68 protein-coding genes and 2 tRNA genes (2 of these 70 only partly in view) are annotated in these 56,065 nt (G+C 55.0%); 62 read left to right on the forward strand and 8 right to left on the reverse strand.

Annotation, left to right across the window (positions count from 1 at the left end; genetic code table 11):
• From spoVAD to H522_RS0108315, 14 genes are all read left to right on the forward strand, one after another.
• On the forward strand, positions 1 to 464 hold the final stretch of the coding sequence (gene spoVAD, locus H522_RS0108245; RefSeq protein WP_026961950.1) for a stage V sporulation protein AD. 550 nt of this gene lie to the left of the window's left edge; the window shows 464 of its 1,014 coding nt (coding positions 551–1,014); its start codon lies off the left edge, out of view; it ends in the stop codon at positions 462 to 464.
• A 17-nt stretch (positions 465 to 481) separates the two neighbouring features.
• A complete protein-coding gene (spoVAE, locus tag H522_RS0108250) occupies positions 482 to 832 on the forward strand; it encodes a stage V sporulation protein AE (RefSeq protein ID WP_026961951.1) in 351 nt (116 codons plus the stop codon).
• A gap of 314 nt (positions 833 to 1,146) precedes the next feature.
• Positions 1,147 to 1,908 carry a spermidine synthase gene (locus tag H522_RS18400; protein ID WP_051344070.1) on the forward strand — a complete coding sequence of 254 codons (762 nt, stop codon included), beginning with the start codon at positions 1,147 to 1,149 and terminating at the stop codon, positions 1,906 to 1,908.
• A 100-nt stretch (positions 1,909 to 2,008) separates the two neighbouring features.
• Positions 2,009 to 2,659 (forward strand): site-2 protease family protein, encoded by a 651-nt coding sequence (locus tag H522_RS0108265; RefSeq protein WP_051344071.1) that lies wholly within the window; start codon positions 2,009 to 2,011, stop codon positions 2,657 to 2,659.
• Between the two features lies 1 nt (position 2,660).
• Entirely contained in the window at positions 2,661 to 3,398 is a 738-nt protein-coding gene (locus H522_RS0108270) for a segregation and condensation protein A (RefSeq protein WP_026961953.1), read from the forward strand.
• 15 nt (positions 3,399 to 3,413) lie between these two features.
• A complete protein-coding gene (gene scpB, locus H522_RS0108275; protein ID WP_051344072.1) occupies positions 3,414 to 3,983 on the forward strand; it encodes an SMC-Scp complex subunit ScpB in 570 nt (189 codons plus the stop codon).
• Between the two features lie 92 nt (positions 3,984 to 4,075).
• Positions 4,076 to 4,768 carry a DUF2953 domain-containing protein gene (locus tag H522_RS0108280; RefSeq protein ID WP_026961955.1) on the forward strand — a complete coding sequence of 231 codons (693 nt, stop codon included), beginning with the start codon at positions 4,076 to 4,078 and terminating at the stop codon, positions 4,766 to 4,768.
• Positions 4,716 to 5,153 (forward strand): GerW family sporulation protein, encoded by a 438-nt coding sequence (gene ytfJ, locus H522_RS18405; RefSeq protein ID WP_035453143.1) that lies wholly within the window; start codon positions 4,716 to 4,718, stop codon positions 5,151 to 5,153. Before H522_RS0108280 ends, ytfJ begins: the two co-directional genes overlap by 53 nt.
• Positions 5,154 to 5,315: 162 nt before the next feature.
• Positions 5,316 to 5,909, forward strand: coding sequence for a nucleoside recognition domain-containing protein (locus tag H522_RS0108290; RefSeq protein ID WP_026961956.1), 594 nt, complete (start codon positions 5,316 to 5,318; stop codon positions 5,907 to 5,909).
• Positions 5,909 to 6,457, forward strand: coding sequence for a spore maturation protein (locus tag H522_RS0108295; RefSeq protein WP_026961957.1), 549 nt, complete (start codon positions 5,909 to 5,911; stop codon positions 6,455 to 6,457). Before H522_RS0108290 ends, H522_RS0108295 begins: the two co-directional genes overlap by 1 nt.
• An 86-nt stretch (positions 6,458 to 6,543) precedes the next feature.
• Entirely contained in the window at positions 6,544 to 7,374 is an 831-nt protein-coding gene (locus tag H522_RS18410) for a pseudouridine synthase (RefSeq protein ID WP_081411989.1), read from the forward strand.
• A gap of 74 nt (positions 7,375 to 7,448) precedes the next feature.
• On the forward strand, positions 7,449 to 7,955 hold the full coding sequence (locus H522_RS18415) for a YhcN/YlaJ family sporulation lipoprotein (RefSeq protein WP_051344073.1): 507 nt from the start codon (positions 7,449 to 7,451) through the stop codon (positions 7,953 to 7,955).
• A 169-nt stretch (positions 7,956 to 8,124) separates the two neighbouring features.
• The gene (locus H522_RS0108310; RefSeq protein ID WP_026961958.1) at positions 8,125 to 8,838 is read left to right on the forward strand and encodes a response regulator transcription factor; all 714 of its coding nucleotides are present in this window, start codon (positions 8,125 to 8,127) and stop codon (positions 8,836 to 8,838) included.
• Entirely contained in the window at positions 8,835 to 10,574 is a 1,740-nt protein-coding gene (locus H522_RS0108315; protein WP_026961959.1) for a HAMP domain-containing sensor histidine kinase, read from the forward strand. The genes H522_RS0108310 and H522_RS0108315 overlap by 4 nt, the downstream gene beginning before the upstream one ends.
• Before the next feature lie 286 nt (positions 10,575 to 10,860).
• Here H522_RS0108315 and H522_RS20475 read toward each other — a convergent pair whose 3' ends face one another.
• Positions 10,861 to 11,262 carry a helix-turn-helix transcriptional regulator gene (locus tag H522_RS20475; RefSeq protein WP_051344074.1) on the reverse strand — a complete coding sequence of 134 codons (402 nt, stop codon included), beginning with the start codon at positions 11,260 to 11,262 and terminating at the stop codon, positions 10,861 to 10,863.
• Between the two features lie 223 nt (positions 11,263 to 11,485).
• On the opposite strand from H522_RS20475, the gene H522_RS18425 reads away from it, so the two are divergent.
• Positions 11,486 to 12,169 carry an SIR2 family NAD-dependent protein deacylase gene (locus H522_RS18425; protein ID WP_155836286.1) on the forward strand — a complete coding sequence of 228 codons (684 nt, stop codon included), beginning with the start codon at positions 11,486 to 11,488 and terminating at the stop codon, positions 12,167 to 12,169.
• Between the two features lie 89 nt (positions 12,170 to 12,258).
• Here the strand turns inward: H522_RS18425 and H522_RS21855 are convergent, their stop codons facing one another.
• A complete protein-coding gene (locus H522_RS21855; RefSeq protein ID WP_169726627.1) occupies positions 12,259 to 12,423 on the reverse strand; it encodes a hypothetical protein in 165 nt (54 codons plus the stop codon).
• A 201-nt stretch (positions 12,424 to 12,624) separates the two neighbouring features.
• Between H522_RS21855 and H522_RS0108340 the strand changes: the two genes are divergently transcribed.
• Positions 12,625 to 12,990: a hypothetical protein gene (locus tag H522_RS0108340; RefSeq protein WP_051344075.1), complete on the forward strand. Its 366-nt coding sequence runs from the start codon at positions 12,625 to 12,627 to the stop codon at positions 12,988 to 12,990.
• On the opposite strand, the gene H522_RS0108345 is transcribed toward H522_RS0108340, so the two are convergent.
• Entirely contained in the window at positions 12,975 to 13,637 is a 663-nt protein-coding gene (locus H522_RS0108345; RefSeq protein ID WP_245578056.1) for a PrsW family intramembrane metalloprotease, read from the reverse strand. The genes H522_RS0108340 and H522_RS0108345 overlap by 16 nt on opposite strands.
• A 143-nt stretch (positions 13,638 to 13,780) precedes the next feature.
• Here H522_RS0108345 and H522_RS0108350 point away from each other — a divergent pair, with 143 nt between their 5' ends.
• A complete protein-coding gene (locus H522_RS0108350) occupies positions 13,781 to 14,581 on the forward strand; it encodes a DUF2797 domain-containing protein (protein WP_245578057.1) in 801 nt (266 codons plus the stop codon).
• Here H522_RS0108350 and H522_RS0108355 read toward each other — a convergent pair.
• Positions 14,563 to 14,913, reverse strand: a complete 351-nt coding sequence (locus H522_RS0108355) for a YuzB family protein (RefSeq protein WP_081411991.1) — start codon at positions 14,911 to 14,913, stop codon at positions 14,563 to 14,565. The genes H522_RS0108350 and H522_RS0108355 overlap by 19 nt on opposite strands.
• Positions 14,914 to 14,963: 50 nt before the next feature.
• Here H522_RS0108355 and H522_RS21860 point away from each other — a divergent pair, with 50 nt between their 5' ends.
• From H522_RS21860 to H522_RS0108380, 5 genes are all read left to right on the forward strand, one after another.
• Positions 14,964 to 15,137, forward strand: a complete 174-nt coding sequence (locus tag H522_RS21860; RefSeq protein ID WP_169726628.1) for a hypothetical protein — start codon at positions 14,964 to 14,966, stop codon at positions 15,135 to 15,137.
• Positions 15,138 to 15,312: 175 nt separating this feature from the next.
• Entirely contained in the window at positions 15,313 to 15,609 is a 297-nt protein-coding gene (locus H522_RS18430; protein WP_035453148.1) for a DUF1450 domain-containing protein, read from the forward strand.
• Between the two features lie 99 nt (positions 15,610 to 15,708).
• Positions 15,709 to 16,410, forward strand: a complete 702-nt coding sequence (locus H522_RS18435; RefSeq protein ID WP_051344076.1) for a S1C family serine protease — start codon at positions 15,709 to 15,711, stop codon at positions 16,408 to 16,410.
• A gap of 111 nt (positions 16,411 to 16,521) precedes the next feature.
• Positions 16,522 to 17,364, forward strand: coding sequence for a C40 family peptidase (locus H522_RS20480; RefSeq protein ID WP_051344077.1), 843 nt, complete (start codon positions 16,522 to 16,524; stop codon positions 17,362 to 17,364).
• Positions 17,365 to 17,460: 96 nt separating this feature from the next.
• Positions 17,461 to 17,793: a rhodanese-like domain-containing protein gene (locus tag H522_RS0108380; protein ID WP_026961964.1), complete on the forward strand. Its 333-nt coding sequence runs from the start codon at positions 17,461 to 17,463 to the stop codon at positions 17,791 to 17,793.
• On the opposite strand, the gene H522_RS0108385 is transcribed toward H522_RS0108380, so the two are convergent.
• Positions 17,771 to 18,136 (reverse strand): hypothetical protein, encoded by a 366-nt coding sequence (locus H522_RS0108385; protein ID WP_026961965.1) that lies wholly within the window; start codon positions 18,134 to 18,136, stop codon positions 17,771 to 17,773. The two genes, H522_RS0108380 and H522_RS0108385, sit on opposite strands and share 23 nt — an antisense overlap.
• Before the next feature lie 148 nt (positions 18,137 to 18,284).
• Here H522_RS0108385 and H522_RS20485 point away from each other — a divergent pair, with 148 nt between their 5' ends.
• Positions 18,285 to 19,052 (forward strand): class I SAM-dependent methyltransferase, encoded by a 768-nt coding sequence (locus H522_RS20485; protein WP_051344078.1) that lies wholly within the window; start codon positions 18,285 to 18,287, stop codon positions 19,050 to 19,052.
• A gap of 28 nt (positions 19,053 to 19,080) precedes the next feature.
• The gene (locus tag H522_RS0108395; RefSeq protein WP_026961966.1) at positions 19,081 to 19,350 is read left to right on the forward strand and encodes a hypothetical protein; all 270 of its coding nucleotides are present in this window, start codon (positions 19,081 to 19,083) and stop codon (positions 19,348 to 19,350) included.
• Between the two features lie 75 nt (positions 19,351 to 19,425).
• On the opposite strand, the gene H522_RS0108400 is transcribed toward H522_RS0108395, so the two are convergent.
• Positions 19,426 to 20,145, reverse strand: coding sequence for a metallophosphoesterase (locus H522_RS0108400; RefSeq protein ID WP_245578058.1), 720 nt, complete (start codon positions 20,143 to 20,145; stop codon positions 19,426 to 19,428).
• Positions 20,146 to 20,314: 169 nt separating this feature from the next.
• Between H522_RS0108400 and H522_RS0108405 the strand changes: the two genes are divergently transcribed.
• The 28 genes from H522_RS0108405 to ndk all read left to right on the forward strand — a co-directional run bounded on the left by H522_RS0108405 (position 20,315) and on the right by ndk (position 45,043).
• Positions 20,315 to 21,661 (forward strand): ATP-dependent helicase, encoded by a 1,347-nt coding sequence (locus tag H522_RS0108405; RefSeq protein ID WP_026961968.1) that lies wholly within the window; start codon positions 20,315 to 20,317, stop codon positions 21,659 to 21,661.
• A 47-nt stretch (positions 21,662 to 21,708) separates the two neighbouring features.
• A tRNA-Leu gene (locus H522_RS0108410) sits at positions 21,709 to 21,791 on the forward strand.
• 126 nt (positions 21,792 to 21,917) lie between these two features.
• A complete protein-coding gene (locus H522_RS0108415; protein WP_026961969.1) occupies positions 21,918 to 22,898 on the forward strand; it encodes a substrate-binding domain-containing protein in 981 nt (326 codons plus the stop codon).
• Between the two features lie 60 nt (positions 22,899 to 22,958).
• Complete coding sequence (gene pepV / locus H522_RS0108420) at positions 22,959 to 24,338, forward strand: dipeptidase PepV (RefSeq protein WP_026961970.1); 1,380 nt, start codon at positions 22,959 to 22,961, stop codon at positions 24,336 to 24,338.
• An 82-nt stretch (positions 24,339 to 24,420) separates the two neighbouring features.
• Positions 24,421 to 25,011, forward strand: a complete 591-nt coding sequence (locus H522_RS0108425; RefSeq protein ID WP_026961971.1) for an adaptor protein MecA — start codon at positions 24,421 to 24,423, stop codon at positions 25,009 to 25,011.
• Positions 25,012 to 25,248: 237 nt separating this feature from the next.
• Entirely contained in the window at positions 25,249 to 26,490 is a 1,242-nt protein-coding gene (locus H522_RS0108430) for a Glu/Leu/Phe/Val family dehydrogenase (protein WP_026961972.1), read from the forward strand.
• A gap of 172 nt (positions 26,491 to 26,662) precedes the next feature.
• Positions 26,663 to 26,869, forward strand: a complete 207-nt coding sequence (locus tag H522_RS0108435) for a hypothetical protein (RefSeq protein WP_026961973.1) — start codon at positions 26,663 to 26,665, stop codon at positions 26,867 to 26,869.
• Between the two features lie 140 nt (positions 26,870 to 27,009).
• Positions 27,010 to 27,768 carry a spore cortex-lytic enzyme gene (gene sleB / locus H522_RS0108440; protein ID WP_245578059.1) on the forward strand — a complete coding sequence of 253 codons (759 nt, stop codon included), beginning with the start codon at positions 27,010 to 27,012 and terminating at the stop codon, positions 27,766 to 27,768.
• 37 nt (positions 27,769 to 27,805) lie between these two features.
• Complete coding sequence (locus tag H522_RS0108445) at positions 27,806 to 29,128, forward strand: PepSY1/2 domain-containing protein (RefSeq protein ID WP_026961975.1); 1,323 nt, start codon at positions 27,806 to 27,808, stop codon at positions 29,126 to 29,128.
• A gap of 135 nt (positions 29,129 to 29,263) precedes the next feature.
• Positions 29,264 to 29,902, forward strand: coding sequence for a flagellar brake protein (locus H522_RS0108450; protein ID WP_026961976.1), 639 nt, complete (start codon positions 29,264 to 29,266; stop codon positions 29,900 to 29,902).
• A 72-nt stretch (positions 29,903 to 29,974) separates the two neighbouring features.
• Entirely contained in the window at positions 29,975 to 30,469 is a 495-nt protein-coding gene (locus tag H522_RS0108455) for a hypothetical protein (RefSeq protein WP_026961977.1), read from the forward strand.
• 237 nt (positions 30,470 to 30,706) lie between these two features.
• Positions 30,707 to 31,384 (forward strand): (d)CMP kinase, encoded by a 678-nt coding sequence (gene cmk, locus H522_RS0108460; RefSeq protein WP_026961978.1) that lies wholly within the window; start codon positions 30,707 to 30,709, stop codon positions 31,382 to 31,384.
• Positions 31,377 to 31,976: a lysophospholipid acyltransferase family protein gene (locus H522_RS0108465; RefSeq protein WP_026961979.1), complete on the forward strand. Its 600-nt coding sequence runs from the start codon at positions 31,377 to 31,379 to the stop codon at positions 31,974 to 31,976. The genes cmk and H522_RS0108465 overlap by 8 nt, the downstream gene beginning before the upstream one ends.
• Positions 31,977 to 32,131: 155 nt before the next feature.
• Entirely contained in the window at positions 32,132 to 33,292 is a 1,161-nt protein-coding gene (gene rpsA, locus H522_RS0108470; RefSeq protein ID WP_026961980.1) for a 30S ribosomal protein S1, read from the forward strand.
• A gap of 165 nt (positions 33,293 to 33,457) precedes the next feature.
• Positions 33,458 to 34,081: a hypothetical protein gene (locus tag H522_RS0108475; protein ID WP_155836290.1), complete on the forward strand. Its 624-nt coding sequence runs from the start codon at positions 33,458 to 33,460 to the stop codon at positions 34,079 to 34,081.
• Between the two features lie 36 nt (positions 34,082 to 34,117).
• Entirely contained in the window at positions 34,118 to 35,515 is a 1,398-nt protein-coding gene (locus tag H522_RS18450) for a radical SAM protein (RefSeq protein WP_035453155.1), read from the forward strand.
• A gap of 41 nt (positions 35,516 to 35,556) precedes the next feature.
• A complete protein-coding gene (gene der, locus H522_RS0108485; RefSeq protein ID WP_026961982.1) occupies positions 35,557 to 36,870 on the forward strand; it encodes a ribosome biogenesis GTPase Der in 1,314 nt (437 codons plus the stop codon).
• 138 nt (positions 36,871 to 37,008) lie between these two features.
• Positions 37,009 to 37,602 (forward strand): glycerol-3-phosphate 1-O-acyltransferase PlsY, encoded by a 594-nt coding sequence (plsY, locus tag H522_RS0108490; RefSeq protein ID WP_026961983.1) that lies wholly within the window; start codon positions 37,009 to 37,011, stop codon positions 37,600 to 37,602.
• A 62-nt stretch (positions 37,603 to 37,664) separates the two neighbouring features.
• Complete coding sequence (locus H522_RS0108495; RefSeq protein WP_026961984.1) at positions 37,665 to 38,702, forward strand: NAD(P)H-dependent glycerol-3-phosphate dehydrogenase; 1,038 nt, start codon at positions 37,665 to 37,667, stop codon at positions 38,700 to 38,702.
• Between the two features lie 116 nt (positions 38,703 to 38,818).
• The gene (gene gcvH / locus H522_RS0108500) at positions 38,819 to 39,202 is read left to right on the forward strand and encodes a glycine cleavage system protein GcvH (protein ID WP_026961985.1); all 384 of its coding nucleotides are present in this window, start codon (positions 38,819 to 38,821) and stop codon (positions 39,200 to 39,202) included.
• Between the two features lie 262 nt (positions 39,203 to 39,464).
• Complete coding sequence (gene spoIVA / locus H522_RS0108505; RefSeq protein WP_026961986.1) at positions 39,465 to 40,943, forward strand: stage IV sporulation protein A; 1,479 nt, start codon at positions 39,465 to 39,467, stop codon at positions 40,941 to 40,943.
• A 107-nt stretch (positions 40,944 to 41,050) separates the two neighbouring features.
• Complete coding sequence (locus H522_RS0108510; RefSeq protein WP_026961987.1) at positions 41,051 to 41,323, forward strand: HU family DNA-binding protein; 273 nt, start codon at positions 41,051 to 41,053, stop codon at positions 41,321 to 41,323.
• Positions 41,324 to 41,438: 115 nt separating this feature from the next.
• A tRNA-Pro gene (locus H522_RS0108515) sits at positions 41,439 to 41,515 on the forward strand.
• 112 nt (positions 41,516 to 41,627) lie between these two features.
• Positions 41,628 to 41,867 carry a trp RNA-binding attenuation protein MtrB gene (gene mtrB, locus H522_RS0108520; protein ID WP_026961988.1) on the forward strand — a complete coding sequence of 80 codons (240 nt, stop codon included), beginning with the start codon at positions 41,628 to 41,630 and terminating at the stop codon, positions 41,865 to 41,867.
• A 164-nt stretch (positions 41,868 to 42,031) separates the two neighbouring features.
• On the forward strand, positions 42,032 to 42,793 hold the full coding sequence (locus H522_RS20490; RefSeq protein WP_051344079.1) for a heptaprenyl diphosphate synthase component 1: 762 nt from the start codon (positions 42,032 to 42,034) through the stop codon (positions 42,791 to 42,793).
• Complete coding sequence (locus H522_RS0108530; RefSeq protein ID WP_026961989.1) at positions 42,793 to 43,515, forward strand: demethylmenaquinone methyltransferase; 723 nt, start codon at positions 42,793 to 42,795, stop codon at positions 43,513 to 43,515. Before H522_RS20490 ends, H522_RS0108530 begins: the two co-directional genes overlap by 1 nt.
• Positions 43,516 to 43,517: 2 nt before the next feature.
• A complete protein-coding gene (locus H522_RS0108535; protein WP_026961990.1) occupies positions 43,518 to 44,486 on the forward strand; it encodes a polyprenyl synthetase family protein in 969 nt (322 codons plus the stop codon).
• A gap of 107 nt (positions 44,487 to 44,593) precedes the next feature.
• Positions 44,594 to 45,043, forward strand: coding sequence for a nucleoside-diphosphate kinase (gene ndk / locus H522_RS0108540; protein ID WP_026961991.1), 450 nt, complete (start codon positions 44,594 to 44,596; stop codon positions 45,041 to 45,043).
• Positions 45,044 to 45,218: 175 nt separating this feature from the next.
• Here ndk and H522_RS18460 read toward each other — a convergent pair whose 3' ends face one another.
• On the reverse strand, positions 45,219 to 46,181 hold the full coding sequence (locus H522_RS18460; RefSeq protein ID WP_051344080.1) for a patatin-like phospholipase family protein: 963 nt from the start codon (positions 46,179 to 46,181) through the stop codon (positions 45,219 to 45,221).
• Positions 46,182 to 46,211: 30 nt separating this feature from the next.
• On the opposite strand from H522_RS18460, the gene H522_RS0108550 reads away from it, so the two are divergent.
• From H522_RS0108550 to H522_RS0108570, 4 genes are all read left to right on the forward strand, one after another.
• On the forward strand, positions 46,212 to 46,991 hold the full coding sequence (locus H522_RS0108550) for a CheR family methyltransferase (protein WP_026961992.1): 780 nt from the start codon (positions 46,212 to 46,214) through the stop codon (positions 46,989 to 46,991).
• 73 nt (positions 46,992 to 47,064) lie between these two features.
• Positions 47,065 to 47,190, forward strand: a complete 126-nt coding sequence (locus H522_RS22335) for a hypothetical protein (protein WP_273365229.1) — start codon at positions 47,065 to 47,067, stop codon at positions 47,188 to 47,190.
• Positions 47,191 to 47,288: 98 nt separating this feature from the next.
• On the forward strand, positions 47,289 to 47,639 hold the full coding sequence (locus tag H522_RS18465) for a hypothetical protein (RefSeq protein WP_035453158.1): 351 nt from the start codon (positions 47,289 to 47,291) through the stop codon (positions 47,637 to 47,639).
• A gap of 621 nt (positions 47,640 to 48,260) precedes the next feature.
• Entirely contained in the window at positions 48,261 to 49,055 is a 795-nt protein-coding gene (locus H522_RS0108570) for an EamA family transporter (protein WP_026961993.1), read from the forward strand.
• Position 49,056: 1 nt separating this feature from the next.
• On the opposite strand, the gene H522_RS0108575 is transcribed toward H522_RS0108570, so the two are convergent.
• Complete coding sequence (locus tag H522_RS0108575; protein ID WP_026961994.1) at positions 49,057 to 49,827, reverse strand: M48 family metallopeptidase; 771 nt, start codon at positions 49,825 to 49,827, stop codon at positions 49,057 to 49,059.
• A 171-nt stretch (positions 49,828 to 49,998) separates the two neighbouring features.
• Here H522_RS0108575 and H522_RS18470 point away from each other — a divergent pair, with 171 nt between their 5' ends.
• The 6 genes from H522_RS18470 to H522_RS0108605 all read left to right on the forward strand — a co-directional run.
• Positions 49,999 to 51,468, forward strand: coding sequence for an extracellular solute-binding protein (locus H522_RS18470; protein ID WP_245578063.1), 1,470 nt, complete (start codon positions 49,999 to 50,001; stop codon positions 51,466 to 51,468).
• A gap of 49 nt (positions 51,469 to 51,517) precedes the next feature.
• Positions 51,518 to 52,405, forward strand: coding sequence for a carbohydrate ABC transporter permease (locus tag H522_RS18475; RefSeq protein WP_051344082.1), 888 nt, complete (start codon positions 51,518 to 51,520; stop codon positions 52,403 to 52,405).
• Positions 52,406 to 52,448: 43 nt separating this feature from the next.
• On the forward strand, positions 52,449 to 53,357 hold the full coding sequence (locus tag H522_RS0108590) for a carbohydrate ABC transporter permease (RefSeq protein ID WP_026961995.1): 909 nt from the start codon (positions 52,449 to 52,451) through the stop codon (positions 53,355 to 53,357).
• An 80-nt stretch (positions 53,358 to 53,437) separates the two neighbouring features.
• Complete coding sequence (locus tag H522_RS0108595; RefSeq protein WP_035453164.1) at positions 53,438 to 54,607, forward strand: Gfo/Idh/MocA family protein; 1,170 nt, start codon at positions 53,438 to 53,440, stop codon at positions 54,605 to 54,607.
• A gap of 23 nt (positions 54,608 to 54,630) precedes the next feature.
• Entirely contained in the window at positions 54,631 to 55,731 is a 1,101-nt protein-coding gene (locus H522_RS0108600) for a Gfo/Idh/MocA family protein (protein WP_211230661.1), read from the forward strand.
• 67 nt (positions 55,732 to 55,798) lie between these two features.
• On the forward strand, positions 55,799 to 56,065 hold the start of the coding sequence (locus H522_RS0108605; protein WP_026961998.1) for a sugar phosphate isomerase/epimerase family protein. The gene runs 582 nt beyond the window's last position; 267 of the gene's 849 nt are visible here — the first part of the coding sequence; the start codon lies at positions 55,799 to 55,801; its stop codon lies off the right edge, out of view.

Below are 56,065 nucleotides of genomic sequence, written 5' to 3' on the forward strand. Positions count from 1 at the left end.
CGGCGACAATTGGTCAAGTGGTGGATATGCAAATCAAGAGCCCGTGGGAAATGGGCGCCGCCATGGCACCCGCTGCCTATAGCACGATAACCGCTCATCTGCAGGATACGGGTCGTACTCTGGACGATTTCGATTGCATTGCCACCGGGGACCTGGGCCAAGTCGGCCATAATATCCTGCGTGACTTGTTTGCGCGGGATGGTTTACATCCGAACGAACGCCTGGTCGATTGCGGTTTACTCATCTACAGCAAGGATACACACGAGGTTTTATCTGGCGGCAGTGGAGGGGCGTGTTGTACCTTGGTGACCTTCGCGCATTTGTTGCGGCAAGTTGAGTCTGGGGTTTTTCGGCGAATTTTGGTTTCAGCTACAGGCGCGTTATTGTCTTCTGTGACTGCGCAACAGGGTGAAACCATACCTTCCGTTTCGCATGCGGTGGTGTTTGAAAGGGTGGATGATTGACCATGCAGACGGGGTGGATGGGTTTCCTCTATGCGTTTCTCGTCGGTGGAGCCATCTGTGCCATCGGTCAGGTCCTCATGGACTCCTTGAAGCTAAACCAAGGCCAGGTCATGGTGGTTCTGGTCGTCGCGGGCGCGATACTCGACGGCTTGGGCCTGTATGACCCACTGATGCGCTTTGCCGGGGCGGGGGCTACGGTTCCCATCACGAGTTTCGGCAACGCGCTGGTCCATGGAGCCCTGGCGGAGATGAAGTCACACGGATTGATAGGCGTTATCACGGGCATCTTCGAGGTAACGAGCGCGGGGATCTCTGCAGCCATCATTTTTGCCTTTTTGGCGGCGGTCGTCGCCAAACCAAAAGGCTGAGCCCTGATTTTACAGTTTGGGCTCGTCACTCTTCCCACACCGGAGACTTGTGCATACCCTGATGACGTAGACGCTCGCGGGTGGCGTTTCACATGATGGGAGATGATGCGGATGATTCACATGCTTTTATTCCTCCCGCGACTGTTCCGTTATTTCGGTATGTTCCAGACATTTATCACGGTGATCCGGCCGTTTTGGCCCCGCCTTGCCCGCCTGTGGCAACGTCCTCAGCCTACGGTGGCCCCAGCCCTGTGGTAAACCACAAACCGTAGCTTATACTGGAACTGACCTACACGTGGGAAAGGGGAGGGCCAGTGAGCGGATTTGTGGAGCTGGAACGCCGTGGGCAAGTACATCCTCAAATTCAGGTCGTTCGCCGCGGGCATACTCGCTATCTCCGGTTTGGTCGCCATGGCGGTTGGCAAGGAGCGCTGGACCTTTCCCGACCATGGCGGCCCGTATTCCCCTACCAGCGCGCATTTTCCACCGTCGTGGCGGCTACCGCTGGACCAGATAGCTTCTTCTGCCTCGGGATTGGCACGGGTACAGCGCTTCGTTCCGTCCGGCGCTGGTGGCCCAACTGCCGCCAGGTCGGCGTAGAGCTGGACGAAATCGTGCTGGAACTCGCATTCGACTTTTTCGATATCCCACCGACCGATGAGGTTCGATACTATGTAGGGGATGGAATCTCTTTTCTGCAGTCACATCCAGAGTGCTACGACCTGATGTTTATTGATGCGTACATGCGTGACCGCATCTACAGTCCCTGTCTAGATCCGTCCTTCGTTTCAGTCATTCACCAGCACCTAGGCGAGCGTGGAACCGTCGCCTTAAACATCATCATGGATTTTCCGCTAACTGGGGTCGTCGCCGAATTTCTGCAGGCACTCGTTGTACAGTTTGGGGAAGCGGCCGTACTGCCGGTCGGCTTCCCGGGTTCGGAGCAAAATTGTCTCGTCGTTGCTTCCCGAGCCCCCGCATTCGTGCAAGCCTGGCGGCGGCAGCTTGCCCAGCACCCGTGCCTCAGCTGGTATGAACGTTGGCTCTGGCCTTGGCGACTGAAGACATTCGGGTGACAAACGATGCTTGTGCTATAATAGACCCGCTATAGGTTATCATACGTGCGCATGAAAGCCGCAATGGGAATCAAACCTGGCTGCAAAAGGGGTTCGCCGCTTGTTTCAGAACCTGATTAGTCCGAACTTTATCTTCTACGTGATCACGATACCTATCAGCTTGGTCGTGCATGAGTTTGCCCACGCCTGGACCGCAAACCGCTTGGGGGACCCGACCGCTCGACTTGCCGGCCGGATGACCTTGAATCCCCTAGTTCATCTCGATCCGCTCGGGCTCATCCTGATTCTGTTTGGGCCCATCGGTTGGGCCAAACCGGTTCCTGTCGACGCGTCGCGTTTTTCTCACCCGCGTCGGGACCTCACCTTGGTCGCTCTGGCTGGGCCTGCGTCGAATTTCATCCTAGCCTGCATTTGCTTCGTGGTTTTGCGTTTGTTACCGGTGTCGGGATTTACACTCAATTCGTGGGCCTCATTTGGTTTACAGCTGCTCACCTGGGGAGCGGTTGTCAATGTGACCTTGTGCGTCTTCAATCTTATCCCCGTCCCGCCACTGGACGGTTCGCGCGTGGTGTCAGCTTTTGTGCCTTGGCGGTATATGAATTGGTACGGCCGGTATGAACTGTACGGTCCTTTCATCCTGCTCCTCATCGTCATCATCCCACCGCTTAGAAACGGGATTCTGTCGCCGATTCTGACTGCTGCCTGGAAGCTGGTGGCTTCTTGGTTCGGGTTTTACACGGGGGGGGTTTGAGATGGCGTACGAGATCGTGCTGGATGCGTTTAGCGGTCCGCTCGATCTGTTACTGCATCTCATCCAGAAGCACGAAATTGACATTCACGACATTCCCATCGCCCTAGTGACGGAACAGTACATGGAGTACCTACGGGCCATGGAAGAGCTGTCGCTCGAAATTGCGAGCGAGTTTTTGGTCATGGCAGCGACCCTGTTGGCCATCAAGAGCCGCATGCTGCTGCCGCGCCATAAGCCCGAGAGCGAGAGTGAGGAGGAAGTCGACGAAGACCCACGCGAACAACTCGTTCAGCAATTGTTGGAATATCAGCGCTGCAAATGGGCGGCCGAGCGGCTGCAGGAACTGGAGCGCAGACAGAGTTTGGTCTTTTCGCGCGAACCGATGGATTTGCGGCCATATGCTCCGGACGTCCCCCCGCCGGAGCCGATGAGCATGTGGGTGTTGATTGACGCTTATCGAGCGTTGATGCGGCGCGTACCCGCACAGGCACAAAGTGCTGAAATTAAAGGATCGGTCATCAGTGTGGATGAAATGATGGAAACCATCCTGGAGCGCCTTAGACGCTGGCGGAGTTGCCGCTTTCACGACCTTGTACCCCTGAACGGTACGCGGGAGGATTGGGTATCGGCTTTTCTCGCGTTGTTGGAGCTCATGAAAGAACGCTGTATCCGTTGCACCCAGGAACAGCCGTTCGACGAAATTCAGGTGGAACTGGTGGATGTGCCTGCCAGCGCGTGAAAAGGAGGGAGTCTTGTGTTAATCCAGCTGACCGGGCCGCTGGAAGCTGTGTTGTTTGCAGTGGGTAGTGACGGTCTAAGCACCGAAGAACTGGCGGATGTGCTCCAGCTCGGTGTTGAGGAGACACGCCAGCTGTGCCTCAGTCTACAGGCTGAGTACGACCAACGCGGTGGTGGGTTGGCTTTGGTGGAGTTCGCTGGTAGCTGGCAGTTGGTGACTCGGCCGGAGCATGCCGTCTATCTACGCCGGTTGGCCCATACACCGGTTGCCACACAGCTCAGTCATGCGGCCTTGGAGGTGTTGTCGATTGTCGCCTACCGACAACCCATTTCGCGCAGTGAGATCGAAGACATCCGAGGGGTAAAATCGGACCGTGCCATTGCAACGTTAGTCCATCGTCGGCTGATTGCAGAGGTGGGAAGACAGAATGCTCCTGGCCGGCCCATCCTCTATGGAACCACGGATACGTTTTTGCAGGCGTTTGGCCTGCGCAGTCTCGAAGACCTGCCGCCGCTGCCAGAACTCAACGAAATCCCCAGCGACCTGTCGCTGTTCGAGCGTCGCTCCAGCCTGCCCCGGGATTAGGCGCATGAGCTTCTGGATTCTGGCCATCCTAACCGGTGTCGATTTAGCTGTGCCCGATTTAGTTCAGCTCGCTTGGTATCGGGGTGGAAGGTTTGTGGATCCTGTGGCTGCTCTTGGTGCTCATACTTCTTCTTGTGTTTTGCCTGGCGCTCCCCGTTAGCCTACACATATCCATTGAGCCCACGAACACCTCGCGGGTCAATTTGGACATCATGCTGCAAACCCTGTTTGGACTCGTCCGCATCCGAAAGAAGATTCATAGCGTGCGAGCCGTCTTTGGCCCGCATGGACCTGCGGTCGCTGCCCACCATCAAACCTCAGGGCTCTCCGGTACCGAACCGACGCAAACGACTGATCTGACCGTGCATGAAGCCTTGGAGTTCATTCGTCATTGGCCCCAGTGGGTGGGGTATGTGCGTGACATGTTTTCCGTTTTGAAGCGTGTTTTTTGGCGGATTCGGATTACCGAACTGCGGCTGTGCATCGATTACGGAACGAAAGACGCGGGATTCACCGGTATCCTTTACGGCTTCGTGTGGTCCGGACTTGGACTGGTGTTGGCGTGGTTTGAGCGCACGTTCTCGATGCGAACGCGGCCGGCCGTCCGAGTCAATCCCAACTTTCACGAGCCGATGCTGGCCGTGGAAGGTTCCTGCATAATGCGGTTGCGCCTGGGTTACGCTATCCTCGCGATCATGGGGTTAGTCCGCGTCTGGCGAAGGAGGGCGAACGATGGAACACCCGATTCAAGGGCTCATGCAGACAGCCATGAGCAGCATCCGTGAAATGGTCGACGTGAACACCATCATTGGCGATCCGATTGAAGCCCCGGATGGTACGGTGATTCTACCGGTTTCCCGCGTGGGTTTCGGGTTTGCCGCAGGTGGTAGTGAATTCAGTGGAAAGGATAAGGACGGAGGCGGAAACGGCGGGGAGCACCCGTTTGGCGGCGGTTCTGGCGGCGGGGTTTCGATTACCCCCATCGGGTTTTTAATTGTTCATGGGGATCAGGTGCGGCTGTTGTCGGCGGATCATGAAAACCAGTTATACGACCGGCTGATGGACACGGCTCCCCAAGTCATCGATAAGATCCAAAGCCTGTTCCAAGGCGGGAAAGCCAAAGCCCCTGCACAAGGCGGGGAACAGCAAAAAAGGAATGAAGTTCAATAGGCGACCCTTAGCAACCCGTTTTGAAAAACGTTCCCCAGATACGGCTGGGATAGCGAGATACGAACGTAGGCGAACGTAAAGATCCCCGGGTCTCGAGGTTGTCCTAAACCATGGACAGCTGGCATACCCATAAACCAGTGACGGCCTGGGGGTGTGCCAGCTTTGATTGATCTCATTTGGCTCAGCCTGTTTCTCATTGGCATTGGCACAGCAATGTTTACGGGACACATGCAGCGAGTGACAGGCGCGATATTAGGAGGCGCCGAGCACGGGGTCGAGTTGAGTCTCGCTTTGATTGGGGTCATAACCCTTTGGTATGGCCTGATGAACATTGCGGAAAAGGCCGGGCTCATTGACATCCTCGCGCGCGCGCTGCGCCCTCTGGCGCGCTGGCTGTATCCTTCTGTACCGGCCAATCATCCCGCGATGGGAGCCATCTTGGCGAACATGAGTGCCAACATCCTGGGAATTGGCAACGCAGCCACGCCGCTCGGACTGCGGGCGATGCGGGAGCTGCAGACATTGAACGAGGACAAAGAGACGGCCAGTGATGCCATGTGCACTCTGTTGGCGGTGAATACGGCCAGCATTACGCTCATTCCCACCACCGTCATCGCAGTCCGGATGCAGTACGGATCGACCAATCCGACTTCCATTGTCGGGACCACCGTGATTGCCACCGCAATTGGAACGGTGGCCGCGATTCTCTTGGACAAATTTTTCCGAGCGATGGATAAGCGGCGGAGGGCCCGCTGATGCAGGCGGCGATTGCCACACTATCGAACTGGCTGCTGCCGCTCTTAGTTGCGGTGATTCTCGTGACCGGGTACATCCGCCGGGTTTCCTTATATCATTCGTTTGTGGATGGGGCCAAAGGCGGTTTTGGCACGGCCATTCGCTTGCTGCCGCACTTGGTGGCGATGATGGTGGCCGTAGAGGTTTTCCGGGCTTCCGGGGCGATGGATTTACTTGTGCAAGCCTTGACGCCCGTAGTCCGATTTCTCCACATTCCGCCTGAGGTTGTCCCAATTGGGTTGCTTCGTCCTATCAGCAGTTCCGCTTCGCTCGCGTTTATGACCAGCATCTTTCAGGACCCGAAGGCGGGACCGGATTCTTGGCTCGGGCAGTTGGCGTCGACCATGCAGGCGAGTTCCGATACGACACTCTATATTATTACGGTTTACTTTGGCAGCGTAGGCATTCGCAATTTTCGCTATGCCCTCAAAGTTGGACTCTTGGCCGATCTCGTCAGCGTGTTCGCCAGTGTCCTGGCCGTGACCATGCTGTTGGGGCCCATGCATTAACCCTCCGCTTTTTCCGGTTATCGATTCATGTCATAATAAATCAATCGTTGGCATCTGCATTTTATGCACGAAGAGGGGAACGGCTGATGGAGGAACGATTGCAAAAGATCTTGGCGGAGGCGGGTTTTGGTTCTCGCCGGAAATGCGAGGCGCTGATTGAAGAAGGCCGGGTCTATGTCGATGGGCGTCAAGCAAAACTGGGTGAGCGAGCGGACTTGAATAGGCAGACGATTGAAGTCGATGGGAAGCCCATCGCAAAGCAGCCGAAGGTATGCTGGATGCTCCATAAGCCCACCTCGTGTGTAACCACTTTGGCCGATCCGGAAGGTCGACGTACCGTGATGGAATTCCTCCCGGAGCTGCCCGTTCGCATTTATCCGGTGGGTCGGCTGGATTATGATACCAGTGGACTGCTTGTCTTGACGAATGACGGGGAACTGGCCAACCGTCTGATGCACCCGAAATACGAAATCGACAAAGTATACCGGGTTACAGTGATTGGGATGCCCGACGCGGCGGCCCTGCGCAAGCTGCGCGACGGAGTCGAACTGGAGGACGGTCGAACGGCCCCGGCACAAGTACTCGTGCTTCGCCACCATCCCAAAGAATCGGTGCTCGAACTGACGATTCATGAAGGCCGTAACCGCCAGGTGCGCCGTATGTTTGACGCATTGGGATTTCCGGTTAAGCGATTGAAACGTGTGCAGTACGGGCCCCTGCGCTTAACCGCGCTCGGACCGGGGAAGGCGCGCCCCTTGACCGCCGACGAGGCGAAGGCGTTGTATGCGAGTGTCGGACTGGAATACGTAGGCCCTGCGCTAGAGAAGAGGATGGGAACAGCGGTCAATGAGCGAATGACGGCGAATCGCCGTAATTTTCCCCGTCGAACGAAGTCCCTGCGGGTTGAGAGAGGATAATCGGACGAGGTAGAAAGCATTTTGCATAATCCTTGCTCTGTATGCAGAAAGTAGGAGCAAGGAGTGTGATCCCGATGAAAAAATTCCGTTTTGCGATGGCCACTGCGGCGTTTTGCCTATTATCCGCCACCGCATGTGGAACCCCGCCCGCAAATCGTGCCGCCAACAACGCGGGCAACCCCGCTGTTACTCCACGCAATGACGTCGTGGCTCCCGCCCGGCGTCCGACTGCCCCAGCGGCGAACGCGAATCTCGCCGTGGAGCAGGACATCGCCAACCGAGTTGTCGCCGTCACGCATGTTCGAAATGCCAACGTCTTGGTGGCTGGTCATACGGCTTACGTGGCGGTGGAACTCCGTCCAGGCGTACATACAGGACTGGCGGAACGAACAAAGGATCAGATCATCTCCGTGGTCAAAGATCGCCACCCACAGATTCGCACCGTCTATGTCTCAGCCAATCCGGACGTGTATCAGCAATTCCAGAAATTCGCCCGGGACATTCAGCAGGGTCAACCCGTCAGTGCCGTGTGGAATCAGTTCTCTGCTATGGTGCAACGAGTCTGGCCGAACGCCCGGTGAACACGCCCGAGGTGACGTTTACCGCTGGACATGGAACTCTGGGCGACGAGGCTTTACAGCCTTGTCGCTTTTTGCATCCAAGGGTCCGTACAACCTTTTGTGAGGATGTTGCCGAGGGGCGAACCAATTGTCATAATGAAAGGCAGCGGTGAACGAGGAGGGGTTTCGGATGGATCAGGAGCCTGCTCGGATTTTGGTGGTGGATGATGAAGAACGCATCCGCCGCTTGGTCCGGATGTACCTGGAGCGCAGCGGTTTCGCGGTGGATGAAGCCGCGGACGGCAAAACCGCGCTGCAGGCGGCCTTGAGCCAGCCCTATGCGCTCATCATCCTCGATTTGATGCTGCCTGAAATGGACGGTCGCGATGTATGTGCACAGATTCGTCAGCACGCACAGACTCCAATCATTATGTTGACGGCGGCAGGCGATGAGGTGAGCCGCATCCATGGGTTTGAGCTGGGGGCGGACGACTATGTCGTAAAGCCCTTCAGTCCGCGGGAATTGGTGATGCGCGTCAAAGCGCTGCTCAAACGGGTTGGTGAGAGCGATACAGCTCGGACCGAACTACAACCGGTTTTAACGTTTCCCAATTTAAATATTCACATTGAGGCTCGGCGGGTGGAGGTGGCGGGCAAAGAAGTTGCCTTGACGCCCAAAGAGTTTGATTTGCTGGTATACATGGCACAGCGGCCTGAAAAGGTGTTTAGCCGTGAGGAACTCCTGCGCGATGTGTGGAATTACCAGTTTTACGGCGACCAGCGTACAGTCGACACGCATGTCAAGCGGCTGCGTGAAAAGTTAGGACATGCATCCCAAGAAGTGAGCGGGTATATTGTGACCGTGTGGGGTGTCGGATACAAGTTTGAGGTTGGGAGCCATTGATACGCAACAGCATTGTCGCCAAACTGTGGCTGACCATCGTCGGGATGGTCGTGGTGGTTTTGGCGCTGTTGTCGATTTTGTTGCAGCAGTTTTTTGACAACTATGTCTATCGTCAACAGGCAAGACAGTTGTCGCGACTCGCACAAAGTGTGCAAGTCTCCATTAACAACACGAGAAATCCGACGGCGGCCCTGCAGGTCGCACAACAGATGGCGTATGTTCAGCAGGCGGATATCCACGTTACCTTGAGTTTCGATTTGACGTCGAATCCGAGTCTTGCGTCCGCCTATCAGCGTTTCACGCCGGAGCAGCGGAACACCTTCCTCAGCGGCAAGCCAGTGGTCATTTCCGGGGAATCAAACGGGATCGACATGGTGTCGGTGTACCTGCGTCTGAATTCCAAGGACCATCCCGGCATGCTGGAGGTTTGGCAAAACATCCGTGCCTTGGATGAGCCCATTTCCTTGATGCGCAATCTCATCATTTTCGCGATGGTCTTAGGGATCTTGCTGACAACCGGCTTGGCGTTTGTCGTCTCCAAAAACCTGTCGCGTCCATTGCTGCAGATGAATGAAGCCGCAGAACAGATGGTTCAGGGTAACTTCCACGGAAAAATCGACGTGGTTACGAACGACGAGGTAGGGCGCCTAGGCCGGACATTCAATGTCATGGCGGACGAACTCAAACAAACGATTGCGGCCTTATCTTTTGAGAAGGAACAGCTCAGCAACATTCTCGCATCCTTGCATGACGGCGTGGTCGCGGCAGACTTGGACGGCCACATCACCTTAGCCAATCCACCGGCGCGGCGGCGCCTTCAGTCCACCTCGTTGGCGACAACCGGTGTTCCCGACTCCACCCGTCTTCCGGTGGACCTGCAGCGACAGATGGAGGCGGTCATCGACGCTCGCAAACCTGTGACTCGAGAATGGTCCTGGCAAGCCCGCGACATTTTAGTCACCATGACCCCGTTGTATCAGTCGGATGGGCAAACCCTCAGGGGCGTAGTCGCGGTTCTTCGTGATATCAGTGAAGAGCGACGTCTTGACCGCCTGCGCAAGGACTTTCTCGCCAACGTCTCGCACGAACTTCGCACGCCGTTAAGTATGATGCAGGGGTACGCAGAGGCGCTTTTAGATGAATTCGGGGATGATCCGGAACAACGCCGGGAGCTAACGGGGATTATTCACGATGAGGCGTTACGGATGAAGCGCCTCGTCAATGACCTGTTGGATCTCGCTCAACTGGAGTCCGGGCAGTTCCAAATGACGTTCAAGAAGGTCAACATCACCGAAGTGGTTCGCCGAGTCGTACGCAAATTCCAAACCCTAGCTGGGGAGCGGGGCATCCACCTGGACGGACAATTTGCGCCTGAGGCCGTCTGCGTGCGCGGGGATGAGGACAGACTGGAGCAGGTATTTACGAATTTGGTGGATAACGCTTTGCGCCACACCGATAAGGGCGGGGAGGTCCGTCTGACTGTTCGTGAGAGCGCCGGGTATGCACAAATTGAAGTCCGGGACACGGGCAGCGGTATCCCAGAGGAAGACATCCCTTACATCTGGGAACGATTTTACAAGGCCGACAAAGCCCGCACCCGAGGTCGCTCGGGAACAGGGCTTGGCCTCGCCATCACCCGCCATATCGTGGAGGCACATGACGGCGACATCGTCGTGAACAGTCAGCTCGGTAAAGGAACCACTTTCACGGTCTCGATTCCGTTGGTGGAAAATTGACATGGAGGGAGCGCTTTGGCCTGGGTATATTACATGAAGATGTTCGATACCCGATTCCAGGCAGATTGTCTGGTGGCTCGCATACGCAACGCCGAAGGAGTTCTGCAAAAGGTGCCTCAATATGTTGGTGTATTTCGGACTTCAGGCGGGAAATATGGAATCAAAATTTTGTGGTGACACAGGCGCCGGTACCGGCGCCTGTGAAATTCGGCAGAGTTTTTATGTGGCTGATGCCGCTTGTCCGGAAATCTTCTCCCTATGCGAGGCATCACCCATAGGTTTCCCATCACACTTCTGAATGCATCTGCCGACGTTCGACAAGGAGTTCGACAACAAGCGACAAAAACTCTGTGTCCTCCTTCGGAAGCGTACTCAATCGATGCGCCATCTCTAAATACGGAGTCGAGGCTTCATTCAAGACAAAGTTCTGCAGGTACGAAGGCAGTTCATCCGGAGAGTTCTTCATCTTTGGAGGTCGTAGTTCCCGACGTGGATCGCACAGCGCGGGCAAGGATACACCTAAAGCATTGGCCAAACGCAGCGCGTAGTCCAGAGAAGGGAATCGTTTCCCGCGTTCGATGGAAGAAATATGTGGCGTTGAGATTCCGGAACGAAGTGACAACTCCTGCTGAGACCATCCACGCTCTTGACGAAGCCTACGAATCCGGGCGCCAAACGATGAATCCAAAGCTCATTTCCTCCTTGTGCAGAATTTTACTTACGTCTATTACACTAGCGCTGAACTTTTGAATTGTAAATAGTTAACGTCGAATATTGTTATCTTTTTGTAGACATCGAAGGTCGATTTTTCGAACTTAGTCCGGTATCGATGCGTGAGGCGGGCTTTATGAGGATGTGCTTCATTCATAGGCCACCCAAATTCGGGCATCCTGCAACATGGGGGATATCCGATGGACCCACGGACCTTAAGTATGCGTTTCAAGACGGATGATGCTTTGGTTATCCGGCACCTGTTGCAGCGGACTTCGTTTCCCGTGGCCATTACTGGGGCTGGAATCAGTCTCGCTAGCGGGGTTCCCTTGCTGGACGAGGTTGTGGCAGGGGTTCGGTTGAAAGACTTTTTTCGTCCAGATCTATTGGCTGAGCAGCCCGCGCGGTTTTATGAAGCCTATCGGCGGATTCTCAAGTGGTGGCGGACAGCTCGGCCCAACGCCGCCCACATTGCATTGGCAGCGGCCGGGCTTGACGTGATTACGCAAAACATTGATGGGTTACACCGTGATGCGGGGACCCTGAATTTGATTGAACTACACGGAAATCTGCGTGAGCTGTATTGTCCGGGTTGTCTTCACATTTTTCAGAGTCAGCTGGTCTGGAAAGCGTCGATTCCGCACTGTCCGTTCTGTGGCGTGGTGCTGCGCCCTGGAATCAGTTTGGAAGGAGAACCTATCCGTCATTTCAGTCGCGCTGTCGATTGGCTGGGCAGGGCCGACTTTGTGATGATTGTGGGAACGAAACTGGAAATGGACCCTGTGCGGCAATTACCGCAGATTGCCGAGAAAAGGGGAGTCGAAGTGATTTCCATCAATCGAGACGCAGAGTGGGTGCTTCCCTTGTTAACAAGGCGAACCTGACGGCCAGATACGAAATCACCACCCGGCACCCGGGCCTGTTGCCGAGTGGTGACCCATACAAGAACTCACAAACGGTTGTGTCCAGTCGACTACCACCTATGCTCTGGCCCCGAAGTGACAAACGCTAGGGCCACAAAGGCACCCGACATTGCCAGGAAGATGGTCGCTAAGGTGGCTGCGTGCTGAGAGAAAAAGAGTGCCGTAAGCGCGAAAAAGACGCACATAATGGCGATTCCAAGGTAATACTTAAACACGTCCGGCCATCCTTTCTCCATTGTTTGAATTTATCATAGCATTCAGTTCTCAGCAGTGTAAACCAGAGCCGTCTCTTGGGAAGGCCCGGCCGGATGACCACATAACGAACGGCTCAGGCAGATGGCAATGATACGGGGTTTGTCGGAGCCGTTTTCAGTGCGCTATGATAACATACGAGTCGCGAGGAAGGGGGACTGGCTGTGTTAAAACATGGCTTTGTCAGCGACGCGAGCCGCAAGGCGAAAGCCAGCCGTCACGTCTATGAGTACTTGAAACGTAAGGTGGCGCGCCAAGACTGGATTGAAAGTGTGCAATGGGAGAACATCGAAGGGGTTGAGGGGATTCCTGTCCCGGAAAAAGAACGCTTCCGGGTCATCAATCTTCGATTGCATGACGAGCACCTGAGTCCATACTTCAAGACGGACATGAACCTGTTTCAGATGTTAATGTTGGATGATTCAGTGTCAATTCAACTTTTTCGTGCCCGTAAAGGGTGGTTGTACGTCTTCGAAGGGATTCCAGCGGGACCGAAGCCGTTTGGCAAGGATGGTTATGACACTCGTTGAAGGGACCAACGGTTCATTTGCCGGATGCGGCGCAGGGACCATTCCAAAAGGACGATTAAGTAGATAGCCAGGAGCAAGTCGGGAAGGACACCACCAGCCAAGGCAAAGGTATCGTAGATGCCGTGGGCGATAGCCGGAATGATGTAGGCCCAACCGCGACTGCGCTGGCCCCAGATGGATTCTGCGAAGGATGCCCCCATCAGGATGCCGAACATCATATGAGCTGGCACCGCCGTGACGGATCGGAGAATGACCGTTGCAAAGCCGGAACTTGTCACGTAGAGGATGGTTTCTACAGCGGCAAACCCGAGTGCCACGGCACCGCTGTAGACAATGGAATCGATGGGGCTTTTCACGAGTCCCTTCTCAATCGCCCCGCGTTCGACAATGCTGGCCTTCAAAAACTCTTCTACCATTCCCGCGATGAAAAAGGCGGTCATGAGGACGGCGGGTAAGCCGCCGATTTGGCTCTGCGTCCAGTTCGACATCAATAGCCGTTCGATTAACCCTGCTGGCAAGACAATGGCAGCCCCACGCAGGAATAGTCGGTATACAGCCCGTTTAGGCTCCGGATGCAGTTTGTCCCGCGTGTACAGCCAAACCATAAACAAGGTCACTGGAATCATGGCCAAAACGGCATACAACATGAATATCCCCCCAAATCCCCCATTCGCCACCTAGGGTGCCCGGTTCGTCCGAGATCATGTCCAGAAAGGACGGCCGAGGTCGGATTGGTTTCTCGGCGGGAAGCATGGTACAGTGGAATAAGACTGATTCTGAGGTGAAACGGATGTCGATGGTAGAAGGATTTCTGCGGGAGCTGACGCACCGGGTGGCCAATCCGGTCGCATACCGTTTGCATACCGATACGGCGTCGTTGCCTTTGAACGCGGCTATCGGCAGCCGGATTCAAATCCATTTCTTGGAGCAGAAACGGTGTATCCACTGCGGACGGATCGTCAAAAAGCTCTATCAAAACGGGTACTGCTTTCCGTGTGTGCGTACACTGGCCGAATGCGACCTATGCATCGTGAAGCCGCATGAATGTCACTATCATCAGGGAACGTGCCGTAATCCAAACTGGGGCGAAGCCCATTGCATGATTCCCCACTATGTCTATCTGGCGGTCAGTAGCGGGGTGAAGGTTGGACTGACACGGAAAGGGCGCGAGTTCACCCGGTGGGTAGATCAAGGAGCGGTCAAGGCGATGCTGTTTGCCGAAGTGCCCACGCGAAAACAAGCGGGCGAGCTCGAAATGGAGCTTGCAAAACGGATACCCGATAAGACGAATTGGCGGAAAATGCTCGCCGATGACATTGAGGATGCGGATTTGGAAGCGCTGCGAAACGAGTTAATGCCCGCTGTGGAGGCGGATTGGCGTCCGTTTTTGGTGTCCGACGCGACGGTACACTATTTTTCCTATCCACGTATGGAAAAAGCGCAGGTAGACCTGACAACGCTCGCGTTAGATCGTCAACCGCACATTGAGGCCGAGTTAATCGGCGTAAAAGGCCAGTACTTGTTGCTCTCCAATGGCGTCTTTCCCGTCAAGCGACACGCCGGATACAAGGTTCAGATTTCCGTATTGTAAAGCTCAAGGTGCTCCTGAATGCGTGTTTTCACCTCTTCCAGCAGGGTCGGCACGTCCTTTGCCGAGACAATTTCAGCGTTAAAGAACACGTACGGACGCTCTGCGCACAGGTCGCATTCGCTTAAACAACTGGTTTCCAAGACGGAAACACCCGGGAATGCTTCTTCCAGTTGAAACAGTTCGGGTACGCAGGCCGGATTTGCATCGCAGACTTCAATCAGAATGAAGCCACCGATGGACACTTCTAGTCCCCCCTCCATATACCCGAAGCCGCCTCCTGGGTGGATTGTATCCGCCGGGCGGACGCATGCACCCCGACTCGGGTGTGGCATTGGTTTTCCCCCTTGCGGGCAATCTAGGTTCGGAAAAGGAGGCAGCCTAGATGTCCTGGATTTACGAAGCCCGTCTTTATGATTCCAAAGCCGTCGCTTCGTACGTTGCGATGTGCGTCCGCGACGACCGTCTGTTGCAGGGTTTGAAACCAGCCAAAGTCCAAGTGTTTCGAACGCGCAAAGGAAATTACGGGATTCGCTATCGGCACAGCACATGCCCATAGGATTCTACAACATCGTCGCGACCGAGTCCATCGAGCCCGTCAACCTATCACGTTGCTTACGGTTCCGCACCCTTTGCGTTACAATTGGGAAGGAAGACAGCGTTCCGAACCCCGGAGTCAATTGCGTCACGTCTTGAACCGTCCTGGAAAACGCGGTGTGGGAAGGGGAGCAACGATGAAGGCCTCGGTCAGCATCAAATGGTGTAAAAAGAATCTCGAGCGCTTCAGTCAACCGGTGTACGACCTCCTGCAAGAGCAGCATCCGGATGTCGAAATGGCTTGCAGTGATTGTTTAGATATGTGCGGTCTGTGTACCGACGTCCCGTTTGCCATACGCAACACCGGCGTGGTGGCGGCGCGGGATGCCCGTGGACTGTACGAGAAATTAGAACGGGGTACGAGTGTCTTGACTACCCCTCCGTTGCCAGGAACGTATCGGGCCGTGATGGCTGCCCAGGATGCCACCGAATAGGCGGGCGTGGATTCAAGGGGTATCACCTCACTGATTGATATCGGGCGGAATAAGATCCATCAACAGCGGATCTGAACCCTCGAATCAGAGGTGAATCCCTTGAAAGGTCGACATAAGCGCGCAGCCGCGAAGAAGAAACAGCAAAGCGGCATCGGATTACCCAACTTTGTCCCGATTGTTGAGCGCTACAAGCAGGCGGTGGTGGGCATTGAAGTCATTCACGACCCGTCTCAGAACCGCTTATTTTCGATTGTCGCACCTTGGGATCACGGCGGCCCCAGCTACCGCAGTGTGAATATTGGCACAGGGTTTATTTTTGATCCCAGGGGTTACATCTTGACCAACGAACACGTCATACACGGAGCAAGTCAGGTACTGCTACGGTTTTACGGCCGCAAACGCCCGGTGCGCGCCTCAATTGTGGGCACGGATTATGTTCATGACATCGCCATTCTCAAAACGAACTTGGATCCCCCCAAGCTGATTTTGCGGATCGCCAGGCCGGAGGACATCTGTGTCGGGGAGTGGGTGGTTGCCATCGGTTCTCCGCTCGGTCTCGATCATTCGGTGACTGCGGGCATCATCAGTTCCAAAGACAGGCCCCTGCAGATTGGCGACAGGGAATACCCAAAACTGATTCAAACGGATGCCGCCATCAATCGCGGCAACAGCGGCGGTCCGTTGATTAACATGCGCGGTCAGGTCATCGGCATGAACACCGCAGTCAGCCAAAGCTCGCAAGGCATCGGTTTTGCCATTTCGGCGGAGGTGCTGCGGGAATGTATTAAAAAAATTCTCTGACGTATCCGCCCACAACCATGAGGGCGGATTTGTACATAATCTGCCGAAACGGAGCGTAAGCATCATCAAGAACAAGTCTGCGCTATGGATATGGTCAGGGGGGAACTGTTCGTGTCGATCCGCTCGGCTTTCATGGCCGGATCGTCCTTGGCGGCGGTCTCGCTCTTCGTGGCCGCGGAACAGAACGCGCACGCGCCGGTCAAAGTTCAATCCGCCCGACACTCGGCTACCGATTTTCGGAGTGCTTCTCAGGTGGGGAAGATTCCCGTGGAGTACCTGCGCCAAAGGTTGCGGCTGCGCGAGGTCTCGTTCTCTGTGACAAAGAATCGGTTCGCACCCTCGTGGAGAAGGCCGCGTACTCTAAACGTACAGGTTTTGGGTCGGGAAGACGCGGCATCGATGCTCGCCATTGCCCGACGTTCGCTGCATGAAAGGGAACAACGGAGAAAACCACGACAACCTGTGATAGGGTCACCGCATCTAGCCAGCCGCGGCGGGCGACCACCGACGGCAACGACCAAGACTCCGGTCCGATCCGGGTCGCAAGAACCAGCATCGACCGTGGTCGGTGGAGCACCGCAAACGGGAACGAGCATCGCTCGAATGGCTCTGAGTTTTGTCGGCTACCCATATGTGTATGGCGCACAAGGCCCGAACGCGTTTGATTGTTCCGGTTTTGCGGAATACGTATATGCGAAATGCGGGATTGCCATACCTCGTACCTCCTTCCAGCAATTCGATTGCGGCCGCAGCGTCTCGCGCGCAGAGCTCGAACCTGGGGACCTGGTGTTTTTTTCGACCACGGGAGCGGGACCCACGCATGTGGCCGTCTATGTCGGAAATGGACTGATGGTGCAAGCACTGAATGCCCAGGTGGGTGTGGTGGTCAGTCACCTCGATGCGCCCTACTATGCAGAACGGTACCTGGGAGCAAGACGACCGTGGCACGCCTAAGGTCATTTGACTTCATGTCTACGACATGTCAACATATCCGGTAGGCGTAATATGGGCTGCAAGTAGCGGGTTACGCCAGGGCTGGAGGTGTAAGAAGTGGCAACTGAGCGGAACGGCGTAGCGCAATATTCTTCCGACGAACTCAAGCAGATCTTGAAAGAAGGTACCGTTCAAGTCATTGATGTACGGACACCGGAAGAGTATGCGTCTGGGCACATTCCAGGCATTCCACTGCGTCCCATGGAAGCCGTCGCGAAATGGATAGAGGACCTTAACCCGAACGAATCGTACGTTTTTGTCTGCCGCAGCGGCAATCGGTCGCAGCGGGTGGCCGAATTTTTAAAGGCCAACGGATTCAAGCGGATCGGAAATTTCGATGGCGGCATGCTCGCCTGGGACGGCGATATCAAGACGGGCTCGAATCCGTAATCGACTGCAGGACGCGTTTGAGGAAGAACATTTGTCGCGGGTTGGTCTCGTATAAGCAATGCAGGATGTCTGGCGTGCTGCTGGCGTCCACCCAGCCGTGGCGCGCCATATCCGCAGTAACGTCCTCTAGGCGATAATCGGCCCCCCGATGATGGATTCCATCTTCCAACTCCTTCCACGAATAACGTTGAAGTGTTGCTCGGTATCGATTGTGTTCAGAACTGGAAGAATATACCTTAAAGTGTTTGTTTTCCAGTAGGATGACCACGCCGGCGGGTGAAAATACGAAGTCTCCAGGCTCTTCCACGGACAAAATGTAGATTTTGTCAATCCGAGTTTCCATCTTGTACAGCCCCTCCTCTCCACACCTTAACAGGCGTTGGCCTTCGAGGCAACTCGAACACGCCGTGGACGGGAAAAGCCACAAATCGCCCATTCGTGGTCAAGCCCGGCTCCATACGCAATAGAAGGCGGTAGATGGAGGTGGGTATATGGACTACCAAGACGTGTTGGCGGTTCTCGGGACAGGAAGTGCACATCCGGGCGGGTTCCGGACGACTCTTGAATGGTTAAGAAGCATCCCTTTAGATTCGTCGTCGCGTGTCCTCGAAGTCGGATGCGGTACGGGCCGGACACTGGTTTACGCGCAACAGCAGTACGGATGTTACGCGGTCGGAGTCGATGTTCGTCGCGAGATGGTGAACAAGGCCAAGAGGCGTGCGGCCTTGACCGGGGCCAAGGTGGAGTTTATCCAAGCGTCCGCAGAGGACTTGCCGTTCCCGGACGCAAGCTTTGACGTCCTATGGATGGAATCGGTCAACGTGTTTGTCGAGGATGTCGCCAGAGCCTTCTCGGAGTATGCACGTGTGCTGCGAGACGGGGGGCAAATTCTCGACGTCGAAATGATGCTATTCGGTCCAGTGACCGAGGCTTGGCGCCGTTCCGCCGAACGAGTTTACGGTGCCCGCCGGGTTCCCGATCTGACTGCGTGGAAAAAACTGTTCGCCGATCACGGTTTTACAGAGGTCAAGACCCTGATGTCCCGACCGGTACGCCCCGAGGATGCGTTTGAGCCAGACCCTATCGAGGAAACCCTTAATCTAACGAGTGCAAACGCGTTCAAAAATCCTGACGTCATACGCGTTTTAACGGAAAATGCGGAGTGGATGCAGGCCAATCACCGCTCACTGGCCTATGTGGTCCTGACGGGGTGGAAACAGCAGACCGGGGATAGCGGGCAGACGAGCAGGGTAGGGTAAGAAAAAACCTCCGTGGAGGATGGTCCAAATGGGTTCTGAGCAACAAGAGCGGTTTGCGCAGATGCACCAGTTGTGGTCAGCCGCCCATGCGGCATTGACCGATATGCACGAGATTTTGGATGAAGACTTGCGTACGATTGATCACGATTCCTCTCGTCAAGCGGCGGCCCTGCAACGGGTGCAAGAACGCGCCGGCACCGCCGTCCAGGCCCTGCAGCAAGTGTTCGAGCTGGCTCGTCACGCACGGTCCTATCAGGCGCAGCGGCATCAAGAACATACTGGAAATGTTCCACATTAAAGGCGGCTTAACGAAGCGTGGCCGGGTCCTGAGATAGCGGCGGATTCGGCCGCTTCCTCGATACGTTGAAAGTGTTTAGAGCGGGAGTAAGCGCGGTTGGAATTGCAGGTAATCGGCGCTCACCAGGAGGTAGGAAACGCCATCCTTTTCACCTTCAAACCGGTACCGGTGGGCAGAATGATGAAGATGCCCGTAGATGCAAAGCTGAACCCCGAATTCGCTGAGCAGCGACGTGAACCGTGTATCTTCCCCAAGATGACTCAGCGGCGGATAATGGAGCATGCATACAATTGGCAGCTCGAAGTCGGCGGCGGCGCGTAGAGAGAGACGCAGACGCTCTTGCTCACGCCGATAGAGCGCCTCGTCCCTATCTGGTTGAAACTGCGGGTGGGACGGCAGCAGCCAGCCGCGAGTTCCGCAAAACGCGTATCCGCCCAAAGCCACCGCATCGTTCTGAATGGCTTGAACATGATCTGGCAAACTGCGGCGGACTCGGCTGATACTGCTCCACCAGTAGTCGTGATTCCCGCGAACCAACAGTTTCGTCCCGGGTAGAGTGCCAATCCATTGTAGATCCGGAAGGGCCTCCTCCAGCGTCAATGCCCACGAGATGTCTCCCGGCACAAGGACCACATCGTCGTCAGACACAGACTGGGTCCAAGCGGTCTGAATGCGTTCCTGGTGGTTGTGCCACAGCTTGCCGAATTTGTCCATCGGCTTGTCAACCGCGTTGGCCAGATGCAGATCAGCCAGCGCAAAAAACTTCATCAGCGTCCAGTCCTTTCTGTGTTCCATCATAGCAAGCCGCCTTTTCCCCAGCAAACCAATGGCGGGTCGAAATTGCGGACAAGCAAAACAGCTTTGCGAAGGACATACAATTCCTCCTTGACATCATGGCAGACAGCCCGGATTTCTGAGAGACTCGGTCCTAAAAGCGAAGGCACAGAGAAGGTGAAAGTGGAGGATGACACGCTGGACGGATGAACAGGCGCGCGTGGTTTACGGGGCATGCGCCAACCGGGTCATCTTCGCGGCGCCCGGTAGTGGCAAGACGGCAGTTTTGACAGGACACATTCAGCACCTGTTACGGACAGGTTCCCTGCGTGGACGAAACGTGACTGTCATGACATTCACGCGGCAAGCAGCGGCTGAGCTGTACCGACGGGTAGCTGCCGAGCGCCGAATCGTCAAAGAGGAGTTGGAAGCGGTTCGGATGGGGACCTTTCATTCACAGGTGTTTCACGCCCTTTTGGAGTGTCGATATGAGGTTCGGGTCCCCTTGCATGCCTCAGAACAAACTCGTTTGATGCGTACCGCCCTGGAGATGTGTGGGATGACGCCAACGCCGTGGCAGGTGCGGCAGGCACTCGCGTATGTGACTCGGTACAAGTCAGAGTGGCCGCCCGCGGAACCGCCGCGGAGGTGGAAACGAGTCTTAGCGGCCTACGAATCGTTGAAACGACGGCATAATCGCTGCGATTTGGACGACCTTTTACTTGCCATGTGCGACTTGTTGGACAAGCACACAGACGGGCCGCAGATGCCCTGGCTTCGTCACCAGAAGTACATCCTGGTCGATGAATTTCAGGATACCAACGCGGTCCAATGGTTTATTCTTTTCCGGATGTCGAAGCTAAGCGGCGCGAAGGTCTGCGTGGTCGGAGACGATGATCAAGCGATTTACGGATTTCGCGGCGCGAGTCCTCAGTGGCTGTTGAGGTTTTCCTCCCACATGCCAGGCACTGAGCAGGCGCTCCTTTCACGAAATTTCCGCTCAACAACGTGTATCGTCACCCATGCTCGAAAGTTAATTGAACATAATCGCCAGCGCATGGACAAGCCGATGGTAGCGGTTCACAACGAGCCAGGGATATGTCAAGGCCTCCTTTGGCCGGACGAGGAGACGCAGGCGGAGGCCGTCTGCCGTCTGCTCAGGGCTGGCGGCGGATCGAGCACTGCGGTTTTGGCCCGTACACGGCAGCAACTGGTACGGGTGGTCCGTAGATTGTCCCCCTTGCCGCAGAGGGTCGAGTTTCATACCCTCCACGAGGCCAAGGGGCGAGAGTGGGACGTGGTCCATATTATCGGCGCGGTAACCAACAACCCGTACTTCCCCGTCAACCTATCCGAGTCGGACCGAGAAATGCCCGATGCGCAAGGCTCCGAGGAAGAACGCCGGTTGTTTTACGTAGGGATGACGCGGGCCAGGCATGTGTTGTACATTCATGTGCCAGAACGCTGCCAGCATGAAACCGTGCGTCCCCTCCCGTACATTCAAGAGTCCGGCCTGTTGCTTTGCCGAGGGATGTGATATAATAAAACATGCTGACGGTATACATGAGCAAAGAAGCTATCCATGCGGGTGTGGCGGAATTGGCAGACGCACCAGATTTAGGTTCTGGCGGGCAACCGTGGGGGTTCGAGTCCCTTCACCCGCACCAATTTGGGACAGGACGGTTTCAGTTGCCGTCCTTTTGTCATATCTCGCCTAAATCCGGTGCGCGATTTGGTATATATTGAGTGCATCCGCATGGTATCATAGAAAAAAGTCGTTGGGGGTGACCAGCATGCCCGTTACCATATATGATGTTGCACGCGAAGCGAAAGTGTCCATGGCCACCGTTTCTCGAGTCCTCAACGGAACGGCGGTCGTCAAGGAAGAAACGAAAAAACGTGTGCTGGACGCCATCGCCGCGTTAGGATATCGGCCGAATGCTGTAGCTCGAGGACTGGCTAGTAAGAAGACACAAACCATTGGCGTTATCGTTCCTGATGTGTCGGCAGCTTTCGTCGCGGAAGTTGTCCGAGGGATTGAGGATATTGCAGCCATGTACGCATACCAAATCATCTTGACCAACTCGGATTCGCAACTGGAACGCGAAATCGACTTGGTTGGGACGATGTGGGAGAAACAGGTTGACGGGATCATCTATATGACAGACAAGCTGCGCAAAGAACACATCAGTGCCTTTGAACAGGCGCAAATCCCTGTCGTCTTGTGCGCGACAGAGGACCCAGAGCGCCGGATTCCTTCGGTCAATATTGACAATCGCCAGGCGGGTGCGGACGCCGGCCAGTATCTGATGCAGCGCGGGTGCAAGCATATCGCGTTTGTGACCGTGGAAGAAGGTCGATCGGTCCTGGCGGATCGGCGCGGGAGAGGGCTGCAGGCCAGCTTGAACGGCCAACCGTTGATTCGCATTGAAACCCGTGACGGCCGTTATGAAAGTGCCTTGCCACGGATTCAAGAGTGCCTCAAGGAACACGAAATTGATGGGATTGTGGCGGCGTCCGATGAACTTGGGCTGGCGTCGATTCATGCTGCGCAAGACCTGGGCCGTTCCATTCCGCAGGACCTCAAAGTCATTGCGTTTGATAACACGCGGTTGGCGGAGATGGTGCGTCCGAAGATGTCAGTCATTGCTCAACCTATGTATGACTTTGGAGCGGTCTCGATGCGCTTGTTGACCAAATTTCTGCGTGACGAGCCTGTAGAAAATTATACGGTGATTTTACAGCATAACATCGTTGAACGTCTTTCTACCTAATTGTGGAATGGGTTTTCTTGTCCGACACCGCGGCGACTGCGGAGGAGGCACACAGTTCAAATGATCCGCGAGTTTGTTGAACAGCACAGACAAGAAATGATTGATTCCTTGCAGGGCTTGCTGCGGATTCCAAGCGTCGAGGGACCGTCAAAGCCAGGTCAGCCTTTCGGAGAGGAACCCGCGCAGGCTTTGGGTTACGTGCTTGATTACGCGGCAAAGCGCGGCTTTTCGGTCGCCAATCTAGATGGGTATGCCGGACATGTGGAGTACGGATTGGGCGAGGATTATGTGGCTGTGCTCTCCCATTTGGATGTAGTACCGGTGGGCCCGGGTTGGAGCCATCCACCTTTTGGGGCGGAGATTCATGATGGGCGCATCTATGCCCGTGGCGCTATCGACGATAAGGGTCCGGCTTGGAGCACCGTGTGGGCGCTCATCGCCTTAAAAGAACTCGGTTTGACAACAAGGCGCAAGGTCCGTCTGATTTTCGGACTTGATGAGGAGAGCGGCTGGAAATGCATGCGCCATTATTTTTCGGTCGAGCCTCTACCCCTAGGTGGGTTTACGCCGGATGCCGATTTTCCGTTAATCCATGCGGAAAAAGGTGTGGCTACACTCTGCCTGGAAATGACGGCTGACAAAGACTCCATGGCCCCGTGCGTGATTCATTTCCGAGCCGGAGACAGACCGAATATGGTGCCGGATAAGGCGGACATCGAGATTGACTGTCACTCGGAGACGGCCGCACAAGAGTGGGAACAGCACTTGCATAAAGAGGCGCGTCAACATCACATTGATGTCGCGGTCAAACGTGACGCATCTAAGCTGCGAGTGACGGTTCGCGGCGTGTCCGCACACGGCAGTACGCCGGATGAAGGCGTAAACGCGATTGTTCAACTGGCGACGCTCTTGAGCAATCGCAATATCGCGAACGCATCTATGTGGCACGTGATTGCGGCTCAGGACACGCGCGGAAAGAGTCTTGGCATCGATACAGCAGACGAAGTCACTGGGCCTTTGACCAGCAACTTGGGCTGCGCGGAGTTGACCGACGGTCGCTATCGCTTCTGGTTCAATATCCGTTATCCAGCTGGTCAAGATGGTGAAGGATTGCTGGAGAAGTGTCGAGAATATGTATCGGATAGGTGGTCGGTACATCTGGAGGGCGATATGGCGCCCCATTATGTGCCATTGGACAGCCCGGTGGTGCAGGTGTTACAACGGGTATATGAGGAACATACGGGAATGAAAGCGACCCCGTTGGCCATTGGCGGAGCGACGTATGCACGGGTCATCCCAAACGCGGTTGCTTTTGGTCCCTTATTTCCAGGGCAGCCTGACCTGGCGCACCGTCGGGATGAATACTGGAGCATCAACGATTTTCTTCGGTGTGTCGAGATATACGCGCATGCCATTTATGAATTGGCGAATACGCTGTAACAACTCCAGTCGCCAGATCAAGGCGCTTTGTTGCACGGATCGTGGCGCGGGCCGTCTGGGTAGACAAAGGAGGGAGAACTCAATGCGAGTGGAGCGGATTGCCAAAGATAAGGTACGCATCTTTGTCAGCTACGACGACCTTGAAGAACGCGGCATCGATCGCGATGAAATTTGGAAGAACGGCCGCAAGGTTCAAGAACTTTTTTGGGATATTATGGAGACCGCCTACACAGAAGTCGGATTTGAGATTGCTGGCCCCATCGCGGTTGAAGCGTTCACGATGCCGACAGAGGGTGTGGTCGTGATTGTCACCCGCGTGCCCAGCCTGCCAGCGCCGGATGAGGACGAAGATGAGGAAATGGATGTGGAATTGACTCCTGACGTGTTTTCGTCCTTTGCATTTCGGTTTGAAGACTTTGAGGAAGTGGTTCGGGCCGCACATGCCATCTGGCCGAACTACGATGTAGGCGGCACCCTTTACGAATATAAAGGAAAATATCATTTATATTTTGATGAGGAACGACTGGCTGAAGAGGACTATGACCCATTGTGGGCACTCTTGAATGAGTTTGGTGAGTTTTCGGATACCACATACGCCGTTTTGGAAGAATACGGAAAATGCATCCTGCGCGATAACGCCGTGGCAGATTTGGTGCGTATGTTTCCGCTGTAATCATGATTCTCGAGAACCTCTTGATCAAGGCATGAACTGCGGGCCAGCTGGCCCGCTTTTCTTTCTGACCTCCTTATACCGCGAAGCGTCGCTCCTGAGGTTCTCTTCTGTGCTCTTTATCGTATACCAACTTCATTGTATACTGTTGACGGTTTGATGAATGACGAGTTCGCTGATGTTTAAAGGGGTATGATGATGCAAGCGCAGACCGACGCAAGCTCGTCCAGGGCGGCGGACATGGATAACTTGGATGTCTATGCAAATACGCAAGAAGTGATTGAGGAAGCCCTCACTTATCTAGGGTACGACCGACAGATGCTTGATTTGCTGAAGGAGCCGATTCGGGTATTAACCGTCCGGTTCCCGGTTCGTATGGACGACGGCAGCGTACGGGTGTTCACGGGGTATCGGGCGCAACACAATGACGCTATCGGCCCGACCAAAGGCGGAATTCGACTGCATCCCGATGTCACGGAGGAAGACGTCAAGGCGCTTTCGATTTGGATGTCAGTCAAGTGCGGGATTGCCGGACTGCCGTACGGTGGCGGCAAAGGGGCCATTGTATGCGACCCGCGCGAAATGTCCTTTGCTGAGATTGAACGCCTGAGTCGCGCTTACGTGCGGGCCATTAGTCAAATTGTAGGACCTGCCAAGGACATTCCGGCTCCCGATGTTTTCAGCAATTCGCAAAATATGGCTTGGATGTTGGATGAGTATTCGAGTATCCGCGAATTCGATTCACCAGGATTTATCACGGGGAAACCGTTGGTGCTAGGGGGAAGCCGCGGACGCGAACGCGCGACAGCACGGGGTGTCGCCATCTGTATTTCTGAAGCGGCCCGTGTCCGACGGATAAAGCTTGAGGATGCACGGATTATTATCCAAGGTTTTGGCAATGCCGGGAGTTATCTGGCCAAATTGATGCATGACCTAGGCGCTAAAGTTGTCGGGATTTCAGACGCTTATGGCGCCCTGTATGATGAGGCCGGTTTGGATATCGACGACTTGCTCGACCGTCGGGATTCTTTTGGAACAGTAACCAAAGCGTTCAAGAACACGATTACTAACCGTGAGCTCCTGGAATCCGACTGCGATATCCTGGTTCCAGCGGCGATTGAAAACCAGATTACCGCCGAAAACGCGGAGCGGATTCGGGCTGCGATTGTGGTTGAAGCCGCGAATGGACCGACGACGTCTCGGGCGACCCAGATCCTCGCGGACAAAGGCGTATTGGTTGTACCGGATGTCTTGGCTAACGCCGGTGGGGTCGTCGTTTCTTATTTCGAGTGGGTGCAAAACAACCAAGGGCTGTATTGGGCTGAACAAGAGGTGGAAACGCGACTGGAGACCGTAATGCGGACAAGCTTTAAAACCGTCTATGAAACGGCTGAGCGCTACGGAATTCATATGCGCTTGGCGGCCTATATCGTCGGCGTGAAGCGCCTGGCTGAGGCGGTTCGCTGGCGGGGATGGGTCTAATCGATACGGCGGTTTAACCTGCGCGGCTGGCTTTCTCTTGTAGAGTAAAAGCTGCGCAGGAGGAAATTCAAGAGGAACGACGAATGAAATAGCGTGCGCTGGAAAGTTTATCACCAGACGGCGCCGACCATAATGGAATGTATTCGCCCACGTACGATAGGGGGTACAAAATATGCGGTCGGAAACACTCGTCTCCGAAGGGGTGCAAGACGACGTGGCGCTGACGAATCAACGGGTCAAAGTGCACATTCGTTGTCGAAAGTGCGGTGAAACGTTTATTTTACGTGGGGTTCGAGACGCGAAAGGGCGCATCGAAACCGGGTTTAAACGTTGTTTATGTGACAACGAAGATGATTTTGATATTGAACCGTTGAATTAAGTTCCGAAAGGAAATTCGTATACGTCCTGCCCGTTCTTTCGGGTTCATAAATATGCCTGCCGTGACGGCAGGCATATTTATTTTGCCGTTTTGGGACAATATCCCCGAGCAGAACATCGAAGACAGGGGGATTACTGGCGGTGTTAAACAAGCTCAGATGGATAGGCCTCATTGGGGCGGCGCTACTCTCCTTTTGCCTTCAGCCGGCAGCGAGTATGTCTTTGCAGGTGGAGGCGTTTACCGCCCGTAACTTGCAATACGGAAGTCAAGGTTATGATGTCGATGAACTGCAGAACCGGCTTAAATTTCTTGGCTTTTACCACGGCAAGGTCGATGGAATCTTTGGATGGGATACCTACTGGGCGGTCCGTGATTTTCAATACCGCTTTGGTATGAAACCTACCGGTTTCGTCGACATGCATACCAAAATCATGCTGGTCAAGGCGACAAAGAATTGGCACTACCGCGGACCCCTTCCTCACCAACGCCGTCCGGCAGCGGCAGCCGGTACCGGCAATCAACTTCCTACGGCCGTTGGTGGACTGTCACAATCGGACATCAACTTACTCGCACACCTGGTGTATGGTGAAGCCCGCGGAGAGCCGTTCGAAGGGCAGGTGGCGGTAGCTGCGGTAGTCCTAAATCGCGTGCAAAGCGATAAGTTCCCGAACAGTGTGGCGGGTGTCATCTTCCATCCTGGAGCGTTTACGTGTGTCTCGGACGGCCAGTTTAATTTGCAGCCGGATAAGGAAGCTTACCAAGCCGCCCTGGATGCTGCACACGGGTGGGATCCGTCCCACGGCGCGTTGTACTACTACAATCCGAAGAAGACACAAAACCCATTTATGGTTCGGCGTCCAAAAATCGTCACGATTGGGGACCACATCTTTACGCGTTAGACGATTTGTACCCGGTGGAAAGGAGTTGACGATCGTTATGTTAGAGCGCACTACATGGGCCGCCATACCGGTGGCCGCGCTCGTGGTTGTGGGCGGAGGTCTCGGTTGGTGGGGGTATAGTCAGTATCACGAAAAACAGGCTCTTGCGGCGGAAGTACAGAGCCGTTACGAGGGCACCTTTCATAACTTGACAACGGACGCCAATCATTTAGAAGAGGAATTAGGAAAAGCATTGGTGAGTGGAGACACCGCTTCGTTTCAGGGGCATTTACGGAATGTCTGGCGACTGAGCAGCATTGCGCAAGACGACGTGGGCAACCTTCCGTTGCAGTTGATGCCGACGCACCATACACAACAGTTCCTGGCCAATGTCGGCAAACAGACAGATCAGTGGCTGACTCAGGGTGCTTCACCGACGGACAAAAACGTACACAGTAAGCTTCAAAAGATGTACCAACAGGCGCATAAAATGTCGACATCCCTCAACCAGATGCAGGGGACGGTGTTGAATCAGCGGCTCAGCTGGCTGAGTGTTACTCAGGCCCTACAACAGGAAAGACAGCAGAAGACAGACAACCAAATTGTCGATGGATTCCACAAGATGGATAAGGCAGCTGGCGCCTTTGCCGAGACGAAGGAAACCCCAGCTACCCCACATCGTCCGAGCACCAACGCCTTGCGGGGCGAGAAGAAGGTTACAGCCACCGACGCGAAACGCGCGGTTGCTCAAGTGCTTGGCGTGGGCGTGGGCCAAAACTGGCATGCCACGATGACCGATAAAGGTTCAAAGGTGCCAGAGTTTATCGTCACCGGATCGACAAAGTGGGGGCACTTGCGGGCGCTGGTTAGCCAAAGCGGCGGTCACGTGTTGTCATTTCAAGTGGATTATCAAATGGGCAAGGGTACGTATGACTTTAGCGACGCGGAACGGAAAGCCGAGTCCTGGTTAAAGCGGCGCGGTTTCACGGCGGTGGAGCTGCTGAATTCGTATCAATACGACCGGACAGGGTATTACGTATTCGCACCCTTGTATAAGGGAGTGCCGGTGATGAGCCAGACCATCTCGGTCAAGGTGGCCCTCGACCAAGGCGGCATCATCGGCTATGACGCGAGCAACTACTTTTATTATCCGGTGGATGCCGTTCCTTCACGGGTATATTCCGCAAACCAGCTGCAAAAACGTTTGCATCCGTCTTTCCAGGTTCGCATGCGCCGGGAATGCATCGTCAAGGACAAAAACGGCAACTATCAACCCGCAGTCGCCTTTTACGGCACCGAAAACGGGGAGACCTATCGGGTGTTCATGAACGCCCATACGGGACATGAGATAGACATCGAACAACTCACCCACCACAGCTAAGCCACCCAGTGACGACCATGCGGTTCCGTGCGTGTGCGGAACCGCGTGCCTGTCTTGGCCCAGACCTGACCTTGTCAGAACTATCCCTTTCCCCAGCTACATTGCCTTATAATGTTGGATATGGGGGTGGGGGAAATGAAAGCGCCAGTCGTTGGCCAATGGCTGCGGCTTCGGGAGGAGCCGGGTAAAGAGCATTCCTTGTCGAAACTCCTCGACGTCACCGATACATACTGGCTACTGGATGAACCGGTGGCGAGTGCGTCACAGCAACCGCTGCAGCTCGCCGGAAGACCAAACATCTGGGTTGAGTATCAAGCACGTGATGGTGCCTTATGCAGTTTTTTCGCCGATGTTCTGGGACAGGTCCATCTGCCGCTGCCCGCATGGCAAATTCGTTCCCCGCGGCGAGAGGAAATCCGCCGCCAACAACGGCGGGAATACGTGCGTGTTCCCGCAGACATTCCGGTCCGATTGGAGTGGCAAGAGGGTGACCGAAAGCGCCTGGATGACGTGTTCACGCGCGACATCAGCGGAGGCGGCCTGGCACTCCTCGTCCCTCGCGATGTGCGACTTCATCCAGGGATGTCCGTACGAGTTTTCTTTTCTCTACCTACGAACCAATTTCCCGTTGAGGCAGAGTGTCATGTCCTTCGTGTCACCGATCGCAACGACGTTGGGTACGCCGTGGCATCGATGACCTTTGTCGGAATGAAGGAGGCCGTTCGCCAGCGCATTATTCAGTATACGTTTGCGCGCCAGCGAGCCTTGCTTTAAACCAAAACAAACGGTAGCCGGTTAGCATGTCCAGGGGCGGTCAGGCATACCTTAAGTGGTGGAGGGATGCCTGTGTCGCAAGACCCAGCCTACCGTCGGTTTCAGGGCGTGATTGAGCGTATCGACCGGTTTTTGCTGCCGGTGGCCGCCGGCTGTCTAAGCTTCACACTGCTCGTTCAGGGCGTGGAGCGAATCCCGACCGTTCGCGCGCGAATAGATATGGCCGCTAACCGGTTTCAAGCGGTGCCGAAAGAGGTTATCCCCGCCAGCGCGCAGGTGGAGCAGGCGACCATCAAGGTCTACCTATCTCCCGTCACTGCGGTGGATACACCGATTGAGGTGTTGCGCAATGGGCACTCGGCCGGGTCTTTTCAACGAGCGTCGTTTTCGCTCACCGTGCGGGATGGTGACCAGATCATGTTGTACGCACCGCTGCTGGAGCATGACCTGACCGTCGAGGTCGATCACGATAATCCTCGGCTCCTCAGCCCCGCGCCGGGTTGGACGGCCGTTCTCGGGCCCCATCAAAACCGGGTGGATTTACCGAGCACAAAGTTCACGGTCTAGCCGCATTGCGACCGTCGATTACCTATGCTACTATATGGTTACTGGTATAGCGCTACAGTTACCCGCTCGCGCTGTCGTGCATCTGAACCATAGGTGTCAAATGGGGCATAGGAATTGGCTCAGTGAGAGCTTATGAAAAGCGGGCGATGGCCTGCTTTTCTTATTTTCTAGCCTGGCATCATCCTGTTTGTTGCGAGCGAAGCAAGCAAAGACGGAATCGTAGGGGTTTATTCGCGTATGAGCCGTATTTCCATTGCGATTGATGGACCGGCCGGTGCCGGCAAGAGTACGGTCGCGAAAGCGGTCGCCAAGCAACTGGGTATCCTTTATCTCGATACAGGCGCCATGTATCGCGCCGTGGCGTGGTTGGCTAATCAGCATCACGTCGATGTCGACGACGAACCCGGTTTGGTGCGGTTGTTACACGAGCATCCACTGCGTCTTGAGAAGACGTCATCCGGCACTTTTACCATCTTCGTGGATGGTCAGGATGTCACACCGTATTTGCGCTCCCCAGAAGTCTCAGAGAAGGTTTCACGGGTGGCCGCAAAGCCGGGCGTTCGGCGGTTGCTGACTCAATGGCAACAGGAGTTCAGCCGCCACCACGGGGTCGTCATGGACGGCCGCGATATTGGCACAGTCGTTCTTCCAGATGCTGACGTCAAAATATTCTTAACGGCCAGTCTCGAGGAACGTGTTCGCAGACGAAGCCGGGAATTGGCCGAACAGGGATTTGCGGTCTCTGAAGCGGAATTGGCGAGATCCATCGAAGAACGGGACCGTCAGGACAGTTCGCGCGCAGTGGCTCCGTTGATGGCCGCCAAAGATGCGCGGTATGTCGATTCGACGGGGCGTTCGGTGGAAGAGGTTGTCTCGGAAATCCTCTCCATTGTGGAGCAGGTCGTGCATGAGTAGGCGGACTGACCCAAGTCAGACTTTTCTCTTTCGCATCGCACGCTTCATCGTGACCCGTTTTTTTCAGGTTGTCTATCGGTTTCGCGTTGTGGGAGCGGAGAACATTCCGGCTGTGGGGCCAGTGATTCTCGCCTCCAACCATATCAGTAATCTCGATCCGCCCCTGATTGGGATTTGTACATTGCGATACGTTCAGTTTATGGCCAAGGCGGAGTTGTTCAAAGTTCGGCCAATTGGGGCTTTTTTACGATGGTTGGGGGGGTTCCCTGTCCGTCGGGGACTGCGCGATACGGCTGCCATTAAGTATGCCATATCGGTCCCCAAACAGGGCGGTTGCCTGGTGATTTTTCCGGAAGGTCACCGCTCGCGGGACGGACGCTTAGGAAAGGGGCTGACCGGGGTCGCATTCATTGCCCGGCGCGCTGAGTGCCCCATTGTACCTGTGGCCATCATTGGTCCGTATCAGTTTCGCCGACCGTTGACCGTTCGTTTCGGCAAACCGATTCAGCCGCAATCCGATGAGAGCAATGAGTCCTTGTTGGCAAAGCTGATGGACAACATTCAAGCCCTGCTGAACGAGGGACATGCTTGAGGTTTTATGTAGATATGTCGCTGATGGCATTGGCCGGCCGGGGAAGCCGCATACTATGGAACAACTATCGGTCGCGTATGGCTCGGTTTCCAGCGCCCGTGTTGGAAATCGGGAGTACTATACAAAGTTTTGTGGTGACATGAGGAGGGCTTTGGATGTCTGAGGAGCTACAAGAAATGTTGAACACCGCAGCACTGCAGCCGGGGGACGTCGTCAGCGGTACCGTCACGGCCATTGACGACAAAAAGGTATCCGTGGATATCGGATATAAATTTGAAGGTATCGTCCCCATTCGTGAACTCTCCGCATTGCGCATCGATCACCCTAGCGAGGTCGTCGCGGTGGGAGACACTGTGCGAACCAAGGTTCTCAAAATCGATGAGGACTCGGAAGTGGTCGTGCTGTCGAAGCGGGAAGCCGACGCTGTCGACGCTTGGGAAGATTTACTGCGCAAATACGAGAACAATGAGGCGTTCGACGTCGTCGTCAAGGACGTGGTCAAGGGTGGACTGGTGGCAGACGTAGGGGTACGTGCATTCATTCCGGCTTCATTGGTAGATCGTCATTTTGTCGAGGACCTGAACGAATTCAAGGATAAGACCATTCGCGTTCGCGTCATTGAGATTGACCCTGAAAACAATAAGTTGGTACTTTCCCGCAAGGCGGTTCTGGACGACGAGCATCAGGCACAGATGCAAAACATCATGCGGTCTCTTAAAGAGGGCGCCGTGGTGGAAGGCACCGTGCAACGCCTGACCAATTTCGGTGTCTTTGTCGATGTTGGCGGCGTCGATGGGCTGGTCCACATCTCGGAGCTGGCTTGGCACCATGTTGATGACCCGGCCGAGATCGTTAAGAAAGGGGACAAGGTCCAGGTCAAGATCCTGCGTGTCGATCCGGAAGCTGGACGTATCTCCCTGTCCATGAAAGAGGCCGAACCAAGTCCGTGGGAGCGCTATGTGGATGAATTTCACGAGGGCGACGTCGTCACCGGGACGGTAAAGCGTGTCGTCGACTTTGGGGCGTTCGTCGAGCTGCGTCCCGGCCTGGAAGGCCTCGTTCACGTCTCGCAAATTTCCCGCCAACACGTTGCTCATCCGGCGGATGTCTTGAGCCCGGGCCAGGAAGTCCGTGTCAAAATCCTCTCGTTCGATCCGGATCGGCAACGGATTTCCCTCTCCATCAAGGAGGCCGGTGACGATCCGTTGGCAGGCATGACTCGCCAGCCGGACAGGTCGTATGACCGCCAGAACGACACCCATTCCGGTACCGGCGCGACTTTGGGCGATTTGTTCGGTGACCTTTTCAAGCGCTGATTCGTTGCATAAACCCAACGGGCGCCGGAGAGCATCCCCCCGGATGACCGGTCGTCCGGAATTCGTCTCGACGCACAATGGGAACGTTGTGCGTCTTTTTGCGTTTTGGGGAAATAATACCGAATGATGGTAAAGGGGCACCTCTTGACGGAGGGGGGAGGGCGGTTGAACGGTTTGTATCTCCTGCTTGTCGTCAACGCGTTGGCCTTTGCTTTTGCGAGCGTCCGTCAGGCGTTCGCCGTTCCTCGCCATCCTGATTCGAGCCGCGCGCTTGTCCGCGGCCACACCCTCAATTTGCTGGCTGTTTTTGTCCAGACGCTTACGCCCCCTGGACCATGGCTCTTGGCAGTCCCATCTGTGTTGTGGGTGCGCTCGGTGATACGAATCTTTCGCAGCAGTGACAAACCCATGTGGTCTCTATTGTGGGCCTCCCTAGCTTTGGGGGGCGTCTGTCGTTTCATCTTGTACCAGGTGTACCCGTTCGCGTCCTGGCACGGCGTGCCGGTCGCAGTGCTGCTCGGTGCGGCGGCTGCACTCGTGTGGTTGAGGGTTGCGGGGAGTCTGGAGGAGAGAGTGGTGGGCGCCGGTCTAGCCGCGTTCTTAGAACAACCGGATAGGCCCACATGGGTGGATTTGGGACCGTGGTTTCCCGTTCTCGGGGAATTGTGGACGAGCTTGCTGGTCTTTCTGGTTTGCGAATCGGTCGAATACGTTTCGACGGGGAAGGTCAGCGTTGGGCGGGCTCGTGTGGCTCGGCGTATTGACCAAATTGGTCCAAATCGAGCATAATGGTGTAATGACATCTTATCCGTCAGGAGTGGTAAAATGCCTCGGATTGCGAGGGTTCGGCCGAATTCTCTGGCCGAGGAGCTGGAATTGGCTCCTGGAGACGAAATTCTGACGATTAATGGACAACCCATTAAAGATATCATCGACCTCTCCTATGCGCTGGCGACGGAAGAAATGGAACTTGAGGTCAAACGGGCCAACGGCGAGACGTGGATCATTGAAGTCGAAAAGGACTACGATGAAGGATTGGGTGTCGATTGGGAACATCCGACGGTGGATCGCGTTCGACTCTGTCACAACAAGTGCGTTTTTTGTTTTGTGGACCAAATTCCGAAAAACATGCGCGAAACCTTGAATGTTCGCGACGATGACTACCGTTTGTCCTTCCTCCATGGGAATTTTGTCACCTTGACGAACGTCAAGGATGAGGAGTTACAGCGGATTGTCGACATGAAGATGTCGCCGTTGAACATCTCCGTGCACACGACGAACCCGGAATTGCGCGTGCGCATGTTGGCGAACAAACGTTCAGGTGAAATTCTCCGCCAGATTGCGTTCTTGGCGGAACACGGGATTGAGATGAACACGCAGGTTGTCCTATGCCCCGAGTGGAACGATGGGCCTGAGCTGGATCGCACGATTCGCGACCTATACCCGTTTTTCCCGGCGGTGCGCACCCTGTCCGTGGTGCCCGTGGGGTTAACCAAACACCGGCGGGGTCTGCACAAGCTCCGCCCTTGTACCCCGGAGGAAGCCAGGCAGGTGATTGCTCAGGTTCGGGCTTGGCAGGATGAACTGCGGCCCAAGCTGCGTGCTTCGTTCGTCCACGCGGCCGATGAATTTTATGTCCTCGCGGATATGGACGTGCCTCCGTCGGAGTACTACGATGAATTCGGGCAAACGGAAAACGGCGTCGGCGTGATTCGGACCTTTCTGGATGAGCTGGAAGAGGCGTGGCCATACGTTCCCAAACGTGTCAATGGGGATTCCCGCAAGGTGGCCGTCGTCACCGCTGTATCGGCCGCCAAAACCATTCGCAATTCATTGGCGCGCCTAGACGGGATTGCGGGACTTACAACCGAGGTGTTTCCGGTGGTCAACGACTTCTACGGACATCACGTGACGGTCACGGGCCTGCTTACCGGGCAGGATATCGCGCAGCAGTTGTCCGGTCGAATTGAAGCGTTTGACACTGTGCTGTTGCCGGACATCATGCTGAAAGACGAAGAAGATGTATTTTTGGATGACTGGACGGTGGAACGGTTATCGATGGAGCTCGGGAAACCGGTGACCGTGGTGCCGGCTACGGGGCGCGGCCTTTTGTTTGGCGTACTGGGCTACACGCAGGCGTTGCCGCCGCGCCGACGGTACGAAGCGACGCTACGCAACATGGATGAGGGATTGGGTGCGCAGGATTTGCGCGCGTCTTCGTGATATTCGTGATATAGGATGAAACGGAAAAGGAGTTTTTCGGCATGGCTCTACCAGTCGTCGCCATCGTAGGACGAGCAAACGTCGGGAAATCGACGCTGTTCAACCGCCTTCTCGGGGAACGGATTGCCATCGTCGAGGACAAGCCGGGCGTCACGAGAGACCGCCTGTACGGGCGCATGGAATGGAACGGAATCCCCTTTGCCTTAATTGACACGGGTGGCATTGAGCTGCACGAGGCAGATGAGTTTGTCAACTTGATTCGGGTGCAGGCCGAGCTGGCCATTGACGAGGCAGACGTGATTATCTTTGTCGTCGATGGCCGAAGCGGCGTGACGTATGCGGATATCGACGTGGCCAAACTGCTTCGTAAATCAGCCAAACCCGTGATTCTGGCTGTGAATAAATTGGACCATCCCACGCATCATGCGGGTGCTTATGACTTTTATGAACTCGGCTTTGGCGATCCGTTCCCGATATCGGCGGAACACGGCAGTGGTACGGGGGATCTCCTGGACGCGGTCCTCAAACACCTGCCGCATACCGAGGACGAAGAGGACGACGAAGACGCCATTCGCATCGCCTTCATTGGTCGACCGAACGTAGGCAAATCGTCGCTGGTGAATGCGCTTTGCGGAGAGGAACGGACCATGGTCAGCGATGTGGCGGGGACGACCCGAGATGCGGTCGATACGCGCATCGAAGTGGACGGAACGCCCTATATCCTTGTCGATACGGCGGGCATTCGACGCCGCGGCAAGGTGTACGAAAACATCGAGAAGTACAGTGTCCTACGCGCGCTGCGGGCGATTGAGCGAACAGATGTAGCTTTTGTCGTCTTGGACGGAAAACAAGGCATTGCTGAACAGGATAAACGGATTGCCGGATACGCATTGGACGCAGGGTGTGCCATCGGATTTATTGTCAACAAGTGGGATATCGTCGACAAAGATGACAAGACGGCTCAGCGGTTTACGGAGAAGATTCGCGAATCCTTCCCATTCATGAAGTGGGCGCCAGTGTTGTTTGTCTCGGCGCGTACCATGCAGCGGACGCAAAAAATCTTGCCGCTGGCCAGCGAGATTGCGGACATGCACGCGATGCGGATTGCTACGTCAACGCTCAACAGCGTCATTCAGGATGCGGTGGCGGCGGTCCCGCCACCCACGGACAAGGGGCGAAAGTTGAAGATCCTTTATGCCACCCAGGTTTCCGTCAAACCGCCCACGTTTGTCATCTTCGTAAACAACGCCGAAATTATGCACTTTTCGTACGAGCGTTATTTGGAGAATCGCCTGCGCGAAGCGTTCGGTTTTGAAGGAACGCCCATTCGCCTGCGTGTTCGCGAACGCGATTAATGCGTGTCCAGATAGCCTTTTAAAGCATAAAGCAAGATGTGATATGCTAGTTGGGGTCACGGCTTGTGATAAGGCCGCGCCGGGGAAGCGGTCTTGGTGCCCGACGGTATCGCCGGGGAACGGGGGAGGAATTGTTTCGTGCTGGTAGTGAGCATGTTTTTGGCGTACCTCATAGGCTCCATTTCGACGAGTACGCTGATAGCCCGCTGGTTAGCCCGAATCGATATACGCCAGCACGGAAGCGGAAATGCCGGTGCGACCAACACATTGCGAGTGCTCGGCCTGAAGTGGGGAATCGTTGTCCTTGTTTTGGATGTTCTCAAAGGCGTTGTCGCCGTTTTGCTTGCGCATGCACTGGGAAACGGAAACCCTTGGGTCTTGTACCTATCGGCGCTCGCTGTCATTGTCGGCCATAACTGGCCCGTGTTTTTCGGGTTTCGGGGCGGAAAAGGAGTGGCCACCACCATTGGAGCGTATCTACTCTTGCTACCGTTGCCCACTATCTGTGCTGGCATCTTGGCCGTCTTGCTAATCAGCGTAACCCGGTTCGTGTCTTTGGGGGCACTTGCTTTTGTCACCTTGGCCCCGGTGTTTATCCTGCTCATCCACCCACACGTCGGAACGTTTCTTTTTTCCTGCGCGGCCGCTGTTTTGTCATTTTATCGACACCGAGCGAACATCGGGCGACTAGTCCGGCGCGAGGAACACAAGATATTCGGCAAGTACGATTGAGAATGGGGCAATAGTGACCAAGCCATACATCGCCCGAAGGCCCAGGGAGGTAGGGATTACTCATGCGGATTGCAGTTCTTGGGGCGGGCAGTTGGGGAACGGCACTCGCGGCGGTACTGGTTCGCAACGGCCATGAAACGCAAATCTGGGCACGGCGTTCAGAAACCGTGCATGAGATCAATGAAGTGCATCGGAATAGGCGGTATCTGGGGGACCACCCGCTGCCCGAAGGGCTTGTGGCTACGGACAGCTTGGCACAAGCCCTGGAGGGAGCTGAGCTGGTTTTGTACACGGTCCCCTCGGCCGCGATGTCTCAGCTTGCGAAAATGACCAGCCAACTGCTGCCACCAGGCAGCACCTTGGCACATGCCGTCAAAGGGTTCGATCCGTCCACCAAACAGCGCATGAGTACCTTACTGCACGCGATGACCGGTCGGCCACTCCACCAGATTTGCGCGATTACCGGGCCCAGTCACGCGGAAGAGGTGATTGCGTCGATGCCGACCACCATCGTCGCGGCTTCCACGTGTCGGTCAACAGCCGAACGGGTTCAAGACGTGCTCATGAATCCGAGTCTGCGGGTCTATACCAATCCAGACATCATTGGCGCGGAAATCGGCGGATCGCTCAAGAACATCATTGCCCTTGCGGTTGGAGTGGCCGAGGGGCTTGGGTTTGGAGATAACGCCCGGGCTGCCCTGATGACACGCGGGATCGCAGAAATCACACGCTTGGGTGTGCGGCTTGGAGCCGCAGCGATGACGTTTGCTGGCTTGTCCGGAATTGGCGATCTAATTGTGACCTGTACCAGCCAGCATAGTCGAAATTTCCGTACCGGACAGATGTTGGGGCGGGGCATGAGTCTCGCCGAGGCGCTTGCGAAGGTTGGCATGGCGGTTGAAGGGATTCAGACCACCCGCGTGGCGGTGGAATTATCCCGTGAGCATCAGGTAGAGATGCCCATTACCACGGCCCTTTACGAGGTCCTTTTCACCGGCAAGAGACCTGCCGATGCGGTGGAAGAATTGATGGGCCGGGCGAAGAGCCACGAGATTGAAGAGGTGGCGATTTCAGGAGCGATTCCGCAGTGGCTCGCGTAGCAAGATGTGTAAAAAGGATGGTGTGTCCAAGGGAAGATTCTGATACACTGGACATGCATCCAAATTCCATTTGCATTCCGTTCGAGGTCGAAGACGAAGCGCCAGGAGGTCGTGGTATGAGCCATATCCCCGCAGATCTCAAGTATTCCAAGGAACACGAATGGGTTCGTGTCGAAGGTGGCCGTGCATACGTTGGCATTACGCACTTCGCTCAGGATGAGTTAGGGGACATTGTATTCGTCGAGCTCCCCGATGTGGGAACCGAAGTTCGGGCGAACGAAACCTTTGGGACGGTCGAGTCCGTGAAGACGGTTTCCGACTTGTTCGCACCCGTTTCTGGAACCGTCGTGGAAGTGAACGAAAAGTTAGCCGATAGTCCGGAACTGATGAACAGCAGCCCCTATGATGAAGGGTGGATGATTGTCATCGAAATGAGCGATACCACCGAGTTGGACGCTCTCTTGGACGCGGACGGCTACGAGTCGTTCATCTCGCAATGACATGTGCCTCTTGATGTGACCTCCCAGTGCTAAATCCGGATGTGGGGGCGGACCGACGGTTCGCCCCGGAACACATTTTCCGTTTTTCCTCAAACTTTATGTCCACCTGCGTTCTACGATTCCGTTTCCCACGTATACATAACGAGTGTCAGGAACGGCGAGCCTCCTGGGCATAGCCTGCGCAGGACCGCATATACATGTAATGTCCTCATAGAGTGGACAGTCTTGGGGCTTTGGCCCGCTGCGCGAGGAGGAGGAAAGCGTGGAAAAGTTCGACGTATTCAAAGACATTGCCGAGCGGACAGGGGGCGATATCTACCTCGGCGTAGTCGGCCCCGTACGCACTGGCAAGTCTACGTTCATTAAAAAATTCATGGAACTCATCGTACTGCCGAACATCAAAGACGAAGCGGACCGGACGCGGGCGACCGACGAACTGCCTCAGAGCGCTGCCGGTCGCACCATCATGACAACGGAACCTAAGTTTATTCCCAACCAGTCTGTCGAAGTCTCTGTTGCGGAAGGTCTGGACGTCAACGTACGGATAGTCGATTGCGTGGGCTACGCGGTCGAAGGTGCCCGCGGGTACGAAGACGACAACGGGCCGCGAATGGTCTCGACCCCGTGGTTTGATGACCCCATCCCGTTTCAGGAAGCGGCAGAGATTGGTACGCGCAAAGTCATCAGTGACCACTCGACCCTGGGCATCGTCGTAACCACGGACGGGACCATTGCCGAAATTCCGCGTTACGCATATGTTGAGGCGGAAGAGCGGGTCGTGGAAGAATTAAAGGAGCTCGGCAAGCCTTTCGTCGTGATTGTCAACTCCGCCAATCCAGCTTCCCAACAGGCGCAGGACCTGCGCCAGGAGTTGGCCGAAAAATATGACGTTCCGGTGATTGTGCTCTCCTGCGGAACCTTGACCACGCATGAAATCAACGTGGTCCTCCGCGAAGCCCTCTACGAATTTCCGGTCAAAGAGATTAATGTCAATCTACCGAATTGGGTCATGGTGCTGGATGAGGATCATTGGCTGAGGCAGAGGTTTCAAACTTCCGTGCATGAAACTATCCGGCACATCCGTCGGATTCGTGACATCGACCGGGTTGTGAGTCAGTTTAGTACGTACGACTTTGTCTCATACGCCGGTCTGTCTCATATGGACATGGGCAAAGGGGTCGCGGTCATCGAACTGTCGGCACCCGATGAACTCTATGACCAAGTCTTGACGGAAGTGGTGGGCGAGCGCATCACCGGTCGCGATCAGCTCTTACGCATGATGAAAGAGTTTGTGCATGCCAAGCGGGAATACGACAAAGTCGCGGAGGCCCTGAAGATGGTGAAGATGACCGGTTATGGTATTGCCCCCCCGGCGCTTGAAGAAATGACGCTGGATGAACCCGAACTGATTAAACAGGGATCGCGCTTTGGCGTGCGGCTGAAGGCCACGGCACCGTCCATTCACATGATTCGGGTCGATGTCGAATCCGAATTCGCCCCGATTGTTGGCACAGAGAAGCAGTCGGAGGAACTCGTAAGGTATTTGATGCAAGACTTCGAGCAGGATCCGCTCAAGATTTGGGAGAGTGACATTTTCGGCAAATCCCTGGCGGCCATCGTTCGCGAGGGCATCTCTGGAAAGCTGTCCTTGATGCCGGAGAACGCCCAATATAAATTGCGCGAAACCCTACAAAGGATTATCAACGAAGGCAGCGGCGGTCTCATTGCCATTATCCTCTGAGTCGACGGTCGGATGGATTGAAGTGTCCTCATCCGGAACGTGAGGTATAAATTCCGCAAAACCCGGCAACACCTGTAAAATCACACTGTTTGCGTGAGGTGTTGAGAGTGAATAAAGCGGAATTAGTACAAATCGTTGCGGAACGGACCCACTTCACGAAGAAAGACTGTGCCGTAGTGGTGGACACGGTCTTTCAAGTCATTACGGACGCGTTGGCGCGAGGAGAAAAGGTCCAGCTGGTCGGATTCGGCCACTTTAACATCCGTGAACGGGCGGCGCGGAAGGGAAGGAATCCGCAGACCGGAGAAGTGATTGACATTGCGGCCAGCCGCGTTCCGGCTTTCAAGGCAGGAAAAGCGTTGCGCGCCGAGGTGCGGTAACGCGGCAGATCGGGAACGCCGCCCGTGGATCATTTGCTTTCCGGGAATCTGACCGTGGATCATTGCAATGTCAACGGACATCGGATATAATATGTCTTGCGCGACAATGAATCCACGGGATGTGGCGCAGCCTGGTAGCGCGCTACCTTGGGGAGGTAGAGGTCCCGGGTTCAAATCCCGGCATTCCGACCAAAAAACCAGCGTCGTCGAACGCTGGTTTTTCATTGTCCGAAAGTCTTTTGGAACAACACGGCCGGCAGAGGCTCCTAAGGGCCTTTTGCCTTTATAGAGAGGGGGAAACGGGATGTCCGATTCTCCGGTACTTGGCGATTACTTTGTCGTTCAAGCGTTGGAAAACGGGGTGCAGGTGATTGGTCTCACCCGAGGTGCGGAAACGAAGTTTCATCATACGGAGAAGCTCGACCGTGGGGAGGCCATGGTGGTGCAGTTCACTGAACATACGTCCGCGATGAAGATCCGTGGAAAAGCCATTCTTTATACCAAACATGGGCAAATTACGACAGGCAGCGAAGGCACGCGATGACGCAGATGGTTTTTCTGCAGAGAATGGGGTGTAACCTCGGCATGGTTGCCGTTTCGGGACAGCAGTAGGGACTATGATATACTAAGCGTGGGTTATGATGGCACACGAAGACCTGCTTTGTGTCGCGGAGGATTCTGGAATGACGGCAAGGGGATGAAACTGGCGTGGCAATCGCCGAGTTGAACAACATGCGGTTTCAAGATTTGGATGAACGTGTCCGCGGCTACATAGATCATCCACTGTTACGTCAGCATCGGATTCAGCCGACGGTGAGTCGATTCCACTTTGATGTGCTCTCTGCCATGCTGCATGAGGCTGACCTGCCTCCTGGACAAACACAATCCATTCTGGAAGCCGTTCTGTTGTTGCAACTTGGATTGTCCATTCATGACGATGTCGATGAACATGATGGGCAAATCCGCCAGCTCATCGTTCTTACGGGCGACTATAGCAGCGGTCGGTATTATTGGCTTCTGGCACGGGTGGGGGATTTACGCCTATTGGAGGCGCTGTGCCACGCGGTTGTACGGATCAACGAAGCGAAGATGGCGTTGTGGGACGCAAAGCAAGCGGAGGGACACGAGGACGGGTTTGACCAACTCCGTCGACAGATGGATCTTTACTGCGTCGTTCACGGTGAACTTCTGTTTGCGGTGTGTGACTGGCTATTTCCCGACGATTCATCGTGGCGTACGCAAGTGCGCTCTCTAGTTCAGGCGTACATAGTTAGCCGGGAGACGACCACGGATTTATCCGGATTTTTATCTACGCAACCCGTTCGTCGATGGGTTTCGGAATTGGTCGATAACATGCTCCGCGGCCCCATCAACGTCCGCTTGCAACAGACGACAAACTTACTGATTGAGTGTTTGCTGCCGGTTCAACGGCGTCTAGAACAACAATCGTTGGCTGAGGGGAACCGATAATGGCCGTTCGGACAGATAAGGCACGTTATGTGCACGACGTCTTCTCGCAAATCGCCCGTCAATACGATGTGATGAATACGGTTCTCAGTTTTTTTCAGCACAAGCTTTGGCGTCGATTTGCTATGAAGAAATTAGGACTGTCCCCAGGCAGTCGGGCGCTCGACGTGGCGTGCGGGACGGGGGATTGGACGTTCGCTTTAGCACGTACGGTCGGGGGTAAAGGAGAAGTTGTCGGTATTGATTTTTGTAAAGAAATGTTAGATGTGGCGAAGGAGAAGCTTCGTCGTCATCCCGAATTTTCCGGGTTCGTCCGACTCCTCCAAGGCGATGCGATGGCCCTCCCGTTTGCCTCTGATAGCTTTGATTCGGTCACGATTGGGTTTGCACTTCGGAATGTACCGGATATCCGCCAGGTCCTGTCTGAAATGACGCGAGTCGCACGGCCAGGAGGCTGGGTGGTCTCCCTGGAACTCTCGAAACCGGAGTGGCCCATATGGCGGTCGCTGTATTACTTCTATTTTTATCGGATATTACCCTGGATTGGTGCATTGGCGGTGGGCAAAAGGGCGCCGTATGCATGGCTCCCCGAATCCCTCACTGATTTTCCGGATCGCAGGCAACTGGAACAGATCTTCCGGGAGGTCGGGCTCACGGAAGTCAGGAGTTATCCTTTGACGGGCGGCATTGCGGCTCTTCACATGGGCCGTAAGGCAGGAGGCTAAGTATGGAGTTTCGTTTCGTTTATCGGACGTACCGCAGTGAATTGGAACGGGTCGAACGCTGCCTGATGGACGCAGTGGCTTCCGCCAATTCCTCTATGACGCAATCCGCACGGCAGCTGCTGGAGGCCGGGGGGAAGCGAATTCGACCGCTGTTGGCGCTGATGTCCAGTCGACTCGGCCCCTGTGCTTCAGAAGATGCGGTGTATCGTGCGGCAGCCGCATTAGAACTCGTTCACATGGCTTCTTTGGTGCACGATGACGTCGTCGATGAATCGGATGTACGTCGTGGCCAGGCAACGGTCCGGGCACGATTTGGCAATCGCGCGGCCATGTATACGGGGGATTTTTTGTTTGCTCGTTCGATTCAATTATTGACATCGATTGGGGATTCGGAAGTCCACCGGGAAATGTCTACGGCCATGGTGCGGATGTGCGAAGGGGAAATCGACCAAATTCGGGATTTTTATAACTGGCATCAATCCCTGCGCACTTACCTGCGCCGTGTGGAGCGCAAGACAGCTTTGTTGATTTCCGTCAGCTGTTCCATCGGGGCCCGGGTGGGTGGGTGTGATGAAACCACTATTCGCACGCTACGGCGTTTTGGCCACTATACTGGGATGGCGTTTCAAATCCGAGATGACCTCCTGGATTTCACAGGCGATATGAATATCGTAGGCAAGCCGGTGGGGGGCGATTTACGGCAAGGCAACTTGACCCTGCCAACTTTACACGCGGTCGCATGTGGACCTTATGCGAAGGAATTACGGAGGTTAGTCCATGCAGACATGGCCACCGAAGAGGTAGTCGAAGCTGTACAGTTGATTCGTTCCTCGAACTCGCTGGAATATGCGCAATCTCTGGCAGAACAATATTTAGCCAAAGCGATGGCCGAGCTGGACCGACTCCCAGACCAGCCAGTGGTCCGTGAATTGCGAACGATTGCGCAATTCGTGAATGACCGTGTATACTAGCGACCATCGGTACGAGGATTCGCGTTCTAGATAAGCATTTGAGTTGCATGGCCAGGATGCTTTTTCGTACAATGAGGCGCGGAATATCACGAAGGAGTGTAGCAGATATGGCGAGTGAATTGACGTTTGTGATGGTGAAACCGGACGGTGTCCAGCGCGGGTTAATTGGTGACATTGTTGCGCGATTTGAGCGCAAAGGATTGAAGCTGCGGGCAGCGAAGTTGATGGCGGTCAGCCGTGAACTGGCAGAACAGCACTATGCGGAACACAAAGAACGCCCGTTCTTTCAAGACCTGGTCAACTTCATCACGTCCTCACCCGTATTTGCCATGGTATGGGAAGGAGAGGGAGCCATCAGTATCGCACGCGCGATGATGGGGAAGACCAATCCTGCCGAAGCAGCACCTGGCACCATCCGTGGCGATTACGGATTAACCATAGGTATGAATGTCATTCATGGTTCCGATTCTCCAGCAAGCGCAGAACGGGAGATTGGTTTGTGGTTCCCTGAAGGCACAGTGGAATACGAACGGGCCGTAGATGTTTGGCTTGCCTGAACACCCGTGATCGTCCCGCGAACCCGATACATACACAGTTAGTGTGAGGGTTTTTCGAGAAGCTGTCCTATCCCAGCATAACATGAAGGGAGGGACGGCTTTACTCTTTTTATCAGACGGCCGTTTTGTAACACAGGACACAGAGAGAGGGAAGGTGGGACTATTCCATGGGGGTCTATTCCATGCGGATCGAATCGAAGGCGGTTGAACCGATCCGAATTCTGGGAGAATGGACGGGAGGGGTTTGAATCCAAGCGAGAAGTTGCAATCTCTGAGCCTTGACCTCGGCGTATCCCGCCTCAAAACAGTTCTCCAAGCGGTCAACGGACACCCAAGTGGTACCTTGCACATCCGGTTCGATGACAAAGACATTTTGACCGTCTATGTCATCGTCAATCGTCTCGCGCAGTAGAACGTCGAAGGAGCGGATGAGTACGTCGACCAGATGCCGGGGCTGCCAATTCGCCTCCAGGGTATGTAAGTTAATCACGATGATCTTTTCACATCCCATTTCTCGTAAAATATATACAGGCACATAGTGGCGTATGGCCCCGTCCACAAGGACGCGGTCTTCAATCTTCACAGGACGAAAGATACCTGGCACGGCACAGCTGGCCAGCAGGCAGCGTTCAATGTTCTCTACAGGAAGGGCACGTCGAGACCGGATGGCAGGAGCGTAATTGGAAAACGCAACTGGGCCACCGCCCACGAGGTCGGTAGCCAAGATAAAAAATGGGATTTGTGGGTTTCTTCCATCAAATATCTTGGAAAAGTATCGTTCAAGGCTTTTCCCTCGGATCAACCCACTGGGCAGTAGGGAGGGCCAGTCAGAAAGTTTCCGTCGTAAGCGTGCCCCATGAAACCAACGCGAAAGGCGTATCGACCAGGGAAGCAGTCCGAAGTCAAGCAGGGATGCGCCTGGAAAGTGTCGAATTAACTTGAGGTAGTCGGAACGTCTGAAACCATATGCGTACAGCGCAGCCACAATCGCGCCTGCGCTTGTTCCAGCGACCATATCGGGTCGGATGCCAACTGCTCGCAGAGCGTCCAGTGCCCCGGCGTGCGCCGCGGCTTTGAGGGTGCCGCCGCTGAGCGCCACGCCTATCCGCGGGCGTGCTATCGCGATATGGGTCGCCACCGAACCACCTCCAACCATAAGGGGACAAGAATGGACGAGTTTACAGCATTCATGGATACCTTTCGTAAGCAGTTTGGACTGGATCTTAGTTTCTACAAACGTCCCCAACTCGAACGGCGCGTACGTTCCTTTCAGATTCGTCATCAATACCCCAGCCTGGCGGCGCTTACTCGCGCGTTAACCGAGAATCGCGAGCTACAGCAACAGCTTATCGACAAAATCACGATTCATGTCTCGGATTTTTTTCGAAACCCAGAACGCTGGCAGGCGTTGTGGACGTGGGTAGAGTCACTATTTTCCGGTGAGCCGTTACGGATTTGGAGTACGGCTTGCGCGACGGGTGAAGAGGCATACACATTGGCAATGTTATGCGAAGAGCATGGGCGGCCTTATCAAATCATTGCGACCGATGTCGATGAGCGTGTGCTGTTCGCTGCAGAGCAGGGGGTGTATCGGGAACATCAGCTCCGGGCTCTGTCGGACGAACAAAAAAATCGTTTCTTTACGAGTCAGGACCGCGTCCGTGGGGTGTGGCGGATACGGCCCGAGCTGCAGCAAAGCGTTCGTTTTCAGCATCATGACCTACTTGGACCCGAAGTCCCGGATGAAGCCCCTTTTCACCTCATCGTATGTCGGAACGTCCTGATTTATTTTACTGAAGAAGGGAAACAGCAAGTGATTGCCAAGCTGGCGCGTGCGTTAGTGCCGGGAGGCATTCTGTTTGTCGGTTCCACGGAGCAATTTCTGAACAGCCGCCGGTTTGGCCTCGTCAACATTGCCCCATTTTTGTATCAGCGAGGGTCGGACTAGGTCAATCGTACTGTCCGTCAGGGGTCAAGTCGACATACGGTGAAGCATGCCACTCGCGAGGGAGGTGTGCACGGTGTACGATGGTGGTGCTTTTGGCGGCTATACTCGTTGGGCCGTAGTGTTTCTGATTATCTTTGTCTTATTCTTCCTGCTGGTGCCTGGCTACGTGCGGACCTGCACGACCACACCGGTCTATTGATAGGAAATCACCAAGCACCAGTAAAGTTAGTGTGGGTAAAGCCTCTCCGTTCCGTTTACGGGTGGTAGGACCATGCCATGCCAGGAGGTGAATACCAGATGTGCACCAGGTGTCAGGTTGAAAAGCACCTTGGCGGTTGGGTCGAGTTCCGCACGCCCTGGGGGTACCATCGGGGCATCGTAGAACAAGTCACTCCGAATGCCGTCCTGATGCGCGTCCCGAGACGGTATGCCCCGGCTGGCATAGCCACTGTTTCCAACCTGGACGTCTCCCACAGAGCCAGTCCGAGCGAAAAGCTGGATATTGCTCTGGCTCAATGGGCTTATGGCCGTCCGTACGCTTACGGCGCCCGCTGGGGCTACCCAGGTTGGGGCGCATGGTGGGCCGGCTGGTGGTGGTGGTGGCTGGCGTTCGCCTGGATATGGGCGTTGGCTTTTCTCTGGTGGTGATAGGTTCCAACACGTCCATGGACAGCCCAGATTGTGTGAGAAAGACATCCCCGTACAACAAGTTTTAGACTCTGACAGCGCTCCCGATGCCGGGTGGCGCCGTTTTTATGAGCGGTGCGATGGACCTTGTATTGGCCTTGTATCCGACATACAGTACAATATATTCAGTCATCCGTCTTGTGTATCCAATGTGATGTCGTCCGTCCGTGTGCGAAGTCATTTCCCGGTTGCGTGTTTCGTTAGGGCATGGAGCATGCGTCACACATGCCGACTACAGGGGGGATACATACCTTGGCACCGATTTATGTATGGCTTCCAACGCTCGTGCTGCTGGTGGCGTTTGTCACGTGGGGGTTCTGGATGAACGCGGGGCGTCGTTAAAGCGATTGTCCAGGTACACATTTGGAATGCGTATCCGGACAATCCCCTATCCACAGGCATAATTTTCGATCGTTCCCCATAGCGTTGTTCGTAGTTGTCCCAATTCCTTGGGAGACTGCGAGGGGGAACCGGATAGTGGTCGGCGAATGGACGGCCGTGATATCGACCATACTGTATTCTTTCTCTTATTTACTCCTATACGCTGCCCAACGTCGAGGAGAGACTTGTGATAATGGTGTGATGCCAATCCTCTATTTGGGCAGCGTGTTCCTTCTCGTATCTGCTGCGCTCCATGCCGCATGGGTGAAAGCACCTCCCGTCTTGATGTGGCCACAGTTGGGTTTCATTCTGTTGTCGGGGTTCTGTGGAACCTTCCTGGGGCGTGTAACCTTCTTTGCCTCCATGTTCCGCCTTGGGGCGACACGCAGTACGGTTATCAAATCACTCTCGCCCGTCGTCACGATTGTCACCGCCGTGACGATTCTCCGCGAACCCTTGGATACCGGAGAAACCATCGGTACCGTGCTGATGCTGTGCGGTGTAGGACTGCTCCTTCTGGAGCGTCGAAAACGAGATACTCGAGCCGTCTTTCGTACCTCGGTGATGGAGGGTTTGGCGTTCGGCTTGGCCGCATCCGTTTTAGAGGGAGTGGGTCACGCCTGGCGCAAGGTTGGCATGTACGGGGGCCATCCCATATGGGCGGCTGCCTTCGATTTGACGGTGGCGGCACTGGCTTATAGTGGCTATCTACTTGTCCAAGGGACGCTGAGAGAGCACATTCGGTTTTATGGCTCTGTCCGAAGCCTTTATGTTTGGACGGCGGCAGCCACGTCAGCCGCCGCGGTGCTCGCCTTTTATACGGCAGTCAGCACTGTTCCGGTATCTGTCGTCTCGGCGATTGTCGGCATTCAGCCGGTGTTAGTGGCGCTATTTTCATCTCTGCTGTTTCGCAATTTGGAAGATCGAACCTGGTTGACGTTTGTTTATACACCCTTAGTTGGACTGGGTGTTTGGATGGTCGTCCATGGCTGGTAGGTTACAATGTGAGTAAGTGACCATGCTCCTTCAGCCATCGGCGCCGCTCCAGGTAGTCGGGGATGGTCTTGGCTACTGCAGCCCAAAAGTGTTTGGAGTGGTTCGGGTGTTTGAGGTGTGCAAGCTCGTGCACCAGCAGGTAGTCGAGAATCGCCATGGGTGCCATGAGAATATGCCAGTTCAAACGGATCGTTCCGTCTGCCGCGCAACTGCCCCAGCGGGTCTTTTGTTCCTTGAATAACACGCGTCGTGGGTATCCGTAGACCGAGCCGTATCTCTGCAGCCGCGTTTGTACGACTGCCTGACCGCGCGCCAGGTACCAGGCGCGAAACAGGCGGCGGTAGGTCTCCTCTACTTGGGCGTCCGGATGATCTTCGGGCTTTCTTCCTGTCGGCACCAAATTTTCTTCCCGAAAACACCTTGGGATCGACAGTTGGAATTTTTGCGTATCCCATGTCAGTCGAGGTTGATCGAGGCCCGTTTCTGTATGAACGACCAAAGGATAAGCTTGGCCTAGGTACCAAAAGGTCTCCCCATCGACAAACCGGTGTTTAGGCACGGCCGCCTGACGTGCTCGGACTTCATCCAGTTTGCGGATAATCCAATTGGCCTTGCGCAAAACAATTTCCTGCAGTTGCTCATCGGGGATGCCGAAGGGAGCCCGCACGTAGACTCCACGGTTGGCGTCCACATACAAGCTGACCGTTTTTCTCCCTGACCTCCGTTCAATGTCATATGGGATGATCCGTCCCGCATACTCAAGTTTCGGCATGATATTCCCCTCATCAATTCTGGCACTACGTTCCTGCAGATAGACTTTCAACTGCCACCGCCATTATACAAAACATACCGGTGTCCAGTCATGGCATACCTATGCTATACGTAATACTAGAAAAACTCATGAAACTGTACATGCATACCGAAGGAAGGGAGTGTGTTGTTGGTGGTGCGTCTTCGGCAAGTCGCCACGTCTGCAGGCCTAGCGGCAGTATTGCTGTATTCTAGTATCCAAGTCGCTTGGGGGGCGGGTTCATCTATCCCCCAACCTCATTTCCCTCGCTTCGACAAACAGGTCACGATTACCTGGTGGACATGGACCGCCAACGCCGATAAGGTCATTGCTGCATTCAACAAAGTGTATCCGAACATCCACGTTATTCATCCACTCATCGGTTCTTCAAGCGCGGAGTATAACAAATTGACGACCACCTTAAAAGCTGGTGTCGGCGCTCCAGATGTGGTTCAGATTGAGTATCAATACCTGCCGAAGTTCATCGACACGGGCGGCCTGCTGGACATTTCGAAGTATGTCGAATACGCCAAATCCTACTTTCTCGATTGGACCTGGCGTCAAGCAAGTCGCGGACAGCAAGTCTACGCCATTCCAGAGGACATCGGTCCACTGGCCTTGTTATATCGCCCAGATGTCTTTAAGCGAAACGGATTAACCCCCCCAAAGACCTGGAATCAATTTGGGGAAGAGGCCGTTCAGTTTCATCACAGACATCCTAACCAATATTTAACTTACTTCCCCGTCAACGACGGTGGCCTGATCACCGGGCTCTTATGGCAAGCGGGCGCACACCCGTTTCACTACACGGCAGATGGATGGGAAATCAATATCGACAGCCCGCAGGCCCGGAAAGTTATGAACTTTTGGGGCAAGCTCATTGCGCAAGGGGCCATTCAAGCTACGAATGACTGGACACCACAATGGGAAAGTGAAATCGGTCAAGGTGTATACGCGTCTGTCATTGGCGCTGCCTGGTCTCCTACGTATATGATTGAACCTTATGTCAAGCCATCCACGAAGAATTGGAGGGCAAGTGATATTCCCCAGTGGAATGCGAGCGGACCATTTATGGACGGGAATTGGGGCGGATCGACAAACGCTGTCACCGTACAAACCAAATACCCGCAAGCTGCCGCACTGTTCGCTGCCTGGATCAATTCCAGCGCCGCCGCCGAAGTCCTGGACGTGACGGATATAGATAAGGAAGGACGTGGCCAGATGCCAGCCAATCGTTACGGAGAGCAATTACCGAAATTTTTTGCGCCGAACCCCGCGCTCGAAAATCAGGTATCGGCACCGGTCTTCGTGAAAGCGGCGAAATCTGTGGATACGTCCTTCGAATGGAGTCCGTGGACGGATTTCGTCTACAACGAAATGACGATTGAGTTTACGAAAGCGGCTAAGGGAGACGAAACGTGGGATCAAGCACTGGCCAACATCCAGCAACACACGGTGGTTTTTGCGAAGAGCATGGGATACCGCGTGAAGGATATGGACGGGACGGAGAGTACAGGGTCCCACTCCGTGCCACCCGCCCTTGTTGTCCTGCTTGTCCTTTTGGCGGCGGCTGCGCTTGCTGTGATTATGAGACGTATCCGTACGAAGGATGTAAGCGTTTGATGGCCATCCCAGTAGGTGAATAAACACACAGGGGAAGTGAGGAGAGACCGTGACTCAATCACTGCGCCGGGTACCCTATGTCTTTCTGGCCCCATTCGGGATTCTCTTTGCACTCTATTTCATCTTCCCGTTCTTGTACTCGTTTTATTTAAGCCTCTTCGTTGACCGCCAAGGGTTGCATGCGTTTGTCGGTTTGCACAATTACCTGACCGCCATTCAGGATAGTAGTTTCTGGATTGCCATTGGCCGCGTGGCGTATTACGGGGTCGTCCAGGTCACGGTCATGCTGCTCATCGCGCTTGCCTTGGCTTTGCTGTTGGATAGCCCATTCGTACGCGGAAAAACCATGTTTCGAATCATCTATTTTCTTCCCTACGCCGTTCCAGGGGTCATCGCTGCGATTATGTGGGGATTTCTATACTCCCCGCAACTGAACCCGATTTTGGCGGTATTTCGCGCCGTGGCTGGGGGACACCCACTCGACTTACTGTCTGACAAGCACGTCCTATACGGAATCATGAACATGGCCACGTGGGAATGGACCGGCTATAACATGACCATTTATTTCGCCAGCCTGACGTCCATTCCGTTGGAACTGTACGATGCGGCTAAGATTGATGGATGCAACGAGTTGCAGACGGCGCTGCGCATCAAAATCCCGATGCTGCGGTCGACCATTTTGCTGACGGCCGTTCTGTCGATCATCGGTTCCCTGCAATTGTTCAACGAACCGTATGTCCTTTCGACGATGACCAGCATCCCCTGGACGTACACGCCGAACATCGAAATCTACAACATGGCGTTCGCCTATGGAAACGTCACCTACGCCGCGACGTTATCGATTTTGTTGGCCGTCATCACTTTTGTTGCATCGCTGTTGTTTATCTACGCGACGGCTGAACCGAGGCCAAGAAAGGGAGCCTCGCCCAGTCGGTGACGGAAAGCCAAGGGACACATCGACCAGAAAGGTGGATAAGATAATGAGTCGAACCCAGACATCGCTTGCCCCGACCGACCTTCAGCGTCAATACCATACCATCACTCGCAAAAATGGAATCACAACTAGCCTTTCTATGGCCTTCGTGATTCTTATGGCCATGTACTTTCTGCTGCCCTTGTACTGGCTGCTCGTTTCGACGACCAAGACAACCAGTGAACTATTCAATACACCCATGTTGGTGCCGGCGAACCATCTGGGGGCGAACCTGCGCTGGTTGGCTACCTACCAAAACGGCGAGTTTTGGCGCTGGGTCGTCAATTCAGCGGTGTATTCTTTTGTCGCCGCTGCGGCGGGAACGCTCATCTCTGCCATGGCCGGTTACGCCTTGGCAAAATACCGCTTCCGCGGTCAACGTGTCGTATCGACCGCGGTGCTCGGTTCCTTGATGGTCCCCGCAGCCGCATTAACCATTCCTATCTTTCTGTTGGAAAAATCGATGGGCCTTATCAATACCTACATCGGCGTCATCCTGCCGATGCTGGTCAACCCGTTTGGGGTGTACTTTATGAGTGTGTATATCCGGGAGGCCATGCCCACCGAACTGATGGATTCAGGGCGTGTGGATGGAGCCAGTGATTACGGTGTATTCTTTCGCATCGCGCTCGCCATCCTGCGACCGGGATTGGTCACACTGTTCCTTATCATCTTTATCGGTACGTGGAACAACTTCTTCCTGCCACTGGTCCTGTTGAGTAAGAGCAGTCTCTATCCATTACCCGTGGGGTTGGAGATTTGGACCGCCAACTTAAATTCGGCCGGCACCGGACAGCCCCTGTACCCGTTGATTCTCATCGGATCGTTCCTGTCCATCCTGCCCATGCTCATCTTGTTTCCGCTCCTGCGCAAGTACATCATCTCGGGAATTGCGGCTGGGAGTATAAAAAGCTGAATTCCCTTGCAGGAATTCCGGATTCAATTGCCAATATAGAAGAATGTTCATCGATTTTCTCGCGCGAAAGGACGGAGTCTATGTTGCAGGCCAGTAAGCGACAGATTCGCATTGGTATGATTGGGTACAAGTTTATGGGGAAGGCGCACAGTCACGCCTACCGTGACCTTCCGTTCTTTTTCGATATGGACGCGCTACCGGTAATGGAAGCGATTTCTGGCCGGGACGAGGCTGGTGTAAAGGCGGCTGCCGAACAGTTCGGTTGGAACAGCTTTGAGACCGACTGGCGGCGCTTGGTGGAACGAGATGATATTGATGTCATCGATATCGTGACCCCGAACAACACGCACGCGGAAATGGCGATTGCGGCCGCCAAGGCGGGAAAGCACGTGATTTGCGAAAAGCCGCTGGGCATGAGTGTTGAAGAAGCCAAGCGGATGTTGGCAGCCGTTCAGGAAGCGGGCATTGTGCATGTGGTCTGCCACAACTATCGTTTTGCCCCAGCCGTACAATTGGCCAAGAAGCTCATCGAGCAAGGCCGTCTCGGACGCATTTATCACATCCGCGCCACATACCTTCAGGATTGGATTATGGATCCGGCCTTCCCATTGGTGTGGCGGCTGCGCAAGGAAGTGACCGGATCGGGCGCGCACGGCGATATTGCGGCTCACATCATTGACCTGGCCCGCTTCTTGGTCGGTGAGTTTCGTGAAGTCGTCGGGATGATGGAGACGTTTATCAAACAGCGTCCGCTCGGTGAAATGACCGGAGGCTTGCATGCAGAGACGGTGGCTGGTGCCATGGGTGACGTAGACGTGGATGATGCGTCCGCATTTCTGGCTCGGTTTGAGAACGGGGCGATGGGAGTATTCGAGGCGACGCGTTTTGCGGGCGGGAACCGGAACGGAAACCGTTTCGAGATTAATGGTGAAAAGGGTTCCATTCGCTGGGACCTGGAGAACATGAACAACTTGCAAGTCTATTTCCACGACGATGAACCCGGATTACAGGGCTTCCGAACCATCAATTGCACGGAGGACGTGCATCCATACGCCGGCGCCTACTGGCCGGCTGGACACATCATCGGCTATGAGCATACCTTTATGAACCTGTTCTACGAGACGTTCCAAGGTATCGCAGGCGGCCGTAACCCCAAACCCGACTTTGTCGATGGTCTACGCAACCAAGAGGTCCTTGAAGCGGTGGAAAAGTCCGTCCAGACGGGCGGCTGGGTTCGTGTGGGTGAATGAAGCGACAGATAGGGGATGGCATTATGGAGCCCGTGAAGGTCGGCATCATCGGTTGTGGCAACATCAGCAGCATTTACTTGCGCAATCTGAGCGCATTTTCCGGCGTCGATGTGGTGGCCGTGGCGGATTTGGACATGGTACGCGCCAGAGCAAAAGCGGAAGAGTTTGGCGTCACGAAGGCCTGCACAGTTGAGGAATTATTGGCGGACAAAGACATTGAACTGGTGGTCAACCTGACGATTCCCAAGGCCCACGCCGAGGTGGCACTGGCCGCGCTGGAGCAAGGGAAACACGTATATTCCGAAAAGCCTTTGGCCGTTCACTTGGAGGACGGGCAAAAGGTGTTGGCCACCGCTCGCGCCCGCGGACTGCGTGTAGGGTGTGCACCGGACACGTTTCTCGGGGGTGGACTGCAGACGTGCCGGAAGCTATTGGACGATGGCTGGATTGGCACGCCGGTGGCGGCAACCGCCTTCATGATGTCGCATGGCCATGAAAGCTGGCACCCCGACCCAGTCTTCTTCTATCAAATGGGGGGCGGGCCGATGTTTGACATGGGCCCCTACTACCTAACCGCCTTGGTACACCTGTTGGGGCCCATCCGGCGTGTAACCGGTTCCGCCCGGATTACGTTTCCGGAGCGAATTGTCACTAGCAAACCGCGACGGGGTGAGCGAATCCGCGTTGAAACCCCCACGCACATTGCGGGCGTCCTCGATTTTCAAAATGGAGCGATTGCCACGCTGGTGACGAGTTTTGACGTATGGTACGCCGATGTGCCGCGCATTGAGATTTACGGAACGGAGGGCTCTATGAGCGTGCCCGATCCGAACCACTTCTCGGGTCCGGTGCGAATTCGCCGACCCGGGGTGGAGTCATGGAGCGAGATCCCCATTTTATCGCCTTTCGTGGAGAACAGCCGCGGCTTGGGTGTGGCCAACATGGCGTTGGCCATTCGTTCTGGGGATGTACACCTTGCCCACGGGGACCTGGCGTATCACGTTCTGGAGGCGATGCACGGGTTCCATCTTGCCTCGGAGCAGGGACGGCATTACGACATGCAAAGCACGTGTGAGCGTCCAGCACCGTTCTCGGCGGAGACTGTGCAAGACCTTCGCACATAACGATTCACCCATACGGGGGTGGCGGGCAATACGATGGCCGGAGATAGCCGAGAAAGGAGGATGAAGCATGTCAAACTTTCGCGTCTCGTGTCACCTCATCACGTGGGGGGAAGACCTTATCACTGGGTTGAAGGAAGCCAAGGAGCTGGGGTATCGCGCTTGTGAGACGTTTACCCACATTGCCTTGCGGTATGAAGACCGTGTGGATGAGTTTCGTGAGCTTCTGAGCCAGCACGGATTTGTTCTCTCTGCCTTATATGGGGGTGGACGATTTACCGATAGTTCGCGAAGACAAGAAGTGATTGATTACAACACCCGAGTGGCGCAGTTTCTC

This window comes from Alicyclobacillus herbarius DSM 13609, assembly GCF_000430585.1.
Lineage (GTDB): Bacteria > Bacillota > Bacilli > Alicyclobacillales > Alicyclobacillaceae > Alicyclobacillus_G > Alicyclobacillus_G herbarius.

Excerpts from the sequence above, each read along its gene's own strand:
- H522_RS0108345 (WP_245578056.1), bottom strand. The coding sequence starts at position 13,637 with ATGTTGTATGCCGTTTTGGCCATGATTCCAGTGACCTTGTTTATGGTT.
- H522_RS0108405 (WP_026961968.1), top strand. The coding sequence starts at position 20,315 with ATGACACGCTGGACGGATGAACAGGCGCGCGTGGTTTACGGGGCATGC.
- pepV (WP_026961970.1), top strand. The coding sequence starts at position 22,959 with ATGATCCGCGAGTTTGTTGAACAGCACAGACAAGAAATGATTGATTCC.
- H522_RS18450 (WP_035453155.1), top strand. The coding sequence starts at position 34,118 with ATGCCTCGGATTGCGAGGGTTCGGCCGAATTCTCTGGCCGAGGAGCTG.
- H522_RS0108295 (WP_026961957.1), top strand. The coding sequence starts at position 5,909 with ATGCAGGCGGCGATTGCCACACTATCGAACTGGCTGCTGCCGCTCTTA.
- cmk (WP_026961978.1), top strand. The coding sequence starts at position 30,707 with ATGAGCCGTATTTCCATTGCGATTGATGGACCGGCCGGTGCCGGCAAG.
- H522_RS18430 (WP_035453148.1), top strand. The coding sequence starts at position 15,313 with ATGAAGGCCTCGGTCAGCATCAAATGGTGTAAAAAGAATCTCGAGCGC.
- H522_RS0108570 (WP_026961993.1), top strand. The coding sequence starts at position 48,261 with ATGCCAATCCTCTATTTGGGCAGCGTGTTCCTTCTCGTATCTGCTGCG.
- H522_RS18410 (WP_081411989.1), top strand. The coding sequence starts at position 6,544 with ATGGAGGAACGATTGCAAAAGATCTTGGCGGAGGCGGGTTTTGGTTCT.
- rpsA (WP_026961980.1), top strand. The coding sequence starts at position 32,132 with ATGTCTGAGGAGCTACAAGAAATGTTGAACACCGCAGCACTGCAGCCG.
- H522_RS0108600 (WP_211230661.1), top strand. The coding sequence starts at position 54,631 with ATGGAGCCCGTGAAGGTCGGCATCATCGGTTGTGGCAACATCAGCAGC.
- H522_RS20485 (WP_051344078.1), top strand. The coding sequence starts at position 18,285 with ATGGACTACCAAGACGTGTTGGCGGTTCTCGGGACAGGAAGTGCACAT.
- H522_RS18425 (WP_155836286.1), top strand. The coding sequence starts at position 11,486 with ATGGACCCACGGACCTTAAGTATGCGTTTCAAGACGGATGATGCTTTG.
- mtrB (WP_026961988.1), top strand. The coding sequence starts at position 41,628 with ATGTCCGATTCTCCGGTACTTGGCGATTACTTTGTCGTTCAAGCGTTG.
- H522_RS0108590 (WP_026961995.1), top strand. The coding sequence starts at position 52,449 with ATGAGTCGAACCCAGACATCGCTTGCCCCGACCGACCTTCAGCGTCAA.
- H522_RS0108535 (WP_026961990.1), top strand. The coding sequence starts at position 43,518 with ATGGAGTTTCGTTTCGTTTATCGGACGTACCGCAGTGAATTGGAACGG.
- ytfJ (WP_035453143.1), top strand. The coding sequence starts at position 4,716 with ATGGAACACCCGATTCAAGGGCTCATGCAGACAGCCATGAGCAGCATC.
- H522_RS0108270 (WP_026961953.1), top strand. The coding sequence starts at position 2,661 with ATGGCGTACGAGATCGTGCTGGATGCGTTTAGCGGTCCGCTCGATCTG.
- H522_RS0108350 (WP_245578057.1), top strand. The coding sequence starts at position 13,781 with ATGTCGATGGTAGAAGGATTTCTGCGGGAGCTGACGCACCGGGTGGCC.
- H522_RS0108495 (WP_026961984.1), top strand. The coding sequence starts at position 37,665 with ATGCGGATTGCAGTTCTTGGGGCGGGCAGTTGGGGAACGGCACTCGCG.
- H522_RS0108595 (WP_035453164.1), top strand. The coding sequence starts at position 53,438 with ATGTTGCAGGCCAGTAAGCGACAGATTCGCATTGGTATGATTGGGTAC.
- H522_RS0108425 (WP_026961971.1), top strand. The coding sequence starts at position 24,421 with ATGCGAGTGGAGCGGATTGCCAAAGATAAGGTACGCATCTTTGTCAGC.
- H522_RS0108385 (WP_026961965.1), bottom strand. The coding sequence starts at position 18,136 with ATGGAAACTCGGATTGACAAAATCTACATTTTGTCCGTGGAAGAGCCT.
- H522_RS0108395 (WP_026961966.1), top strand. The coding sequence starts at position 19,081 with ATGGGTTCTGAGCAACAAGAGCGGTTTGCGCAGATGCACCAGTTGTGG.
- der (WP_026961982.1), top strand. The coding sequence starts at position 35,557 with ATGGCTCTACCAGTCGTCGCCATCGTAGGACGAGCAAACGTCGGGAAA.
- spoVAE (WP_026961951.1), top strand. The coding sequence starts at position 482 with ATGGGTTTCCTCTATGCGTTTCTCGTCGGTGGAGCCATCTGTGCCATC.
- H522_RS0108450 (WP_026961976.1), top strand. The coding sequence starts at position 29,264 with ATGAAAGCGCCAGTCGTTGGCCAATGGCTGCGGCTTCGGGAGGAGCCG.
- ndk (WP_026961991.1), top strand. The coding sequence starts at position 44,594 with ATGGCGAGTGAATTGACGTTTGTGATGGTGAAACCGGACGGTGTCCAG.
- gcvH (WP_026961985.1), top strand. The coding sequence starts at position 38,819 with ATGAGCCATATCCCCGCAGATCTCAAGTATTCCAAGGAACACGAATGG.
- H522_RS0108465 (WP_026961979.1), top strand. The coding sequence starts at position 31,377 with ATGAGTAGGCGGACTGACCCAAGTCAGACTTTTCTCTTTCGCATCGCA.
- H522_RS18465 (WP_035453158.1), top strand. The coding sequence starts at position 47,289 with ATGTGCACCAGGTGTCAGGTTGAAAAGCACCTTGGCGGTTGGGTCGAG.
- H522_RS21860 (WP_169726628.1), top strand. The coding sequence starts at position 14,964 with ATGTCCTGGATTTACGAAGCCCGTCTTTATGATTCCAAAGCCGTCGCT.
- H522_RS0108435 (WP_026961973.1), top strand. The coding sequence starts at position 26,663 with ATGCGGTCGGAAACACTCGTCTCCGAAGGGGTGCAAGACGACGTGGCG.
- H522_RS18415 (WP_051344073.1), top strand. The coding sequence starts at position 7,449 with ATGAAAAAATTCCGTTTTGCGATGGCCACTGCGGCGTTTTGCCTATTA.
- H522_RS0108430 (WP_026961972.1), top strand. The coding sequence starts at position 25,249 with ATGGATAACTTGGATGTCTATGCAAATACGCAAGAAGTGATTGAGGAA.
- H522_RS0108415 (WP_026961969.1), top strand. The coding sequence starts at position 21,918 with ATGCCCGTTACCATATATGATGTTGCACGCGAAGCGAAAGTGTCCATG.
- H522_RS0108445 (WP_026961975.1), top strand. The coding sequence starts at position 27,806 with ATGTTAGAGCGCACTACATGGGCCGCCATACCGGTGGCCGCGCTCGTG.
- H522_RS0108575 (WP_026961994.1), bottom strand. The coding sequence starts at position 49,827 with ATGCCGAAACTTGAGTATGCGGGACGGATCATCCCATATGACATTGAA.
- H522_RS0108530 (WP_026961989.1), top strand. The coding sequence starts at position 42,793 with ATGGCCGTTCGGACAGATAAGGCACGTTATGTGCACGACGTCTTCTCG.
- H522_RS0108310 (WP_026961958.1), top strand. The coding sequence starts at position 8,125 with ATGGATCAGGAGCCTGCTCGGATTTTGGTGGTGGATGATGAAGAACGC.
- H522_RS0108355 (WP_081411991.1), bottom strand. The coding sequence starts at position 14,913 with ATGCCACACCCGAGTCGGGGTGCATGCGTCCGCCCGGCGGATACAATC.
- H522_RS0108400 (WP_245578058.1), bottom strand. The coding sequence starts at position 20,145 with ATGGAACACAGAAAGGACTGGACGCTGATGAAGTTTTTTGCGCTGGCT.
- H522_RS0108550 (WP_026961992.1), top strand. The coding sequence starts at position 46,212 with ATGGACGAGTTTACAGCATTCATGGATACCTTTCGTAAGCAGTTTGGA.